The organism is Mycobacterium sp. NPDC050551 (genome assembly GCF_040674075.1).
Lineage (GTDB): Bacteria > Actinomycetota > Actinomycetes > Mycobacteriales > Mycobacteriaceae > Mycobacterium.
Genome location: NZ_JBFARC010000001.1, coordinates 1 through 55,858 on the forward strand (window position 1 = coordinate 1; position 55,858 = coordinate 55,858).

The window sequence follows — 55,858 nt, forward strand, 5'->3', positions numbered from 1 at the left end:
TGCGACGACGACCCCCGCACCCTGAGCGAACGCCGCGCCGATGCCCTGGGCGCCCTGGGCGCCGGCGCATCAGTGTTGGCCTGCGCGTGCGGCGACACCGACTGCCCCGCCACCAGCGACACCCCCGCCCCCGCCCGCAACACCATCGTGTACGTCATCACCGACGAGAGCGAGGGTGACGGCGAGGCAGAGGACGACGATGACGAGACCGCAGACGACGGCGGGCACGGGGCGGGCGGTGACGAGGCAACAGACGCGGGCGCGGGCGAATCCCGCGGCGCTACCTATGCCGAGTGCCGGCCACCTCACGGCGAAACCCCTGATGCCGGAACGTCACCCGACGACACCGATCCGGCGCCCGAACCGGCGCCCACCCCCACCCGCAAGTCACAGTGCCGGAGGCCGATGGCGTTCGTGCTGGGCGCCGGCATACTGCCCACCGCACTACTGGCCGAAACCACCGGCACAGCCCGCCGCCGCACGGTCCGCCACCCCGGCGACGCCGCACCCGAACCCCGCTACACCCCCTCGCGTGCCCTCGCCGACTACATCCGCTGCCGCGACTTGACCTGCCGCTTCCCCGGCTGCGACAAACCCGCCGACCGCGCCGACATCGACCACACCATCCCCTATCCCGCCGGACCCACCCACGCCTCGAACCTCAAGTGCCTGTGCCGGTTTCACCATCTCCTGAAAACATTCTGGTGCGGGCCATCGGGGTGGACCGACGTGCAATACCCCGACGGCACCATCGTGTGGAGGGCACCCACCGGCCACACCTACACCACCCGACCCGGCAGTGCGCTGATCTTCCCCACCCTGTGCCGACCCACCGGCAACCTGCCGCCACCACCCGAACGTCGCCACCCGACAACATGTTCCGCGGCCTCAAGATGCCCACCCGCCGACGCACCCGCGCCCAGAACCGCGCCCAACGCATCGCCGCCGAACGCAAACTCAACGACGACCACGTCGCCGAACGCAACACACCCCCACCCTTCTGAGGGCAGTGAGTCAGAAGGCGCGGCCGCGCAGGATCACGAGGTCCGGGCTGTTGAGCACCGCGGCGCCGGAGCGCGGATCGGTGGAGTAGCACACGAGGTCGGCCGACTCCCCCGCCACCAGCCCCGGTCGGCCCAGCCAGTCGCGGGCCACCCAGCTCGCCGCGCCGAGCGCGTCGGTGGGGCTCATGCCGATCCGCTTGAGCGCGTCCACCTCGTCGGCGATGCGCCCGTGGGCGATCATCCCGCCCGCGTCGGTGCCCGCGTAGATCCGCACCCCCGCCTCGCGGGCCGCACCCACCCGCTGGTCGCACCGGGCGTGCAGGTCCCGCATGTGCGCGGCGTAGGTCGGGTACTTGCCCGCGGCGTCGGCGATGCCGGGGAAGTTCTCGATGTTGATCAGCGTCGGCACCAGCGCGGTGTCGTGCTCCACCATCAACTCGATGATGTCGTCGGTGACCCCGGTGCCGTGCTCGATGCAGTCGATGCCGGCCTTGATCAGGCCCGGCAGCGCATCCTCGCCGAACACGTGCGCGGTGACGCGCGCACCCTCGGCGTGCGCCGCGCCGATGGCCGCGACGAGCACCTCGTCGGACCACAGCGGCGCCAGGTCGCCGACCGACCGGTCAATCCAGTCGCCGACCAGCTTCACCCAGCCGTCGCCGAAGCGGGCCTGCGCCGCAACGAATCCCGGCAGTTGTGACTCGTCCTCGATGTCGATCGGCAACCCCGGGATGTAGCGCTTCGGCTTCGCCAGGTGCCGACCCGCCCGAATGATGCGGGGCAGGTCCGCGCGGTCGTCGAGGCTGCGGGTGTCCACCGGCGAACCGCAGTCGCGCAGCAGCAGCGCGCCGGTGTCGCGCTCGGTCTCGGCCTGGGCGATCGTCTCGTCGGCATCGACGGCGCCACCGGGACCCAGCCCCACGTGGCAGTGCGCGTCGACCAGGCCGGGAAGGATCCAGCCGTCGGCGAACACCGTCTCGGCGTCGGACACCGGTTCAGCGCTCAGCACACCGTCGACGATCCACCACTCGACCGGCTGCCCGTCCGGGAGTCCGCGGCCCCGGACGTGCAGGCGCGTGGAGTCCGCGGTCAATTCTTCGGGAACTTCAGCTTGGACAGGTCGATGTTGGCGAGTCCGGGCGGCAGTTCGTCCAATCCCTTCGGCATGTTCGACAGGTCAGGGAATCCGGCGGGCATCCCGGCGCCCAACGGATTGGGCATCTTCGGCTGCGTCGGCCCCCTGCCCTTCTTCTTGCCTGCCTGCTTGTTCTTGCCCTTGCCGCCCTTGCGGTTGTTGGCCTTGCGCGCGAACGGCATGCCCATCTGGCCGGCCATCTGCGACATCATCTTGCGGGCGTCGAAGAACCGATCGACGAGCTGGTTGACCTCGCCCACCGTGACGCCCGAGCCGTTGGCGATGCGCAGCCGGCGGGAGCCGTTGATGATCTTCGGATCGGCCCGTTCGGCGGGCGTCATGCCGCGGATGATCGCCTGCACGCGGTCCAGCTGGCTGTCGTCGACCGCGGCCAGCGCGTCCTTCATCTGACCCGCACCCGGCAGCATGCCGAGCAGGTTGCCGATCGGGCCCATCTTGCGGATCGCCAGCATCTGCTCGAGGAAGTCCTCCAGCGTGAGCTCGCCGCTGCCGATCTTGGCCGCGGCCGCCTCGGCCTGCTCGGCGTCGAAGTGCTGCTCGGCGGCCTCGATCAGGCTCAGCACGTCGCCCATGCCGAGGATGCGGCCGGCCATCCGGTCGGGGTGGAAGACGTCGAAGTCCTCGAGCTTCTCGCCGCTGGACGCGAACAGGATGGGCACGCCCGTCACCTCGCGCACCGAAAGAGCCGCGCCACCGCGGGCGTCGCCGTCGAGCTTGGTGAGCACCACGCCCGTGAAGCCGACGCCCTCGCGGAAGGCCTCGGCAGTGGTGACGGCGTCCTGGCCGATCATGGCGTCCAGGACGAACAGCACCTCGTCCGGATCGACCGCGGCGCGGATCGCCGCCGCCTGACCCATCAGCTCGTCGTCGATGCCCAGCCGGCCGGCGGTGTCGACCAGGACCACGTCGTAGTGCTTGGCCCTGGCCTCGGCCAGGCCTGCCGCCGCGACGGCCACCGGGTCACCGACACCGTCGGACTCCTGTGCGCCGGGCGCGGTGCCGGGATGGGGCGCGAACACCTGGACACCGGCGCGTTCGCCGACGATCTGCAGCTGGTTGACCGCACCCGGACGCTGCAGGTCGCATGCCACCAGGAGGGGCGTATGCCCTTGTCCACGAAGCCATTTCGCAAGCTTGCCGGCGAGGGTGGTCTTACCGGAACCCTGCAGACCCGCGAGCATGATCACGGTCGGCGGGGTCTTGGCGAACCTCAGCTGGCGGGTCTCGCCGCCGAGGATGCCGATCAGCTCCTCGTTGACGATCTTGACGACCTGCTGGGCCGGGTTGAGGGCGGCCGAGACCTCCGCGCCCTTGGCCCGCTCCTTGATGCGCGTGACGAAGGCCCGCACCACGGGCAGCGAGACGTCGGCCTCGAGCAGGGCCAGCCGGATCTCCCGGGCGGTGGCGTCGATGTCGGCGTCGGTGAGCCGCCCTTTACCGCGCAGGCCCTGCAGGGCGCCGGTCAACCGGTCGGACAGGGATTCAAACACGGCCTCCAGCCTAACCGGGTCCTGAGGGTCTCAGCAGAGCGGTTGCGCTCAGCCGACCGCCCCCTGCGCCAGCGCCGCGGTCCAGCTGCCGTAGCGGCTGAGGTCGGTGCCCGCGGCCGCGGCCTCGCCGTCGCAGCCGAACCCCGTGCGCCACGTGCCGTCGGCCAGCTCGATCTTGCCCAGCTGCATCGGCGCGGGCAGCGCCGTGAGGAACGCCCCGAGCGCAGCGGTCGACAGCAGCCACCGGTGTCCGGTCAGCACGGCGCCCGGTGCGCCGTCGCCCACTCGGGTGACGGCGGGCTTCGGCGGCACCGTGTCCAGCGCCGTCATCCGGTAGCGCGGCGCGGTGGTGACCTCCCCGGCGAAGCGTGCGCCCAGGTCGGTGAGCTGGTGCGCCAGCGGGCCGCCCCGCAGATGGGCACCGAACACCACCAGCTCGACGAAGTGCAGCGAGGCCAGCGGCCAGACGTCTGCGGGTGCGGGATCGCCGGTCAGCATCGCCGCGACGTCGAGGGCGACGGCGTCGTCGAACGCCCGCGCCAGCACCGTCACACCGAACTGCGCGTCGCCGGCGGTGCCCGCGGGCACGGTGACGCCACACATGCCGAACGCGTCGCTGAAATGGGTGTAGGTGCCCATCCTGGCGTCGACGCCCTCCGGATCGGCGGCCACCTCGTTGATCCTCGGGTGCATCGGGGCCGCAGGCACCAGCAGCCCGTCCGCACCCTCGAGCTCCGCCAGTGCGACCCGCCGGAGCCGGTCGACCTCGGTGCGGTCGCGGCTCACCTCGTGTGCGGTGACGGCGCGGGCGCCTGCGATGATGGCGGCCACCGCCGGATCCAGTGTGACCCCCGGCCGGGAGTCGACGAATTCGACCACGGCAGAACAGCGTTCGCCGGCCATCGCCCCTTCGCGCAGGAGTCGGCCCGCGGTGAGGAAGGGGCTGAGGTCGATCTCGACGATCACCGCGCCCGCATCCGACAGGGTCGCAACGGCCCGCGCGAACGCCGCGTGCCACGTCGGGTCCAGCGCAGGCAGCTCGCGCGGGACGGCGACCACCGGGTTCGGTGGCGCCGCCAACCGGGTGTCCGCGGGCCATCGACGATCGCAGGCTCCGGCGGCCACCACGGCCATCGCGCGGTTGGCGAGCTCGACGTCGGGAGCGAACAGCGAGACGCCATCGCGGGACTCGCCGCCCGGTGTCACGCCCTCGGCGCAAATCACCCCGATGGTCGGCGTGACCGCCACGATGCCCTGCAGCGCAGCCGGAATCCGGCCCGAGCCGGTGGCGACCGCGATGTCGGCCTCACCGGCGGCGACAGCCACCGCCGAACCGGAACTGGCACCGCCGCTGACGAAGTCGGGACGCCGATGGTCGCGGACAGTCCCGTACGGGGACCGCGTCCCGAGCAGCCCGGTGCCGAACTGGTCCATGTTCGTCTTGCCGACCACCACCGCACCCGCGGCCCGGAGCGCCGCCACCGCGGCCGCGTCCCGGTCGGGCCGGTGGCTGAAGTCCGGACAGCCGGCCGTGGTCGGCAGCCCCGCGACGTCCACGTCGTCCGTGACCGCCACGCGGATCCCCGCCAGCGGCCCATGTCCGGCAGCCAGTTCCGAGGCCACCTCGCGATCGGGGCGCCTGCTGATCCACACCGTCATCTGTGCCTCCGGTGCGGCCTAGCTGGCCTCGGACACCTTCTTGGCGGGCGGCGGCGCGGGCAGCACGCCGTACAGGTCGTGTTCGAGTTCCTCGCGCACCCGGTCCGCCCCCGCCCCCTCGTCGAGGGTCATGGCGGGGATGACGATGCAGAAGGCGTCGACCACCGAGGCACCCAGCGTGGTGACCTTCGCCCACGCGATGTCGACGCCGTCACGCTCGAACACCGCGGTCAGCCTCGCCAGCAGGCCGGCGCGGTCGGTGCTGCGGATCTGGACGATCAGCTCACCGTCGGCGGTGCCGTCGGACCAGAGCACGCGCGGCGGGGCGGGCACCTGGTTGCCGGGCACCGCGGCCACCACCTCGCCGGCCCGGGTGGTTCCGTGTTGCGCCGCGTCGCGATCCCGTTTGTCCAGCGCCGCCAGCACGTCCAGATCGCCGTCAAGGGCCAGGATGAACTGCTGGCGCAGCAGTTCGGCCGCCGGTGGGGTGCCGAAGTGCGGTGACACCACGAAGGTGTTGATGGCCGAGCCCGAGTGACTGTTGACCGACGCCGAGTGCACCCGAAGCGAATTGAGTGCCAGCACTCCCGCCGCCTTCGACAACAGGCCGCGGCGGTCCGGGGCGATCATGGTCACGTGGTAGATGTGCGGGCTGTCGCCCGCCGTCAGCTCGACATGCACGCCGACCTGGGCGGCCAACTCGAGGTGATGGGGGTCAACGGGATCCGGATGTGGCAGCGGCTCGCCGGCCATCACAAGCCTGCAGCGTCGGACCAGATCGCCGATCAGCGATGCCTTCCAGTCACCCCACACGCCGGGTCCGGTGGCCAGCGAATCCGCCTCGGCCAGCACGTGCAGCAGCTCCAGGACGACGAGGTCGCCGCCCAGCTTGTCCACCACGGCGTCGATGGTCTTGGGGTCCTGCAGGTCCCGGCGGGTTGCGGTGTCCGGCAGCAGCAGGTGGTAGCGCACCATCGTGGACAACACGTCGATGTCGCTGGGCCACAACCCGAGTCGGGTTCCGATCTGGTTGGCCAACTCGGCGCCGATCACGCTGTGGTCACCGCCGCGGCCCTTGCCGATGTCATGGCACAGCGCACCCAGTAGCAACAGGTCCGGGCGCGACACCCGGGTGGTGAAGGCGCTTGCGCGCGACACGGTCTCCACCAGGTGCCGGTCGACCGTCCAGATGTGCACGACGTCGCGCGGCGGGAGGTCGCGCACCGCGCCCCATTCGGGGAACAGCCGTCCCCACAGCCCGGTCCGGTCGAGCGCCTCGATGGTCGCGACGGCACTCGGACCGGCGGCCAGCATCACGAGCAGGTCCTTGAGCGCCTGCCCGGGCCACGGCGTGCGCAGCTCCGGCGCGTTCTCGGCGAGCCGGCTCAACGTCGACACCGCCATCGGCAGCCCGGTGGCTGCCGACGCCGCGGCGACCCGCAGGATCAGCCCGGGGTCGCGTTCCGGGCGTGCGTCGCGGGCCAGGATCACCTCGCCCGCGAATTCGATGACGCCCTCGTCCAGCGGTCGACGCACGGGGCGGCGCAGCGCGGCGAAACCCCGCTTCGGCAGGGCGTTGGCGGCGGTGCGCACGCCTGCGTCGACGTAGTAGCTGACGGTGCGCGCCGCGTCGGACAGCATGCGGGCAAGGTCGAAACGGTCCCCGATGCGCAGGGCAGCGCCGATCTCGTCGGCGTGCTGGGCCAGCAGTGTCTCCCGGCCGCGCCCAGAGACCCGGTGCAGCTCGGTACGCACGTTCAACAGAGCCATGTGCGCCTCTCCCAGGGAGCCGGTCGGCGAGGCCAGCGACCGGCTGGGGTAGACATCGGCCAGCTGTGCGATGGCCAGCGCGTTGAGCAGCTGGACGTCGCGCAGCCCGCCGCGGCCGGACTTGAGGTCGGGTTCGGCGCGGTGGGCGATCTGCCCGCTGCGCTGCCACCGCGCCCTGGTGTGCTCGACGAGCTCACCGAACCGGGGCCCGATGCCGGTGCGCCACTGCCTGCGGGCGCCGCCGATCAGCAACGACGACAGGTCCGCGTCGCCGGCGATGTGGCGGGCGTCGAGCATGGCCAGGCCCGCGGAGATGTCCTCGCCTGCCACCTTCAGCGCTTCCGGCACCGTGCGCACGCTGTGGTCGATCCGGATGTTGGCGTCCCACAACGGATACCACAGCAGCTCGGCGACCTGGCCGACCACATCGGCAGGCATGTTGTCGTGCAGCAGCATCAGGTCGAGATCGGAGTACGGCAGCAGTTCGCCGCGTCCCAGTCCGCCCGTCGCCACGATCGCGAAACCGCTGGTGGTCGTGATCCCGATCTCGGTGGCCTTGGTGCTGAGCCAGAAATCGTGCAGGTCGAGCAGCGCGTCCCGCAGGGCCACGGTGTCCAACTGGCGTGCGCCCCCGGCGATCAGCTGCGCCGATGCGCTGACGAGGTCGGTGGCCGGCCGTGACGAGCCCGCCGCCGGGGCCTCCCAACGAGGTGCCCCGGCGGCGGGATCTGATGTCTGATCGGTCATTTCGAGTGTCCTCCCGGCCCAGCTAGTTCAACGCTCACGGTGCTCGGCCGGGAGACGACGACTCGATTGGTCTAGAGGGCGTCGGCCCCCCGCTCACCGGTGCGCACCCGCACCACGGTGTCCACGGGGCTCACCCACACCTTCCCGTCACCGATCTTGCCGGTACGTGCGGCCTGCACGATGACGTCGACCACCTTGTCGACCGCGGAGTCGTCGACCACGACCTCGACCCGCACCTTGGGCACGAAGTCCACGGAGTACTCGGCGCCGCGGTAGACCTCGGTGTGGCCCTTCTGACGGCCGTACCCCTGCACCTCGCTCACGGTCATCCCGAGAATGCCCGTCTGCTCCAAGCCGGTCTTGACGTCTTCCAGCGTGAACGGCTTGACGATCGCAGTAATCAGCTTCATGTTTCCCTATCCCTCCACGCCGGGGTGGCGACCCAGAGTCGAGCCCGCTCCGACTGTCGCGAAGTCGTAGCCGGTCTCGGCATGCTCGGCCTCGTCCGGTCCAGTCGATTCATCTTCCTCGCTGAGCCGCAGGCCCACGGTGAACTTGACTATCAGAGCCAAGATAGCGGTACCGACAGCGCTGTAGACGAGAACCGCCCCTGCACCGACACCCTGGCGCCACAACTGGTCGACTCCTCCGCCGTAGAACAGGCCCGCGACACCGGCACCGGTCTCCGGGGCGGCGACCAGGCCGATCAGCAGCGTGCCGACCAGGCCACCGACGAGGTGCACACCGACCACGTCGAGCGAGTCGTCATAGCCCAGTTTGTATTTCAGGCCGACGGCCAGGGCGCACAGCACGCCCGCGACCGCTCCGATGACCAGCGCGCCGAGCACGTTGACCGATGAGCAGGACGGCGTGATCGCCACCAGGCCGGCGACGATGCCCGACGCCGCGCCCAGCGACGTGGCCTTACCGTCGCGGATCCGCTCGGTGAGCAGCCAGGCCAGCATGGCCATCGCGGTGGCCACCGTCGTGGTGACGAACGTCGAGCCTGCCAGCCCGCCGGACGCGGTCGCCGAACCGGCGTTGAAGCCGTACCAGCCGAACCACAGCAGCCCGGCGCCCAGCATCACGAACGGCAGGTTGTGCGGCCGCATCGGGGTGCCCGGCCAGCCCTTGCGCTTTCCGAGGATGACCGCCAGCACCAGACCGGCGACACCGGCGTTGATGTGAACCGCTGTGCCACCGGCGAAGTCGATGGCGGCCAGCTTGTTGGCGATCCAGCCGCCGGTCTCGGCGGTGCCACCGTCGAACGAGAACACCCAGTGCGCGACGGGGAAGTACACCACCGTCACCCACAGCGCGACGAACACCAGCCAGCCGCTGAACTTGATGCGGTCGGCCACGGCGCCGGAGATCAGCGCCACGGTGATGATCGCGAACATCAGCTGGAACGCCACGAACACCGTCGCCGGGAAGGTGAACACCAGCGGGATGTTGACCACCTCGGCGGCCTCGATGCCCGCGCTCGGGTCAGCGACCACGGCTTCGGCGGCGTTGCCGCCGATCAGGCCCTTGAGGCCGAAGAACTGCGTCGGGTCGCCGAACAGGTTGCCCACGTCGTTGCCGAAGGCAAGCGAGTAGCCGTACAGCACCCAGAGCACGGTCACCACGCCCATCGCGCTGACGCTCATCATGATCATGTTGAGGACGCTCTTGGCGCGGACCATGCCGCCGTAGAAGAACGCCAGACCGGGGGTCATCAGGAGCACCATGGCAGCGCTTATCAACATCCACGCTGTATCACCGGTGTCCGGTATACCCATCGTCGGGAATTGGTCCACTCGCAGTTTCCTCCTTCGACATGCCACGGCCGCAAGGATTCACAACCGTTGACCTGGTCCAAGACAATGCGCAGTGGTTGTTTCCGCGAAGACGCCAGGGTGTTTCGCTCGTGTGAACGGATGGGCGGTCGAGGTTTCGCCGGTGTTACATCGTGGACTTTCGCGTTCTTCGCGTCAGCCGAGCAGTGCGTCGACGAAGGCGCCGGGCTCGAACGGCGCCAGGTCGTCGGGGCCCTCACCGAGGCCGACGAGCTTGACCGGCACGCCGAGTTCCTGCTGCACGCGGAACACGATCCCGCCCTTGGCCGTGCCGTCCAGTTTGGTCAGCACCACCCCGGTGATGTTGACGACCTCGGCGAAAACCCGCGCCTGCGGCAGGCTGTTCTGCCCGATCGTGGCGTCGAGGACCAACAACACCTCGTCGACGGAGGCCCGCTTCTCGACCACCCGCTTGACCTTGCCGAGCTCGTCCATCAGGCCGGTCTTGGTGTGCAGCCGGCCCGCGGTGTCGATCACCACCACGTCGGCGCCGGTCGCAATGCCCTTGTCCACGGCGTCGAACGCTACCGACGCGGGATCGGCGTTCTCGGGTCCGCGCACCACGTCGGCGCCCACCCGCGACGCCCAGGTCTGCAACTGGTCGGCCGCGGCGGCCCGGAACGTGTCGGCGGCACCCAGCACCACCCGGCGCCCGTCGGCCACCAGCACGCGGGCCAGCTTGCCGACCGTGGTGGTCTTGCCAGTGCCGTTGACGCCGACGACCAGCAGCACCGACGGCTTGTCCGCGTGCGGCAGCGCCCGGATCGACCGGTCCAGGCCGGGCTGGAGTTCGGCGATCAGTACCTCGCGCAGCACCGCGCGTGCGTCGGCCTCGGAGCGGACGTTGGCGGCGGCCATCCGGGTGCGCAGCGCGGCGACCACGGAGTCGGTGACCACCGGGCCGAGGTCCGCGATCAGCAGGGTGTCCTCGACGGCTTCCCAGGAGTCCTCGTCGAGGTCCCCGCCGCCCAGCAGGCCGAGCATGCTGCGGCCCAGAGCGTTCTGCGACTTCGCCAGCCGCCCCCGCAACCGGTCGAGCCGGCCGTCGGCCGGGGCGATGACGTCCAGTTCCGGCGCGGCTCGGGTGGCCGGCTCGGGCTCGGGGGCCGGCGCAGGCGGCTCGGGTGCCTCGGTGGGCTCGGGCTCGGGCTCGGTGACGGTCTCGGGCTCCGGCAGCCGCACGTCGGCGATCGGGCGCTTGGGGGCGTCGCGCGGCACCGTCGCGTCGTCGCCGACGGCAGGCAGTCCGCTGGTGTCGATCCGCCCGGGTGGTGCCTTGGGCGGCGCGGGCGGCGCTGACGATTGTGTGAACGTGATGCCGGTTGAGGCGGTGTATCCGCCGGAGCGGTCGAGCGGTGTGGCAGTGTCGGGTGCGGCCAGGCTGATCCGCCTCCGCCGGTATCGGACCAGGCCGACGACGAGCGCAGTGACGAGCAGAACGGCGATGACCGCGATTGCGATCCACACTCCGAGTGGCACACCTTGGGTCACCCCGCCATTGTGTCAGGGGGGCGGGGCGTTGAATTCCGACCCCGGGGGCATGGAGACCCGCAAGCGCCGCCACATCGACGTCTGCCTGGACGGGGACGTCGAGTATCACGGCGTCACCACCGGCTTCGAGCGCTACCGGCTGCCGTACAACGCGCTGACCCAGACCAGCCTCGGCAGCGTCGACCTGTCCTGCGAGTTCCTCGGTAAACGGCTCGCCGCCCCGGTGCTGATCGGCGCGATGACCGGCGGCGCGGAACTGTCGGGCGTCATCAACCGCAATCTCGCCACCGCAGCGCACCGCCTCGGCGTCGGGATGATGCTGGGTTCGCAGCGGATCATGTTCGACAACGACGCGGCCGCCGAGAGCTTCACTGTCCGCGACGTCGCCCCGGACGCCCTGCTGATCGGCAACGTCGGCCTGGCGCAGCTGACCGCGGACGTGGTGCCCGCCCTGCAGCGGGTGCTGGAGCGGGTGGGCGCCGACGCGCTGGCCGTGCACACCAATCCGCTGCAGGAGGCCATGCAGCACGACGGCGACACCGACTTCTCCGGCTCGCTCGCCCGGCTGCGCGAGGTCACCGGCAGCCTGGGCTACCCGGTGCTGCTCAAGGAGGTGGGCCACGGCATCGGCGCGGCCGCGGCGGCCGAGCTCGTCGACTGCCGGCTCGCCGCGGTGGACGTCGCAGGTGCGGGCGGCACCTCGTGGGCGCGCGTCGAGCAACTGGTGCGCTACGGCGAGATCCGCCACCCCGCTCTCGGCGACTGGGGCATCCCGACCGCCCGGGCGCTGCTCGAGGTGCGCCGCACACTGCCCGACGTGCCGGTAGTCGCCTCCGGGGGCATCCGCACCGGGATGGATGCGGCCAAGGCGCTGGCGATGGGCGCCGACGTGGTGGCCGTCGCCCGCCCGCTGCTCAAGCCGGCCATCGAGTCCGCGGATGCGGCGACGGACTGGCTGCACCGATTCATCGACGAGCTGCGGATCTGCCTGCACGGCTGCGGTGCGGCCACCCTGACCTCGCTGCGCCGCCGAGGCGTCGAAGACGTCTAGACCCGACCTCGGTCAGGTCGCGGCGCCGGCCGTCAGTTCCTGGCCGCGCATCCGCTGGCTGATCACCTGGGTGATGCCGTCGCCCTGCATGGTGACGCCGTACAGCGCGTCGGCGATCTCCATGGTGGGCTTCTGGTGGGTGATCACGATCAGCTGCGATCGCTCCCGCAGCTGCTCGAACAGGCCGAGCAGCCGGCGCAGGTTGACGTCGTCGAGCGCGGCCTCGACCTCGTCCATGATGTAGAACGGCGACGGACGTGCCCGGAAGATCGCCACCAGCATCGCCACCGCGGTCAGCGACTTCTCCCCGCCCGACAGCAGCGAGAGCCGCTTGACCTTCTTGCCCGGCGGGCGCGCCTCCACCTCGATGCCGGTGGTCAGCATGTCCTCCGGGTTGGTCAGCAGCAGCCTGCCCTCGCCCCCGGGGAACAGCGACGCGAAGACCTGCGTGAACTCACGCTCCACGTCGTAGTACGCCTCGGCGAACACCCGCAGGATGCGGTCGTCGACGTCGGCGATGACGTCTTCGAGGTCCTTGCGGGCCGCCTTGACGTCCTCGAGCTGGGTGGACAGGAAGTTGTAGCGTTCCTCCAGCGCGGCGAACTCCTCGAGCGCCAGCGGGTTCACCCGGCCCAGTTCGGCGAGTTCACGTTCGGCGCGTTTGGCGCGCCGCTCCTGGGTGGGCCGGTCGTAGGGCATCGGGGCGGGCGCGGTCACCTGTTCCCCGCGTTCCCTGGCCTGTTCGAACTCCGCCATCTCCAGCTCCGTCGGCGGCAGCGGCACCTGCGGGCCGTACTCGGCGACCAGGTCGGCAGGCGACATCCCGAACTGCTCGAGCACCTGTGATTCCAGCTGCTCGATGCGCAGTGCCGCTTGAGCTTTGGCGACCTCGTCGCGGTGCAGGGCGTCGGTGAGCGTGCTGATCCTCGCGCTCAGCGCGGTGACGTCCTCGCGCGCCTTCGCCAGCCCCGCGGCACGGATCTGACGCTGGGCGGCCAGCTCGTCGCGGTTGCGCGAGGCCACCCCGACCACCGCGGTCAACCGCTGCGCGACGAGGCGGCCGGCTTCCGCGACGGCGGCGGCCACCGTCGCCGCGTGCTCGCGTGCCTGCCGGGCACGCTGGGCCCGCAGCCGCGCCTCGCGCTCGGCGGCTGCCGCCCTGCGCAGTGAATCCGCGCGGCCGCGAACGGCATTCGCGCGTTCCTCGGCGGTGCGCACGGTCAGCCGCGCCTCGACCTCGGCGGAGCGGGCCGCCTCGGCGGCGGTCATCGACGCCTGCCGGTCGACCGGCTCGGCCTCCAGGGTCGGCACCTGCTCGGCGTTGTGCAGGCGCTGCTCGATCTCGGCGAGCTCCTCGACGGTGCGGGCGCGGCCGGTCTCCAGCTCGTCGCGCTGGCTCATCAGCCGCTGCCATTCGTCGTCGGCGGCACGGGCGTCCTGCCCGAGCCGGCCGAGTTGTTCGTAGATGGCCGAGATCGCCGCGTCGGATTCGTTGAGGGCGGCGAGTGCCTCCTCGGCGGAGTCCTGGCGGGCACGCTGTTCGTCGAGCGCACCGGCCAGCGCGGCGGTCAGCTCACCGACCAGCTTCTCCGCGGCGGCCAGGTCCGTGCGGGCCTTGTCGATCTCCGAGGCGATCTCCAGCGTGCTGGGCTTGCGGTCCGACCCGCCGCTGACCCAGCCCGCCCCGAACAGGTCACCGTCCATGGTGACCGCACGCAGGGCGGGTTGCGCGCTCACCAGTTGCTGCGCCGCCGCGAGGTCGCCGACCACGACGACGCCGGCCAGCATCGCCGCAACGGCTCCACGCAGCCGGTCGGGCGCGTCGACCAGCTCGGTGGCCCACGATGCTCCCGCGGGCAGCGTCCCGGCCGTCGGCGCGCTGGCCGCGGGCCAGTCGCCCAGCACGATCGCGGCGCGCCCGCCGTCGGACTCCTTGAGCGCGGCCACCGCCGACCGGGCGGCGCCGAAGTCGTCGGCGGCGAGTGCGTCAGCGGCCGGGCCGAGCACCGTCGCGATGGCCACCTCATAGCCGGCGCGCACCTTGAGCAGCTTGGCGACGGTACCGAAAAGCCCTGTGCCACTGTGATTCTTCTGCAGCCACGCCGCACCGTCACGGCGATCGAGGCCGACCGCGAGCGCGTCGATGCGGGCGCGCAGGGATGCCACCTGACGTTCGGCGCCGCGCTCGGCGGACTGCAGTTCGGCGACGCGTTCGTCGGCCAGCCTCAGGGCGGTGACGCTGCGATCGTGGTGTTCGTCGAGGCCGACCTCGCCGGCGTCGAGCTCACCGACGCGGCTCTGCACCGTCTCGAATTCCGCCCTGGCCTGCTGCGCTTTAGCGGCGGACTCCTCGATGCCCACCGACAGCCGGGCCACGGTCTCGTCGATCGACTCGACCCGGGTGCGCATCGTGTCGACCTGCCCGGCCAGCCGCGCCAGCCCTTCGCGGCGGTCGGCCTCGGCGCGGGCCGCGGCCATGTGCGCGCGCTCGGCCTCGGCGGCGATCCGGTCCTTCTCGGACTGTTCGGCACGGGCCTCCTCGAGGCGCCGCCGCGACTCCTCCAGCTCACCGAGCAGCTGCGCCTCCCGCGCGGCCATCTCGTCGGCCTCGGCGTCCAGCTCGTCGGGATCGCGACCGGTCGACGGCTCGGGTTCGGAATCGAGCAGTTGAGTCCGCTCACTGGCGATGCGGACGGTCGCGCCGACCCGCTCGGCGAGCGCCGACAGCCGGAACCACGTCTGCTGGGCGCCCTCGGCGCGTTCGGACAGCGACGCCACCGCCGCCTCGTGGCCGTCGAGTTCGGCGGTCGCGGCCTCCAGCCGGGTGGTGATCTCGTCGTGCTCGCGGCGCAGCGTCGTCTCGGCCTGGTCGGTGTTGTCGAACTCGGTCTTGCGGGTCACCAGGTCGTCGGCGGCCAGCCGCAGCCGGGCGTCGCGCAGGTCGGCCTGGATGGTCTGCGCGCGGCGGGCCATCTCGGCCTGCCGGCCCAGCGGTTTGAGCTGGCGGCGCAGTTCGGTGGTGAGGTCGCTCAGCCGCGCCAGGTTGGCCGACATGGAGTCGAGCTTGCGGACCGCCTTCTCCTTGCGCTTGCGGTGCTTGAGCACGCCCGCGGCTTCCTCGATGAACGCCCGGCGTTCCTCGGGCCTGGACTCCAGGATCTCCGAGAGCTTGCCCTGCCCGACGATGACGTGCATCTCCCGGCCGATGCCCGAGTCGGAGAGCAGTTCCTGGACATCCATCAATCGGCAACTGCTGCCGTTGATCTCGTACTCGCCGGCACCGTCGCGGAACATCCGGCGGGTGATCGACACCTCGGAGTACTCGATCGGCAGCGCGTTGTCGGAGTTGTCGATGGTCAGCGTGACCTCGGCGCGGCCCAGCGGCGCGCGCGACGACGTGCCGGCGAAGATGACGTCCTCCATCTTGCCGCCGCGCAACGTCTTGGCGCCTTGCTCGCCCATCACCCAGGTCAGCGCGTCCACCACATTGGACTTGCCCGACCCGTTAGGCCCGACGACGCAGGTGATGCCGGGTTCGAAGCGCAGAGTCGTCGGCGATGCGAAGGACTTGAAGCCCTTCAGCGTCAGACTCTTGAGATGCATGACGTGCCAGACTACTGACCGCCGCGGCTAACGCTCGCGAAACCCCGTGATCGGCTCGCCCGCGTCGGACCAGTCGGCGACGACGGTGCTGACCGTGCCCGGGGTGGTCTCGCCCTGCAGCAGGTCGAGCAGCCGCTCGCACGCGTCCCGGGAGCCTTGGGCCACCACCTGCACCCTGCCGTCGGGCTTGTTGGCGGCATAGCCGGTGAGCCCGAGTTCCAGTGCCCGCGACCGCGTCCACCACCGGAAGCCGACGCCCTGCACGCGGCCGTGCACCCAGGCGGTCAGCCGGACGTCACCGTCCTGCGGCATCGCCCGTCCCGCCGTCGACCTCGAAGGTCACCGTGGTGCCTGATTTGAGCGTCCGGCCTACCGTGCAGACCTGATCGATCGCCCGCTCCACGACGGTGAGCAGCCGCGCGCGGTCCTGTTCGGACAGCCCGGATAGATCCACCTCGAGCTTCTCCTCGAGCAGCGGGTAACGCTCCTGCTCGCGGTCGGCCACCCCGGACACCCGGATGGTCGCGGCGTAGTCGTCGCCGAGACGCCGGCGCAGCGGCTGGTCACTCGACATGCCGCTGCAGGCGGCGAGGGCGATCTTCATCAGCTCGCCCGGGGTGAACACGCCGTCCACGTCCTCGCTGCCGATCAGCACCTCGGCGCCGCGCGAGCTCCGCCCGGTGTAGCGACGCACACCCGTACGCTGCACCCACAGTTCCGTCATGGTCTCTTTCTACAACCTGGTGGCCGCGGCAATTCCCCGCCCCGGCCGGGTGTCGTCGCCGAATCGAGTGCCCGCCCGCATGGCGCCCCGGTGTTACGGTCGTCGCGACTGCCTCAGGAGCAACAGATGACGAACGTTCCACCCACGCCGCCCGATCCGTACCAGGGACAGTGGTCCCCGCACGGACCCTACGGGCCGCCGCAGCAGTACGGTCCGCCGCAGCAGGGACCGTACGGGCCACCGTCCGAGCAGTACGGCTCGCCCCAGCAATACGGTCAGCCTCCGCAATACGGTCAACCCCAGCAATTCGGCCAGCCCCAGCAGTACGGGCAGCCCCAGCAATACGGTCAGCCGCAGCAGTACGGGGCACCGCCCTACGGTTACGAGGGCGCGCAGTATCCGCCCGGCGGCTACCAGGGGTACCCGCCGCCCGGGTGGGGCCCCGTCCCGCAACCGCCCGGTTCCGGCGGACGCGGAAAATGGTTGCTGTTCGGTGGAATCGGCGTCGCGTTGGTCATCGCACTCGTCGTCGTCATCGCGCTGGTGGCCGGCCGCGGCGACGACGGCAGTGATTCGGCAGGCGGCGGTGGCACCTCGGCCGCGTCGGACGATGAGGCCGCGATCCGTCAGCTGTTCGACGACATCAATGCCAGCAGCGACTTCGACGCCGCACTGCAGAGTTACTTCTGCGCCGGCGACCGTGAGTTGTTCGAATCGTTCGGGGATCTCGGTGACCTCGGCGATCTGGGCGATCTCGACGTCCCGGGCGATCCCGGCTCGTCGACGGAGACCGCGGAGATCTCCGACATCGAGGTCGACGGTGACAAGGCGACAGCCCAGGTGGAGACCGGGACCCAGAAAGAGGAAGTGCACTTCAGCAAGGAAGGCGACGACTGGAAGGTCTGCATGACCGCGGCGCCCGGCTTCCCGAAGATCCCGAAGTAGGTCAGGGAACGCGCCGCACCCGGGGCCTGGCCTGACATCTCGGGCAGTAGAACGACGAGCGGTTCATGAACTTCTCGCGCCGCATCACCGCACCGCAGCGCCGGCACGGCTCCCCTTCGCGGCCGTAGGCGTCCAGCGACCGGTCGAAGTATCCCGATTCGCCGTTGACGTTGACGTACAGCGAGTCGAACGACGTGCCGCCCTGCCCGAGCGCGTCGGTCATCACCTCGGCGGCGGCGTCGAGGAGTTCGGCCAGTTGCCGACGGGTCAGCGCCGACGCCAGCCGGGTGCCGTTGACCTTCGCCCGCCACAGCGCCTCGTCGGCGTAGATGTTGCCGATGCCGGACACCACGGTCTGGTCGAGCAGCTGACGCTTGATCTCGGAGTGCTTGCGCCGCAACACCGTCACCACCCCGTCGCGGTCGAACCGCGGATCGAGCGGATCGCGGGCCAGGTGCGCCACCGGCATGGGGACGTCGGTGCCGTCGACGGTCACCATGTCGGCCAGCTGCCAGCCGCCGAAGGTGCGCTGGTCGACGAAGCTGAGCGCGGTGCCGTCGTCGAGCAGCGCGGCGATGCGCAGGTGGTTCTCGTTGGGGATGGGGCCGAGCAGCATCTGGCCACTCATGCCGAGGTGGACGACGAGCGCTGTGTCACCGTCGTCGAGGGTGAGCCACAGGTACTTTCCCCGCCTGCCGGTCCCGGTGACGTGTGCGTCGAGGAGTCGTCCGGTCAGGTCGGCGGGGCCTGCGCCGTGCCGCCGGACCGCCCGCGGGTGATGGACCCGCACCGCGGTGATGGTCCGGCCCGTGACATGGGCGTCCAGGCCTCGCCGGACGACCTCCACCTCGGGTAGTTCAGGCATCGACACCCGTGGCCGACAACGCATTCCACGCCGCGGCGGCGGCCTTGAGCTCGGCTTCCTTCTTGGTGCGGCCCACTCCCCTGCCGTACTCGATGTCCGCGACGACGACGGTGGCGGTGAATTCCTTGTCGTGGTCCGGGCCCGTCGAGGTGACGACGTAGGACGGCGCGCCCATGCTGCGGGCCACGGTGAGCTCCTGCAGGCTGCTCTTCCAATCCAGCCCCGCGCCCAGGGTCGGCGCGGTGGTGATCAACCCGGCGAACAACCGCAGGATCACCTCCCGCGCGGTCACCAGCCCGTGCTCGACATAGATTGCGCCGAGCAGTGATTCGACGCCGTCGGCGAGGATGCTCGACTTGTCGGCGCCGCCGGAGTGCTCCTCACCCTTGCCGAGCAACAGGTAGGCGCCCAACCCGTCGGCGCTGAGATTGCGGCCGACGTCGGCGAGCGCGTGGGTGTTTACGATGCTGGCGCGCAGCTTGGCCAGGTCACCTTCGGACCGGTCGGGATGGCGGTGGTAGAGCTCCTCGGTGATGGTCAGGCCGAGCACGGCGTCACCGAGGAACTCCAGGCGCTCGTTGGTCGGCAGGCCGCCGTTCTCATAGGAGTAGCTGCGGTGGGTCAGGGCGATGGTCAGCAGTTCGGGGGCCAGGTCCACCCCCAGCGCCTCCAGCAGCGGCGCGCGGTCGGTCACGAATCGTCCCCCGGTTCCCGGGGCGCCTCGTCGGGCAGCAGCGCCGCGAGTTTCGCCCAGCGCGGGTCGAGCTGTTCGTGGTGGTGGTCCGGCTCGGCATCGGCCAACCGGACGCCGCATTCGGCGCACAGCCCTTCGCAGTCCGGCCCGCACAGTGGAGCGAACGGCAGTGCGAGACCGACGGCGTCGATGATCGGCTGCTCGAGGTCGACGGTGTCGGCCTGACCGCTCGAGCCCACCCGGCCGATCTCGTCGGCCTCGGTGGTCTCGTCGGTGGCGCTGTCGGGGTAGGCGAACAACTCGGTCAGGTCGATGTCGACGTGGCCGGTGATCGGGGTCAGGCAGCGCCCGCACTCGCCGGCCGTCGGCGCGGAGACGGTGCCGGTGACCAGCACGCCCTCCGACACCGACTCGACCCGCAGGTCGAGCTCGAGCGGGGCGTCCTTCTCGACCGCGACGAGGTCCAGGCCCATCCGCAGCGGACTGGGGATCGTCTCGCGGATGGTGAGCATGGAGCCCGGTCGCCGGCCCAGCGTGGACAGGTCGAGCACGAGCGGCGAAGGTGTTGCACGGTGTCGCGCTCTCCGCTGCGTAGCCATGTGTGCGATGTTACGGCGCTGCTCAACGCGGCAGACGCGGGATCACGGCTGCCGCAGAGGTGTGCCCCCGGTTACCTGGTGACGTAGTCGTGCGTCCCGGCCGCGGTGCGCAGCTGGTGACGGCCGCGACCGACCGAGCGCAGCGTGCCGTTGAGGAACTCCTCGAACTCGGCGAGCTTGCTGTCGACGTAGATGTCGCATTCTCCACGGAGCCGGTCGGCCTCGGCGTGCGCGGTGTCGACCAGGCGGCTGGCCTCGGCGTTCGCGGTGGCGACGATCTCGGTCTGCGAGACCAGCCGCTGCTGCTCCTTGATGCCTTCCTGGACCGCCTTCTCGTAGGAGATGTTGCCGTTCTCGATCAGGCGGTCGGCCTCGGCCTTGGCCCGGCCGGTGGCGGCGTCGTATTCGCGCTTGGCGGTGGCACTGACCCGCGCCGCCTCCTCGCGCGCCTCGCCGACCATCCGCTCGCTGTGCTGGCGTGCCTCGGCGACCATCCGGTCGGCCTGGGACTTGGCGTCGGCCAGCAGGCGGTCGGCCTCGCCACGCGCGTGGTTGAGCATCGAATCCGCTTCGGCGCGCGACGACGCGACCATGCCCTCCGAGTGCTCCTTGGCGTCGCGCAACAGCGCGTCGCGGGCGTCGAGCACATCCTGGGCGTCGTCGAGCTCGCCGGGGATGGCGTCCTTGATGTCGTCGATGAGCTCCAGGACGTCGCCGCGGGGCACCACACACCCCGCGGTCATCGGCACGCCGCGCGCTTCTTCCACGATCGCGCCCAGTTCGTCGAGCGCCTCAAAAACTCGGTACACGGCAACACCCTCCAGGCGAAGTAATTTGTTACCAGTGTGCCTGGTGTTACCGCTGTGACTCTGCAGCCCGGTCGGTGTGTCGCACCCGGCACATATTCAGCATGCACCAGCGCGCGGCCCGCCGAAACCGCAGGCCGCGCGCGGCGCGTGCGGCTCAGCGCATCGCCGCGGCGATCGCGTCGCGTGCCCGGTCGAGCATCGAGGCGAACGGGCCGACCGCGAAGTTCAGCTTCGCCGACTCGACGCCCGGATGCGGCCGGGTGGGCGCGATCGCCTGTGCGGCCTGCACGGCGGCGACCATCCGCTTCAGGTCGTCGGCGTCGAGTTCGCGCTGCAGCTTGTTGAACTCCTCGGTCTCCTCGCGTTCCGCGTGGTCGATCACGGCGGCACGGAACAACACCAATTCGTCCAGGAACTCCTTCGAACCGAGGTCCATCGCCTCGAGGGCGGAGAGGTGCTCCTTGGCGACGTGTTCCTCGCGCAGGCGGGCGTCGACGATGCGGTCACCCTCGTCCACCTCGCGGCGGACCCGGGGGTGCACCACCATCTCCTCCGCGGTCTCGTGCGCCGCGAGGAGTTGGCGCAGACTGGTGAACGCCTTCTCCCTGGCCTTGGTCTCCGACGCGTAGAGCACGTCGTCGAACATGTCCTTGATGAGGTTGTGCTGGTCCTTGAGGAACGCGACGACGTCGTCGGTCGATTGCACGAATGTCTGAGTCACGACAGTGACCTCCGTAATGCAGGGCTGAATTGTGGCGGCGCAGGGCTGTGCGCCACACCCTGCCTACCCCACATCGCGCCAGGTCAACCGTTCGCCCGGCGCCTCCTGCGCCGTCGATCCGCGTACGCGCGAGCGTGGCAGGATGGCGACATGACAACGCCAGGTCAGCCGGTGGGGCGCCTGGGCGCCACCTCGATCGACTGCCCCGACCCGGCCGCCCTCGCCGACTTCTACAGTGCGCTGCTCGGCATGCGCCGCCTCGTCGAAGCCCCCGACGGTGGCGTCGTCGCGATCACCGACGGCGCCGGGACACTGGCCTTCATGCGGGTCACCGACTACGTCGCGCCGACCTGGCCGCAGCCCGGGCAGCTGCAGCAGATGCATCTCGACGTCTCCGTCGACGACATCGACGACGCCGTCGCCCGTGCGCTCGCCCTCGGCGCCCGTGAGGCGGCCCACCAGCAGGCGCCGTCCCGGTGGCGGGTCATGCTCGACCCCGCCGGCCACCCGTTCTGCCTCACCACGGTGACGCCGGACTGAGCTGCGGGCGAATCAGCCTGCAGCGCCGCGCCTTTCGGCCAACCGGCGGTTGACCGCCTCGGGCAGCAGCTCGGTGACATCACCGCCGAGCATCGCCACCTCCTTGGCCAGCGACGACGACACGAACGAATAGCGCGGTGTGGTCGCGACGAAGAAGGTGTCCACCCCGGCGACGTGCTTGTTCATCTGGGCCATCTGCAGCTCGTACTCGAAGTCCGTGCCGGTGCGCAGACCCTTGACGATCGCGGTCAGTCCCCTGGCCTTGACGAAGTCGACGACCAGCCCGGACCCGGACTCCACCCGCAGGTTCGGCAGATGCGTCGTGGACTCCTCGATCATCGCGATCCGTTCGTCGGGACTGAACAGCCCCTTCTTGTTCGGATTGCCGAGCACGGCGACGACGACCTCGTCGAACTGCGCGGCCGCTCGCTCGAAGACGTCGATGTGACCAAGCGTGACCGGGTCGAACGATCCGGGGCAGACGGCGCCACTCATGGGTGACGACGCTAGCAGGATCCGCTCAGCTGGATTCGGCGATGTCCAGCCGGGTGTCGCCGTATCGCCGCTGCGGCCACGGGACCCAGTGCTCCGGCCACCGTGTCGGCGCGGCCGACGCGCGGCGCTCGATCACGACGACCGTCCCGGTACGTACCCAGCCGCCGGAGTCCAGCAGCGCGATCATCTCGTCGATCTCCGCCTCGGCGATGTCGTACGGCGGGTCGGCCAGCACCAGGTCCACCGGCGACGCGGCGCCGCCGAGCGCGGCGGCCACACCGGTCTTGCGCACCAGCGCATTCCGCACGCCGAGGTCGGCGATGTTGCGTTCGATGACACCGGCCGCCCGCCGATCCGCCTCGACGAACGTCACCGTCGACGCGCCGCGCGAGACCGCTTCCAGCCCAAGGGCTCCGGACCCGGCATACAGGTCGAGCACCGAGAGTCCGGCGAGCTCGAGCCGGGCCGTGAGCACGTTGAACAACGACTCCCGGACCCTGTCGGTGGTGGGCCGGGTGCCGGTGCGTGGCACGGTGATCCGGCGCCCGCCGAACACCCCTGCGATGAGGCGGGTCAGCTGACCACGACCAGGAGGTCGCCGCCTTCGACCTGTGCGGTGTCGGCGACCGCGATGCGCGCCACCTTGCCGTCCTTGGGTGCGGTGATGGCGGCCTCCATCTTCATCGCCTCGATGGTGGCGATGGTCTGGCCGGCGCTGACCTCGTCGCCGACGTCGACGGTGACGTTCACCACGCCGGCGAACGGGGCGGCGACATGGTCGGGGTCGGCGCGGTCGGCCTTCTCCGCGGTGGGCACCTCGCTGGCGATGCTGTTGTCGCGCACCAGAACCGGGCGCAGCTGGCCGTTGAGGATGCACATCACGGTCCGCATGCCGCGCTCGTCGGCGTCGGAGACGGCCTCGAGGCCGATGAGGAGTTCGACGCCCCGTTCGAGGTACACCCGGTGTTCCTCACCCTGGCGCAGGCCGTAGAAGAACTGATTGGCACTCAGGCGGGAGGTGTCGCCGTAGACCTCGCGATGGGCCTCGAATTCCTTGGTGGGACCGGGGAACAGCAGCCGGTTGAGTGCGGCCTGGCGTTTCGGGCCGGGCTGGGCCAGCACCGCCTCGTCCTCCGGACTCAGTTCGGTGACGGGTTTGGCGGGCGCGCGCCCGGCCAGCGCCGTGGTGCGCAGCGGCTCTGGCCAGCCGCCGGGCGGATCGCCCAATTCGCCGCGCAGGAAACCGATCACGCTGTCGGGGATGTCGAAGCGGGCCGGGTCGGCGGCGAACTCGTCGGCGTCGGCGCCCGCGCCGACCAGTGACAGCGCCAGATCGCCGACCACCTTGGACGACGGTGTGACCTTGACCAGGCGGCCCAGGATGCGATCGGCGCCCGCGTAGGCGTTCTCGATGTCCTCGAACCGGTCGCCGAGCCCGAGCGCGATCGCCTGCTGACGCAGATTGGACAGCTGGCCACCGGGGATCTCGTGGTGGTACACCCGGCCGGTCGGCGCGGGCAGGCCCGACTCGAACGGCGCGTACACCTTGCGCAGCGCCTCCCAGTACGGCTCAAGTTCGCACACCGCTGCCAGGTCGAGGCCGGTGTCGCGGTCGGTGTGGGCGGCGGCGGCCACGATCGACGAGAGGGCGGGCTGGCTGGTGGTGCCGGCCAGCGGCGCGGCGGCCCCGTCGACCGCCGACGCACCGGCGGCCCAGGCCGCGGTGTAGGTCGCGAGCTGGCCACCGGGGGTGTCGTGGGTGTGCACGTGCACCGGCAGGTCGAACCGCGACCGCAGCGCGCCGACGAGCAGGGTGGCCGCGTGTGGACGCAGCAGGCCGGCCATGTCCTTGATGGCCAGCACGTGCGCACCCGCCTCGACGATCTGCTCGGCCAGCCGCAGGTAGTAGTCCAGCGTGTAGAGATCCTCGCGGGGATCGGCACAGTCGCCGGTGTAGGACATCGCGACCTCGGCGACCGCGCTGCCGCTGGCGCGCACGGCGTCGATGGCCGGGCGCATCGAGTCGACGTTGTTGAGCGCGTCGAAGATGCGGTAGATGTCGATGCCCGTCGCGGTGGCCTCTTCGACGAACGCCGTCGTCACCGACTCCGGATAGGGCGTGTAGCCCACGGTGTTGCGGCCGCGCAGCAGCATCTGCAGACAGATGTTGGGCACCGCCTCACGCAGCGCCGCCAGCCGCTCCCACGGGTCCTCCTTGAGGAACCGCAGCGCCACGTCGTAGGTTGCGCCGCCCCAGCATTCGATGGAGAGCAGCTGCGGCGTCATCCGCGCCACGTAGGGCGCGACCATCAGCAGTCCGGTGCTGCGCACGCGGGTGGCCAGCAGCGACTGGTGAGCGTCGCGGAAGGTGGTGTCGGTGACGCCGACCGCCGGCTCGTCGCGCAGCCACGCCGCGAAACCCTCCGGGCCCAACTCCATGAGGCGCTGCTTGCTGCCCGCCGGTGCCGGCGCCTCGAGGTCGAGGGCCGGCAGCTTGTCCTGCGGGTAGACCGCCGACAGCCGTGGGCCGTGCGGCTGGTTGACCGTCACGTCGGCCAGGTAGTTGAGGATCTTGGTGCCGCGATCGGCCGGGGTGCGCGCGGTCAGCAGATAGGGCCGTTCGTCGATGAACGACGTGGTGACCCTGCCCGCGCGGAAGTCGGCGTCGTTGACCACGGCCTGCAAGAACGGGATGTTGGTCGAGACGCCGCGAATCCTGAACTCCGCCAAGGCGCGTCGCGCGCGGGCGACCGCGGTGGAGAAGTCCCGGCCGCGGCAGGTCAGCTTGACCAGCATCGAGTCGAAGTGCGCGCTGATCTCGGCGCCCAGCACGGTGCCGCCGTCGAGGCGGATCCCCGCCCCGCCCGGCGACCGGTAGCCGGTGATGCGGCCGGTGTCGGGCCGGAAGCCGTTGGCGGGATCCTCGGTGGTGATCCGGCATTGCAGGGCGAATCCGCGCGTCCTCAGTTCATCCTGACTCAGCCCAAGATCGGCCAGTGATTCCCCGTCGGCGATGCGCAACTGGGAGGCGACCAGGTCGACATCGGTGATCTCCTCGGTCACCGTGTGTTCCACCTGGATCCGCGGATTCATCTCGATGAAGACGTGGTTGCCGCGTTCGTCGAGCAGGAACTCCACAGTGCCCGCGTAGGCGTATCCGATCTCGCGGGCGAACGCCACCGCGTCGGCGCAGACCTTCTCCCGCAGCTCCGCGGGCAAATTCGGGGCGGGGGCGAGCTCGATCACCTTCTGGTGGCGGCGCTGCACGCTGCAGTCTCGCTCGAACAGGTGCATCACTTCGCCCTGGCGGTCGGCCAGGATCTGCACCTCGATGTGGCGCGGATTGAGCACCGCCTGCTCCAGGTACACCGATGCGTCCCCGAACGCCGACTCCGCCTCCCGGCTGGCCGCCTCGATCGCCTCCTGCAATCCGTCGGGATCGCTGACCCGCCGCATCCCGCGGCCGCCGCCGCCGGAGACGGCCTTGACGAACAGTGGGAACTCCATCGACTCCGCGGCGGTCAGCAGTTCCTCGACCGACTCCGAGGGCGCCGACGACGCAAGCACCGGCAGACCGGCCGCCCGGGCCGCCTCGATGGCCCGTGACTTGTTGCCGGTCAGTTCGAGGATGTCGGCGCCGGGCCCGACGAAGGTGATGCCCGCCTCGGCGCACGCCGCGGCCAGTTCGGGGTTCTCCGAGAGGAAGCCGTAACCGGGATACACCGCGTCGGCGCCGGCGTGCCGGGCCACCCGGATGATCTCGTCGACCGACAGGTAGGCACGCACCGGATGGCCGACCTCGCCGATCTGATACGACTCGTCGGCCTTCAGCCGGTGCAGCGAATTGCGGTCCTCGTACGGGTACACCGCCACCGTCGCGATGCCCATCTCATAGGCCGCGCGAAAAGCCCGGATCGCAATTTCCCCACGGTTGGCGACCAGCACCTTCGAGATCACGCGCTACTTTAACGCGCCGCCGGCGGCGAAGGGCCGGGGTGGTCAGAGAAGGGTGGACCAGTAGTCCCAGAACCGCTCGAGGATGAGCAGGACCAACCCGGTGAACCAGAGCGCGACCAGCGACCACCGCCACTGGTGCAGGACGCGCGCGACCACGTTTCCCTGTGCGGGCTGCAGGGCGATCGACGCCACCACGACCAGCAGCGGGATCGTCATCGCCCACACCACCATGCAGTAAGGGCACAGCGCGCCGATGCGGTACAGGCTCTGGAAGATCAGCCAGTGCACGAACACCGTGCCCAGCAGCGTCCCGGCCGCCAGGCCCATCCAGTACCAGCGCGGCAGCGACACCTTCGCCACGGCGAGCACCCCGGTCACCAGCACCACGGTGAACGCGATGATGCCCATCAAGGAGTTGGGGAAGCCGAACGCCGACGCCTGCGGCGTGGTCATCACCGAACCGCACGACAGCACCGGGTTCAGGCTGCACGACGGCACGTAGCTGGGGTCGATGAGGAGCTCGATCTTCTCGACCGTCAGGGTGACCGCCGCCGCGAGGCCGACGACACCGGCGATCAGCACCCACACCGCGCTCGGCGACCGGACGCGACTCCCGGGCCGCGTGTCCGCGGCCGGTTCGGTCGGTTCGACGGCGTTCGGCGCGGCGACGGTCATGACGCCGGTGGGGGAACGGGTCCGGGGGCGGGGCCGTCCAGGGCCGGGATGTCGCCGACGATCTCCTTGACCTTGTTGACCAGGTCGTCCGGCGTGGTCTGGTTGGTCAGCTTGAAGTCCTCGCCGTTGATGCGGATGGTCGGCGTGCCGTTGACGTCCGTCGCATCCGCCATGCCCTTGACCATCTCGACATAGCGACCCTTGGTGATGCAGTCGGTCACGCCACCGGTGACACCGGCCTGCCGGGCGTACTCGATCAACTTCTGGTCATCGGGGTAGACGCCGCTGTTCTCCTGGGGCTGGATTCCCGGGGTGAACAGGGCCGCATGGAAACGCTGGAACGCGTCCTTGTTCTCGTCGGCCACGCAGTAGGCGGCGCTGCCTGCACGCGACGAGTAGCCGTCACCGGCGCGGTCGAGGATCGCCACGGTGTAGTAGTCGGCGGCCACCGCACCGCTGTCGATGAGCTTGCCCACCGTCGGCCCGAACTCCTGCTCGAATGCGCCACAGGCCGGGCACATGAAGTCCTCGTAGAGCGACAGCACGACCTTGGGCTCGGTGGTGCCCTCCTTGACGATCAGGCTGTCCGACGCCAAGCGGACGGGCTGCGCCTCGCCGGAGCCGGGACGGTCCTCGGCGGACGACACGATGTAGAGCACGAGCGCGACGGCGAACACCACGACGATGGCGGTCAGGCCGATCTGGATGAACAGGTTGCGCTTGCGATCGGCCGCCTTCAGGTCGTAGCGGGGCGTCTTCTTGGGTTTGGTGGCCACGGGGCCAGCGTACCGGCGGGTGGTCGGCGGGCCCCAGCGTGCACCGCGCGCTAGGGGTGGTGCAGATGCGCCCGCAGTGCGGAGATCATGTCCGCGACGGCCCGCTCGCTGCCCCCGCCGAGCGGGAAGAAGTTGACGAACCCGTGCACCAGGGTGTTCTCCTCGCGCAGCTCGACCGCGTTGCCCGCGGCGCGCAGCGCCTCGGCGTAGCGGGTGCCCTCGTCGCGCAGCGGGTCGAACCCGCCGGTCAGCACCAGCGCCGGGGGCAGCTCCCGCAGGTCGTCGGCCAGCAGGGGTGACACCACCGGATCGTCGGCCGCGACCGAAGAGCCGTCGACGTAGTTCGCGCGGAACCAGTCCATGTCGCGGGCGGTGAGGAAGTAGCCGTCGGCGAACAGCGTCTTGGACCTGGTCTCGCTGCTCAGATCGGTCACCGGATAGATGAGCAGCTGCAGCGCGGGCGCGCGGACGCCGTCGCGGCGTGCGTGCTGGCAGACCACTGCGGCGAGATTGCCCCCGGCGCTGTCGCCGCCGACCGCGACGCGCTGCGGGTCGGCGCCCAGCTCGGCGGCGCGGTCGGCGGCCCAGCGGTAGGCCGCGTCGGCGTCGTCAGCGGCGGCGGGCGCCTTGTGCTCGGGCGCGAGCCGGTAGTCGACCGACAGCACGTGCATGCGGCCGTCGCGGCTGATGCGGCGGCAGAGGTCGTCGTGGGTGTCGAGGTCGCCGATGGTGAATCCGCCACCGTGGTAGAAGACCAGCAGCGGCGCCGGACCTGACACAGCGTGCACCGGCCGGTAGTGGCGGGCGGGGATCGCCCCCGCGGGGCCGGGGATGTCGATGTCGCTGATGTCGGCCGCGATGCCGCACGGGAACATCGCCGCCACCGTCCGCAGCTGGGTGCGGGCGATGGCCACGTCCTCGCTGGCGACCAGCCCGCCGATCCCGGCGACCCGCTCTCCGGTCAGCATCAGCTGCAGGGTGGTGTCCAGCGTGTTGCCGTCCACCGTGACCGATCGGCCGCCGAGCAGCACCCGCTTGGCGACGTCGGGCAGCCGAGGGATGACGCGGAACGATGCAGCCGTGACGGCGTTGACCACGGCGTCACGCACCGTGCTGCGTCCCCGCGGCGCCGGCCCCGGCTCGGACTGCTCGGGCCCGACCCGCGGCGCGTGCAGTGCATCACTTGTTGTCATGGGGTTTCCTCACTCACTGTCCGCGTCGTGTACCCGCTGTGCCGGACACCCACCCCTGACCGGGTGTTGATTAGGCCGCGTTCCGAACTCGTAATATCGTCATCCGCAAGTCGGTGAACCGATCTCCGGACCTTCAAACCACAGGGTAGGTGACATGACAACGGCGCCAGCGGTTCCCACCGTCACGCTCAACGACGGGCACTCGATCCCGGTCCTCGGACTGGGTGTCGGGGAGCTCTCCGATGCCGAGACCGAGCGCGCGGTGTCGGCCGCGCTGGAGGCCGGGTACCGGATGATCGACACGGCGGCGGCCTACGGCAACGAGGCGGCGGTGGGTCGTGCGGTGACGACGTCGGGCATCCCGCGCGAGGAGGTGTACGTCACCACCAAGCTGGCCACCACCGACCTGGGCTTCAAGTCGTCGCAGGACGCGGGCCGCGCGAGCCTGGAGCGCCTCGGGCTGGACTACGTCGACCTCTACCTGATCCACTGGCCCGGCAGCGACCACGGCAAGTACGTTGACAGCTGGGGCGGGCTGATGAAGCTCAAAGAGGACGGTGTGACTCGGTCGATCGGTGTGTCCAACTTCCACGCCGAACACCTGTCCAACGTCATCGACCTGTCGTTCTTCACGCCCGCGATCAACCAGATCGAGCTGCATCCGCTGCTCAATCAGGCCGACCTTCGCGCCGTCAACGCCGGCTACGAGATCGTCACCGAGGCCTACGGCCCGCTCGGCGTGGGCAGGCTGTTGGAGAACCCGGCGGTCACCGCGGTGGCGCAGGCGCACGGGAAGTCGGCCGCACAGGTGCTGATCCGGTGGAGCATTCAGCTGGGCAACATCGTCATCCCGCGGTCCTCGAACCCCGAGCGCATCGCCGCGAATCTCGACGTCTTCGACTTCGAGCTCACCGACGAGGAGATGGCGACGCTCGACGGGCTCGACGAGGGCACCCGCTTCCGTCCCGACCCGGACACCTACGCCGGCACCTAGCGCAGCCGGGAACGGCGGTGCCGGTGGTCACCGGCACCGCCGCGGCGCGCTACTGCTCGGCCTTCTGGCGGGCCTCCTGCACCTTGGCCTCGGCACGGGCCTTGTCGGCCTCGGCCTCCTTGGCGGCCACGTCACGCTGAGCCTCGGCCTTGTCCTGCTGCGCCTTGCCCTCACGGACGAGGTCGTCACGACCGGTCACGGTGCCGATCGCCTCCTTGGCCTTGCCCTTGATTCCCTCGACGACGCCCTCGGCGCCCTTCTTCGCATCCGACATGGCATGGTTCCTTTCTCTCGGTGACTTACCTCAGTTGAGACGTACGCGGACCCGAGCATCGAACGTCGAATAACTGTGTCGCGCAGCACATATCACTGCAATGTCGCGCGGCGTCGGGCGGTCTCGACACGGATCAGCGTGCGCACCGCCACGGTGTCGCCGATCATCCGCCCGACGGTGCGCACCACCTGGTCGGCGGCGCCGGCTCCGGCCGCGAGACCGCGCCGGGCCGCCACGGTCGCGGTGAGCGTGATGGTGGGTACGCCGCTCTCGACTACCGCGCGCGCCTTCGCCCCCTCTACGCCGGGCATGTCACCGAGCACCGTCGCTGCGACCTCGGCCACCGACGCGACCTCGGCGGACAGCGCCGCGTCACCACCCCCTGCAAGCGCGATCCGGCGGGCCCTGGCGGGGCCGCGGTGGGCAGCGAGCCATCGCAGCCCGAGCGCAACGAGTACCGCGCCGGCGGCGGCGCATCCCCAATTCCACAGATCGCTCTGCGCTGCAATCGAAATAGATGATGTAGGCAGCTCGCCCGAGAAGTCTTGCGCCCGCGTCCACCGCACCGTCAGCACCGCGGCGGCCACGAGCGCGGCGCCCATGGCGCCCAGGACGATGCGGTCCACAAGATCGCTTCTCGTCATCGACTCTTCTCCTCGGTCTTCACCTTGATGCGCGGCTGCGCGGCCAGCGCAGAGAGTTCGGCGGACACCGTCTCGAGAACCTGCTCGCGGATCTGGTCGCAGGACCCGGCGACGGCGCATCGCACGGACACCGATCGCCGGCCGACCGAGCTCCTCGCGTCGATGACACCGGGAACCGACTCGGCCGCGGTCGACACCATCCGAACCAGGTCGGCATAGTCGACGAATACGGCGGTGCCGGCGGCGACCCGCAGGCCGCGCCGCCGGCGTGGCTTCACCGCGACCACGAGGCAGGCCACTCCCACGAGGGCGGCCAATACCGCTGCGGCAGTGACGAACCGGACCGGCTTCGGTTCGCCCAGCCAGGCGGCGGCTGCGGGCAGCCAGGGCGATCCGCCGAATTGGCCGAAGCCGACCGCCGCCTCGCGCAGCGCGAGCCCACCGGCTCCGGTCACGGCGAGGGCGATGACCACACCGGCGTAGCGCGCACCGGCGGCGCGCAGCGGTTCGGACGCGGGCCGGACGTCCGGCCCGGTGCCTGCGGAGGGATCGGTGGTTTCGGTGTCGGTGGCGCTCATCGCAGCCTCTCCTGGTCCTCGGACAGCCGCCCGGGTGCGATGACGGACGCGACGTGGACGTCGACACCGTCGACGACGAATCCGCTCAACGTGCCGAGGGCGTCTGCGACCCGGCGCGCCACCGCGTCGGCAGTGTGCGTCAGTGGACATCCCCATCCGGCAGCCACCTCGACGGTGGCGTGCACGTGCTCCCCCGACACCGCGACGTCGGCGCGAGGCAGCTCTGAGCCGCCGAGCATTCGAGGGCCGCGGCGCAGCCGGTGCACGCCGTCGACCCCGAGCGCGGCCGCGACGGCCACACGCTGGATTGCGCGTTCGCGCACCACCAGCCGACCCCGGGACCCGGGGTCGTCAACCACCGGCTCAGCCACGGCCCCGGCCCCGCAGCAGGGCCATGGCGTCGAACTCGCCGTCGCGGTGCCCGCCGATGAGGTATCCGGCGGCGCCGAGGACGAGCGCGAGCAGGAATCCGGTGAATCCGCCTGCTGCGGCGGCCACACCGAGCAGCAGTCCGGCCAGCAGGCCGGCGGTTGCGGTGGTCATGAGGTGGTCCCTTCGTGGTTTTGGATGAACTCGTGGTCGTGGATGACGAGGCGTCCGCGGCGCAATGTCAGTCGCAGACGGCGGCTCAATTTGCTGAGCCGGCTACGCCTGGTGGTCGAGAAGACCATGGGTGGTGCGGCGCGCTCCGCGGCCGCGAGCGCCGCGATGAGGGCGGCTTCGCTTCCACCCGTGTCGGGGTGGTGATGGCGGATGGCGGCCCGCCGGGCGCGGCGGGCCGCCAGTGCGTCGAGGCGGCTATCCGACATCGGCCGCGGCGGTGGGCCGGTCCAGCGTCGTGATGTCCTCGACCGTCACGTCGACCGGCACACCCGGGACGGCGGCGGCGACCGCCTCGCGCACCAGGGTGGCGGTTCGACGAACCGGCGCGTCGGCCCAGACGACGATGTGCACCTCGAGGCCCATGTCGGTGAACCGGATTCCGCTGACGCGCCGCCCGGGCAGGTAGGTGGCGACTTCGCCGAACATGCCCGCGTGCAGTCCTGCGACGCCCGGGACGGCGCGGGTGAGCGCAGCCACGGTATCGGCGGGATCCTCGACGCCGGGTGGCACTATTCCACCCTGGCCAGGCGGTTCACTGCCACGTCATCGGACTGCTCGTCGGCGATGAAGACGTCGTGCACGGTGATGTCGACCTCGACGACCTCGAGTCCCGTCATCCGCTCGAGCGCGGCGATCACGTTGCGACGGATGCCGGTCGCCAGGTCGGCGATGGACACGCCGTACTCCGCGACGATGTCGATCTCGACCGCAGCCTGCTTCTCGCCGACCTCCACCGAGACACCCTGGGAGTGGTTCACCGAGGCGCCGGGGATGCGCTCACGCAGCGCGCCGACGGCGCGACTGGTGCTGCCGCCCAGCTCGTGCACGCCGTGCACCTCGCGCGCCGCGATGCCCGCGATCTTGGAGACCACGGTGTCGGCGATCGACGTCCTGCCGTGCGCGGTGGCCAGCGGCCCGCCTGTCGGCTCGGTCGGCACCACTGACCTCGTCTTGCTTTCGGGGCTCTGCATAGTGCTCACTTCTGAACTCCTCTCTGCTGTGTTCACAACTGTTGGTCGGGCGTTGCCGCGCGTACCGAACTCCGCAGCGGCTGTGGTGCTCGCCACAACGCCGGAGGGGATTCGGCTCCGAATGAATCGATGACGCCGCGACGAGCGGTGCCGGAGGAAAGCGACAGCAGTGGTGGATACGCCTGTGGCCCCGGCGCCCGTGCACGACGATCGCGTTCTCGCGGCCGCTGCGTCGGCCGGTGACCGGGACGCGTTCGAGCAACTCGTCCGCAGGCACGGCCCGGCGCTGCACCGCTACGCCCGCCGGATGATCAGGGATGAGCACGCCGTCGCCGATGTCGTGCAGGAGACGTTCGTGGCCGCATGGCGGCGCATCGGCGGTTTCCGGGGCGACTCGGGAGTGCGCACGTGGTTGTTCGCGATATGCCAGCGCAAGGTCGTCGACTCGCACCGCGTCAAGCGGGCGGTGCCGATCGACGACCGGCTGATCGACCCGGCGGACACCTCCACGTCGGCTGACCCGTTCGCCGCGGTGTCGAACGCCGCATTCGTCGCCGCGCTGGAAGCGGCGCTGGTGGAACTGCCTCCGCGGCAACGGGCGGTGTGGATGCTGCGAGAAGTGGAGGAATTGACGTTCCCGGAGATCGGCACGATTCTGGAGTTGAGTCCGGACGGCGCGCGCGGACACCACCACCGTGCCCGCGCCACACTTCAGCAGAGGTTGCAGCGATGGCGATAGCAGACCACGACGGGGTCGGCTCCCTCGCGCGCGCCGGAACCGTGTTGCGTGCGGTGCCCGAGCCGGGCTGGTCGGCGATCGAAGAGCGGGTGATCGCCGCGGTGCGTTCCACCACGCGGGGCGGCTGGCCGATCGCCGTGGTCGATCCCGCGCCTGGGTCGGCACCCGGCGTCATCGCGATCAGCGATCTGGTGTTGCGCGCCGCGCTGGCTCGGGCCCTGCGCGGCGACGGCGGCTACGTCCTGTCACGGCTCGAGGTCGACGTCGACGACGCGCGAGCACTGAGCGGGGTCCGGGTGGAGCTGGCCGGTCGCTACGGCGCCGACCTGCGCGCCGCCGTGAAGCGTGCGCTGGAGGTGTGTACCGAGGTGGTGCTCGACCTCGTCGGCGCGGTCGACGGGGTGGCGATCGACGTCGTCGTCACCGATGTCGTTGACTGATTACCGGACTCGTCGCACCCGGCGCTAAGCGGGTCCCAGCAGGATGCGACTGATCTGTGTCGTGGTCTGCACACCGTCGTCATAGCCGCCCTGACCGTCGAGCGAATTCATGATCGCCAGGGTGTAGCGCTGCTGCGGCCCGGCGAATCCGACGGTGTTGACCACCCATCCGCCCTCCTCCTGCGACCATCCGTTCTTGTTGCCCGGCGTCATCGCGCTGCCCGCCCCCCACACTCCCCACTGCTGTTCGCGGTCGACCCGCTGCATCTCTGCGACGACCGCGGCGGCGTCGCCCGGTGGGAGACCGGTCAACACGAAGTTCATCAGGCCGTCGAGGTCGTCGGCGGTGGCCTTCTGGAATCCCCAGTACGGGAACACGTCACCGAATCCTGGCTGCGGGCGCACATTCGGCATCCCGTAGCGCGGGAAGTTCGCGTTGAAGGCATTGTCGGTCCCCCCGTACCGGGACCACAGCGCGTCGGCTGCCTCGTTGTCCGAACTGCGCAGCATCGCGACCATGAGCCGCCGATCGCTCTCGCCGAGCCGAAGCGAGCCTGCCCGCTCGCGGGTGAGCAGGTCGGCGACCATCGCGAGTTTGATGGTCGACGCCGTCCACACGAGGGTGCCGGCCTCGGCGTTGCGGTACCTGACGCCGGTCGTGCGGTCGCGCACCACGAAGCCCACGGTTCCCGGCCGTGTCGCCGCATACTTCTCCGCTGCTGCGATCCGGGTGCGCAGGTCACACCCCGAATCGTTCGGTTCGCACGCCGCGCCGGCGACCGGGGCGGCGCCACCGGCCCCGACGAGCAGGGCGACGGCGACGGCGAACAGCCTGACAACTCGCACAGGCACTGCCTCCCTCCGACGGGGAGGCCGCCGACCGCTACCGCCGCGGTGATCGAACATCACGGCGGCGCGTGTCTTCGCCCGACGCCGTGCCGAAACGCCCGGCTCCCGGGATGAAGCGTCCCACCCGGCGGCCGTAATCGCGGTAACGCGCGCCGTGCGTGCGCAGCAGGTGAGGCTCCTCGACGACACGCACCTGGAGCTCGATGGACACGACCAGCAGTGCGAATCCGAGCAGAGCGAGCACGTTCGGGGTCATCAGCGCCACCCCGAGGCCGAAGACCAGCATTGCGGTGAAGATGGGGTTGCGCACCCACCCGAACACCCCGCTGTCGACCAGTTGCGTCACCTCGCCGGCGTCGACGCCGATGCGCCACGAATCGCCCATCGACTCCTGCGCCCACAGCGTCGCGGCAATCCCCAGGACCGCGAGAATCGCTCCCGCGACGCCGGTCGCCGGCTGGTTGAGCGCCCCGATGGGCGTCACCACCCCTGCCAGTTGCAGGATCGGCGCCACGGCGCCGACCACGACGGCGACCACGAACCCGGCGCCGGCGAGCCACTCCGCCGACCCCGGCCGGCCGTGGAAGCCCCGCATTCCCGTCGATCCGGTGCGGCGCCACTGCCGGTAGCTGCGCCACCCGAAGCCGGTGACGATGAACACCGCGTAGAGCGCCAGCGCTGCGCCTGCCATGTGAGCGGTCCCTTCTGGTCGATCACTCGACCATATATATACACATGCGCATATGTCTATAGATGATACTGGGGCTTCCGCGGTGTCGCTCTTGTGGCGCCGCCTCAGCCCGTCGGGCAGGTGGCCGCGGCGTCGCGCAGTGTGACCGCCGACCGGGTGTCCACCGGTAGCCCGTAGCCGCGCAGCACCGCCGCGAACTGCACGGCGTACTGACACCAGAACGCGCGGTTCGGCGGCATCCACTCACCCGGAGTGTCGTCGCCCTTGTCCTGGTTCGCCGCGCCGGACACGGCGATCAGGTTCGCGGGGTCGTTGGCGAACCGGGCGCGCAGCTGATCGGTCCAGTGCCGGGCGCCCAGATCCCAGGCCAGCGCCAGTGGGACGAGGTGGTCGATCTGCACCGACGCCCCGATCTGGTTGCCGCGCACGAAGGCCACCGTGGCGTTGGTGTACGGGTCGTGCAGCGTGCCGGTCGCCACCGCGATCGGACAGCGGCTGATCGCCACGTAGGTCTTGTCCACCAGGTCACGCTCGAGGATGTCGTTGCGGGTGTCGCAACCGTTGCGGCCGCCGGGCGCGTCGGTGTCGTCGGTCCACGACTCACCGAAGGCGGCCCGCCGGTAGTCGTTCGCCCGGACCCGGCCGGGCACCTCGGGCACGCCGGCGAGGATGTCGGTTCCCGGTGTGACGGTGGGGATCTCGGCCTGGGCGACGAACCGCCCGTGCGGCTGCCCGGTGTTGACCTGCACGGCCACCAGCACCGCCAGCACCGCGGCGACCGCCACCCACCACGTCCGCCTGTTCATGACTTGTCCAGGTAGTCCACGTCGGTGTCGGTGAACTGGGCGGCGAGCAACGCCATTCCCGGATCCGCAGGCGCGTGCGCGTAGTGCGACTCACACAGCGCCCGGGCAGCCTGGATGATCTCCAGATGGTCGACCAGCGAGAGGAAGTGCAGCCTGAGCCTGCGGCCGGACTGGTTGAGACCCAACACGTCTCCCTCGCGACGCTGTTCGAGGTCGAGGTCGGCGAGCTCGAAGCCGTCCAGCGTGCTGGCCACTGCCTTGAGCCGCGCCCCCGCCTTGGAACCCTCCGGGAGCCGGGTGGCCAGCAGGCACAGGCTGGGATGGCTGCCCCGGCCGATGCGGCCGCGCAGCTGATGGAGCTGGCTGATGCCGAACCGGTCGGCGTCGATCACCACCATCACCGTCGCGTTCGGGACGTCGACGCCCACCTCGATGACGGTGGTACACACCAGGACGTCGATCTCGCCGGCCCGGAAGGCGGACATCACCGCGTCCTTGTCGTCGGCGGGCAGCCTGCCGTGCATCAGTGCCAGCCGCAGCCCGGACAGCGCACCACCCTTCAGCCGCTCGAAGAGCTCCACCACGGTGGTCGGCGGCGGTCCGCCGTCCGCCGCCGGTGCGTCGTCGGATTCGTCGATGCGCGACGCCACCACGTACGCCTGCCGCCCGGCGCGCACCTCTTCGGCCAGCCGTGCCCACGCCCGTTCGAGCCACGCCGGTTTGGCGGAGACGAAAATCGTGTTGGTCGTGATCGGTTGCCGTCCGCGCGGCAGCTCCCGCAGCGTCGAGGTCTCCAGGTCGCCGAACACTGTCAGCGCCACGGTGCGCGGGATGGGGGTGGCCGTCATCACCAACAGGTGTGGCGTGAGTCCGGCACGGGCCTTGGCGCGCAACCGGTCCCGCTGTTCGACGCCGAAGCGGTGCTGCTCGTCGACCACCACCATGCCCAGATTGTGGAACTCCACGGCGTCCTGCAGCAGCGCATGGGTGCCGATCACGATGCCCGCCGCACCGGAGGAGACCGCGGCGCGTACCTGACGCTTCTGCTGCGGGGACATCGACCCGGTCAGCAGCGTCACCCGGGTCGCCCGGTCGGCGCCTTCCAGCTCCCCCGCCATCGCCAGCGGACCCAGCACGTCGCGGACCGATCGCTCATGTTGTGCCGCAAGCACTTCCGTGGGTGCCAGCAGCGCACACTGGTAACCGGCGTCCACCATCTGCAGCATCGCGAGCACCGAGACGATCGTTTTGCCGGAGCCGACCTCGCCCTGCAGCATCCGGTTCATCGGCCGGGTGGCCGCGAGTTCGGACGACAGCTCGACGAGCACCTCGCGCTGACCGTTCGTCAGCTCGAACGGCAGCCGCTCACGAAGTCCGGCGACCAGACCGTCGTCCCGCAGCGGCGCCGCTGGGCCGGACTCGCCCAGCTCACCGTGGCGCCGGCTCACCAGACCCCACTGCAGCCCGACCGCCTCGTCGACGGTCAGCCGTTCCCGGGCCCGGTCGCGCTCCGCTTCGCTCTCGGCCAGGTGGATCGCCCGCAGCGCGGCATCTTCGGAGATCAAACCGCGTTCATGAAGGACGTTGTCGGACAACGGGTCAGGGACGGGATCGAGCACGTCGAGCGTCTGCCGCACGCACGCGTAGATGTCCCAGCTCTGGACCTTGGCAGTCGCCGGGTAGATCGGGAAGAAGTCCCGCTCGAACGCCGCCAGCAGGTCGTCACCGGTCTCGCCGGAGGTGGCCGCGATGGTTTTGAGCGACTTGGTGCCGATCTTCTTCCCGAGTGGCGACTCGAGCACCAGGAAGTCCGGGTGACTCAACTGCAGCGTGTTGCGGAACCACTTCACCTCACCGGACAGCATCAGCCTGGTGCCGACCGGGAGCTTGTCGATCATCCATTCCGCGTTGAAGAACGTCGCCGTGACCTTCGGCGTGCGGTTGCCGATGGTGAGACGCAGGTATTTGCGCCTGCGCTTGCCCGGCTGCGCCTTCATCAGACCCGGATCGGCCTCGGTGACCTCGTCGACGAAGGTGACGTGCTCGCCTTCCTCGAGATCGAGTGCCTCGCCCTCACCGCGCACGGTCATGCCGTCGCTGTACTTGCGGGGGTAGTGCCGCAGCAGGTCGTTCACCGTGCGGATGCCGAGGTGTTCCTCGAGCTTCTTGGCCGATTTGGCGCCGATCACGTTCTCGAGGCGGTCGGAGAGGGTCGCCATGGCTACTCGACGCCGATCAGCAGCGCGTCACCGCCGTGGCCGGTGTGATAGGTGACGAGTTCGGTGCCGAGGTGCTCGCGGTGCACGTGCTCGCGCAGCGCCGCGCCCACCGACGCGTCCACGCCCTCGCCGGTGAGCACCGTGACCAGTTCGCCGCCCGCCACCAGCAGCAGGTCGATCAGCCCGGCGGCGGCGGCGGTCAGGTCGGGACCCACGATCAGCACCTCATCGCCGGCGATGCCAAGGCCGTCGCCGGGTCGGCAGGTGCCGGCCCACGTCAAGGCCTCCTCGGTGGCCGTGCGCACCGTGCCGTGCCGGGCGCTCGCCGCGGCCCGCGCCATCGTGTACCCGTCGTCGACGGCTTGGCGTGCCGGATCGTGCACCGCGAGTGCGGCCAGCCCCTGCACCATCGATCCGGCGGGCACCGGCACCACGTCGATGCCCCAGCCGATGGCGGCGGTGCATCCGGCGACGAGTTCCTCGGCGGCGACATAGCCGTTGGGCAGCACCATGATCTGCGCGGCGGCGGCGTCGACGAGGGCCCGCAGCAACTGGCTGGCGCTGACCGGACCGTCGGCGGCCGGCCGGAGCACCTGCGCGCCTTCGCCACTGAACAACTCCTCGGCACCGGCGCCGTCGACCACGGCTAGCACCGCCCGGTCACGGCTCCACCCGGCCGCGGGCCGCGCGGCTGCCGCGCCGGTCAGTGCGGTGATCTGGATGCGGCTCGGCGTGCCCACCGCGAGACCGGCCTCCACGGCGGCCCCGGCGTCGTCGGCATGCACGTGCACCGAGTATTGGCCGGCTCCCGACGCCGCGATCGCCACCGACTCGCCGATGCGGTCAAGGTGGCCGCGCAACCGTTCGACGTCGTCGGCGCCGCACTCATCCAGTAGGTACATCACCTCGAACTGCGGCGGCGCCGCGGTGGCGTTCCGGCCGCCGCCCGGGTGGGCGCCGGAGGACGGCGGAGAAGACGGGGACGGCACGTACTCGGCGCGCCGGGTGGTCGCGCCGGTGAGCGTCGCGGTCATCGCGTCCAGCAGGACGAGCAGACCGCGGCCCCCGGCGTCGACGACGCCTGCGGAGGCCAGTGCGGCGAGTTGCTGTGGGGTGCGGTCCAGCGCGTCGGCCGCGGCGCCGGCCGCCACCTCGGCCACCCCACCCGCATCGGCCCCGTCGGCGGCGGCGCCGGTGGCAGCATCGGCAGCGGCCTGCAGCACGGTGACGATCGTGCCCGGCACCGACTCCCCCATCGACGCCGCCGCGAACGCGGCCGCCTGCCGCAGCGCAGCCGCGTACAGCTCGCCGTCCACCTCGGAGAGCTCGCCGCCGCGCTCGGCGGCGGCCTCGCCGGTGACCACGGCCAACCCGCGCACGATCTGGGACAGGATCACACCGGAGTTGCCGCGGGCGCCGTGCAGGGCACCCGACGCCAGCGCCGCGCTGACCTCGGCGACGTCGCCGGAACCCTGCGCCTCGACCCGCTCCCAGGCGGCCCGCATGGTGAACAGCATGTTCGTGCCGGTGTCGGCGTCGGCGACGGGGAACACGTTGATGCGGTTGATCTCGTCGGTGTGGGTGATCAGGTCGCCCACCGACGCATGGGCCCACCGGCGCAGCGCGCAGGCGTCCAGCCGCCGACCCGCCATCCCACCTCCAGACCCGAGTAGTCCGCCGTCGCGTCAGCCTAACGAGTGACGACGACACCGCCGACCACAACAGCCGGGCTGGTCACGCCCTGTGGAAGGCCGATCCACAGGTCCGCGGGCGCCGTTTTGGGGAATGCCGCGGCGGCCGGTATCCTGATCAGGTTGTCGGGTCACCCGCTTGCGGTCGTTGGCCCCGAGATCCGAGCACGTTCTGATCCGAGGAGTACTGACTATGGCTGCCGTGTGCGATGTCTGCGGGAAGGCCCCCGGCTTCGGCAAGTCGGTGTCGCATTCGCACCGGCGTACCAGCCGCCGCTGGAATCCCAACATCCAGTCGGTGCGCGCCGCGTCCCGCCCGGGCGGGAACAAGCAGCGCATCAACGTCTGCACCTCCTGCATCAAGGCCGGCAAGGTCACGCGCGGCTGACGCAGCCGGACACCGTCCCCCCTGGTGCCCTGTAGCTAGGGCAACCGCCAGTCGACGGGCTCGGCGCCCATCTGCGCCAGCATCTCGTTCGCGCGGCTGAACGGCCGCGATCCGAAGAAGCCGCGCGACGCCGACAGCGGCGAGGGATGGGGCGACTCGATCGCCACACAATCGCCGCCGGCCAGCATCGGCTTGAGCGTGGCGGCGTCGCGTCCCCACAACACGGCGACCAGCGGCCGCTTCCGGTCCGTCAGCGCCGCGATGGCCCGCTCGGTGACCGCCTCCCAGCCCTTGCCGCGATGTGACGCCGGCGTGCCGGGGCGCACGGTGAGGACCCTGTTGAGCAGCAGCACCCCGCGCTGCGCCCACGGCGTCAGGTCACCGGTGCTGGGCTGCGGCAGGCCGAGGTCGGCGGTGTACTCGGTGAAGATGTTGGCCAGGCTGCGCGGGATCGGCCGCACGTCGGCGCCGACGGAGAAACTCAGCCCGACGGCGTGCCCGGGCGTCGGATAGGGGTCCTGCCCCACGATCAGCACCCGCACCTCGTCGAAGGGATACGTGAAGGCGCGCAGCACATTCGGGCCCGCCGGCAGATATCGGTGCCCTGCGGCCAGCTCCTCGCGCAGGAACTCCCCCATCTGCGTCACCTGGTCTGAGACGGGCGCCAGCGCCTGGGCCCAGCCGGGCTCGACGAGGTCTTCGAGTGGACGTGCGGTCACGAGTGGCCAACCTAGCGTGCGCGGTCGCTCAGAACGACTGCCATCCCCGGTTGCCGCGCCAGTGCCGGCCGTCCACCAGTACCTCGGGCGGGCCGTCGAGCACCCGTCCGATCACCCGCCAGCCCTCGGGAGGCGGCCCGGCGAACGTTGCGACCAGGGCGTGGTCCTCACCGCCGCCGAGCACCCAGTCCCAGGCGTCGGCGCCGGTCGCCGCCGCAGCGGCGGACACGGCGTCGTGATCGGCCCGCAGCGCGTCGGCGCTGATGTCGACGGACACGCGGGCAGCCGTCGAGAGGTGACCGACGTCGGCGAGCAGACCGTCGGAGACGTCCGTCATCGACGTCGCGCCGGCTGCGGCCGCCCGGCGGCCCTCCCCGTAGGGCGGTTCGGGCACCAGGTGACGCCGCCGCAGCTCGGCCCAGCCGTCGACGGAGTCACCGATCATGTTGTCCCACAGTGCGAACCCCGCCGCAGACCGGCCGAGATCACCGGTCACGGCCAGCACGTCGCCCGCGCGTGCGCCGTCGCGGCGCACCGCGGGAGCACCGGCCAGATCGCCGAGCACCGTCACCGAGATCACCCACTGCGGCGCCCGGACCAGGTCGCCGCCGACGATGCCCGCACCGAGCCGGCCGGCCTCGTCCCACAACCCGTCGGCGAGTTCGACCGCCTGGGCCACAGGTGTGTCGGCGGGCGCTCCGAAGGCCACGACGAAGGCCGTCGCGCGGGCTCCCATCGCCTCGATGTCGGCGGCGTTCTGGGCGATGGCCTTGCGCCCCACGTCGTGTGGTGTCGACCAGTCCAGCCGGAAGTGCCGCCCGGCCACCAGCATGTCGGTCGACACCACCGTCCGCCCGTCGCCGGCCCGCACCACCGCCGCGTCGTCGCCGGGTCCCAGTTCGACCGCCGCCGGTTGGTCACGCCCGCTGACCAGCCGGTCGATCACCGCGAACTCCCCGGCCGTGGCCAGCGTTTCGGCCGGTTCGAAGCTCGCCATGTCGCCTCCTACCGGGTCGTTCGCGAAATGAACACCGGCTCGACCTGCGGTACGTTTGGTCCCTGCGGCGAGGAGTCTATGCAGCGAGACAGAGGAGACGGCAGGTGGTCGAGGCTTACATGCTGATCCAGACCGAGGTGGGCCGCGCCGAGGTCGTCGCCAAGCAACTCGCGGGTCTGCCCGGCGTGCTGTCCTCCGAATACGTCACCGGGCCCTACGACGTCGTGGTGCGGGTGGGCGCCGACAGCATGGCCGACCTGAGCGGCACCGTGGTGCCGTCGGTGCAGCAGACCACCGGCATCACCCGCACGCTGACCTGCCCGATCGCCGACGGAGCACAGCTCTAGGGTTGACCGTGTGAGTGCACCGACCGGGGACGGGCCGCCGCGCGGGCTGATGATCGCGGCGATCGCGGTGGCCGTCGCTGCGGTGGTGGTGCTGCTCGCGGTGGCCGCGATCCGGCAGTCGGAAACTCCGGAGGAGCCGGTGGCGATCTCCGCGGTGCCCGCGCCTGCGGCCGACGGCCCGGACTGCCGCAGTCTGATCGATGCCCTGCCGGACGAGCTGGGCGAATACCGGCGGGCGCCGACGGCCGAACCCACCCCTGCCGGTGCCGCGGCGTGGCGGGCCGGACCGGACGCCGAGCCGGTGGTGCTGCGCTGCGGGCTGGACCGTCCCGCCGAGTTCGTCGCCGGAGCGCCGCTGCAGATGGTCGATGCCGTGTCCTGGTTCCGGGTCGGCGAGGAGCGGGCGGGCGGGGCGCAGCCGGCAGAGGGCGCGCGCAGCACCTGGTATGCCGTCGACCGGCCGGTCTACGTCGCGCTGACCCTGCCCGCCGGTTCGGGGCCGACGCCGATTCAGCTGATGTCGGCGACGATCACCGCGACGCTGCCCGTACGTCCGGCCGATCCGGCGCCGATTCGTTAGCGCAGGCCGGTGCCCCTGCTCAGCGCGGTGTCCACCATCGCCGCCAGCAGCGTCGGGTAGTCCACCCCGCTGGCCGCCCACATCCGCGGGTACATCGAGATGGTGGTGAAGCCGGGCATCGTGTTGATCTCGTTGACCACCGGGCCGTCGTCGGTGAGGAAGAAGTCGACGCGCGCCAGGCCCTGGCAGTCCACGGCGGTGAAGGCGCGGATCGCCAGCTGACGGATCTCGTCGGCGACCTCGTCGTCGACCTTGGCCGGCACGTCCAGCTCGGCGCCGTCCTCGAGGTACTTGGTGGCGAAGTCGTAGAACCCGTCCTCGCGGCCGCGCACCCCGGCGACCCGGATCTCGCCGACCGTGCTGGCCTCGACCCGGCCGTCGGGCAACTCCAGCACACCGCATTCCAGCTCGCGGCCGGGCACTGCGGCCTCGACGATCACCTTCGGGTCGTGGCGGCGAGCCAGGTCGATCGCCGCGGGCAGGTCGTCCCAGGCCGCGACCCGGCTGACGCCGATCGACGAGCCGCCGCGGGCGGGCTTGACGAACACCGGCAGTCCGAGCCGCTCGCGCTCCTCGGGTTCGAGCGTCGCCCGGCGGGGCCTGAGCACGACGTGATCGCCGACCGGCAGGCCCTCGGCGATCAGCAGCTTCTTGGTGAACTCCTTGTCCATTCCCGCCGCGCTGGCCAGCACGCCTGCCCCGACGTAGGGCACCCCGGCGAGTTCCAGCAGGCCCTGGATGGTGCCGTCCTCGCCGTACGGCCCGTGCAGCACGGGGAACACCACATCGACCGAGGCCAGGATCTCGCCCGCGGCGCCCTGGCTCAGCGACACCAGCTGACCGCTGCGCTCCGGTGCGGCAGGCAGCGCCATCTCGATGCCGGACGTGCCGCTCACCTCGGGCAGCCGGCCGTCGGTGATCGCCAATGTCTCCGGGCGGGCGTCGGTGAGCATCCACGACCCCTCTGGGGTGATGCCCACGGCGACGACCTCGAACCGCTCGGGATCGAGGTTGCGCAGGATGCTGCCCGCGGAAACGCAGGAGATGGCGTGCTCGGAACTGCGGCCGCCGTAGACGACGGCGACGCGCGTGCGGCCGGCGGCGCCGGGCTGGTTGCGAGCAGTCACAACCTGCAGAGGCTACCGCCCCGCCCGCTCACCGCACGATCTGATTCTCTGACCAGGGCTTTCACCGCAGCGCGCGGTCGATGTCGGCGATCAGGTCGTCGGTGTCCTCGATACCCAGCGAGATCCGCGCGAACCCGTCGGGGACCGGGTCCCCCCAGCGGGCCCGCCGGTCCACCGAGGAGTGGATGCCGCCGAAACTCGTCGCGCCCACCAGCAGGTCGCTTCGCTGGACGAGGCCGTGGACGGCGTCGGCATCGGCCAGCTCCACCGACACCACCCCGCCGAACCGGCGCATCTGACGGGCCGCGACCTCGTGCGAGGGATCCTCGGGCAGCCCCGGGTAGCGCACCGTCCGCACCGCCGGATGGCTGCGCAGCAGCATCGCCAGCGCCTGGGCGTTCTGGCACTGCCGCTCGAAGCGCAGACCGACGGTGCCCAGGCTGCGCAGCAGAAGCCACGCCTCGAAGGCGCCGAGCACCGGACCCGCGAGCAGCCGGTCGCGTTCGATCGCGGCCAACAGCTCCGGGTGGCTGCCCGCGACGTATCCGGCCAGCAGGTCGTGATGGCCGGACAGTGCCTTGGTGGCGCTGGCGACCACCAGGTCGGCGCCCAGCGAGAGCGGTTGCTGCCCGAGCGGCGTGGCGGTGGTGTTGTCGACGACGAGGGTGGACCCGCGGCGGCGGCACAGCGTCGCCAGCCGGTGCAGATCGACGACGTCGAGTGTCGGATTCGCCGGCGTCTCGGCCAGTACGACGTCGGCGCCCGCGGCCGCATCGCACATCTGCGCGCAGGTCGCCTCGATCACCGAGACTCCGCGTGGCGCAAGGTGTTCGGTGGCATACCTGCGGACCTGGTAGTAGCCGTCGGCGGGCACCACCAGCGAGCTGCCCGGCGTCGCGAGCACCCGGAGCGCGGTGGTGATCGCGGCCATCCCCGATCCGAATGTCAGCGCGTGGGTGGCGCCCTCGAGCGTGGCCAGCGCCGATTCCACGAGACGCCACGTCGGATTCGACCGGCGGCCGTAGCTGTCCAGCGTGTCGTCCTCGTCCGCCGGAATGTGGTAGGCCGCAGCGAGAACCGGCGGCGACGCCACAGGCGCACCCGGAACCGGGTCGGCTCCCGCAGCTTTCACACTCCGGGTCGAGTCGCCGTAGCCGCCGTCCATCGCCGTCACTCCGGTTTGGTGCTGCGGCCCAGCAGCAGCGCCACCGCTTCATCCACGCTGAGTCCCCGGTGACACACGCGGTGCACCGCGTCGGTGAGCGGCATCTCGACGTCGTAGCTCGACGCCAGCGAGAGCACCGACTCACACGAGGTGACGCCCTCGGCCACGTGTCCGCCCGCCGCCTCCAGCGCGGACTCCATGGTGCCTCCCCTGCCCAGCCGTTCGCCGAATGTGCGGTTGCGCGAGTGCGGTGAGGTGCAGGTCGCGACGAGGTCGCCGACGCCGGCCAGCCCCGCCAGCGTGGCCGGTTGTGCGCCGAGCGCGATGCCCAGCCGCATTATCTCGGCCAGGCCGCGGGTGATGATGGCGGCCAGGGTGTTCTCGCCCAGCCCCACACCGGCGGCCATCCCGCACGCCAGCGCGATGACGTTCTTGCACGCGCCGCCGACTTCGGCGCCGATCACGTCGCTATTGGTGTACGGACGCAGATAGCCGGTGGCCAGGGCACGCTGCAGGGTGACCGCCCGGCCGGAGTCGTTGCAGGCGACGACGGTGGCCGCGGGCTGTTCGGCGGCGATCTCGCTGGCCAGGTTCGGGCCGGTGACCACCGCCACCCGGCCGGCGTCGGCCCCGGTGACGGCGATGATGACCTGGCTCATCCGCATCAGGGTGTCGAGCTCGATTCCCTTGGCGAGGCTGACGAGTGTCGCGTCGTCTCCGATGAGGCCCTTCCACTGCTGCAGGTTCTCCCGCAGCCGCTGGGAGGGCACCGCGAGCAGCACGGTGCAGGCGCCGGCGAGCGCCTCGGCCGGGTCGGCGGTCGCCCGGATGGTGGCAGGCAGCTCGGTGTCACCGAGATAGGAGGTGTTGCGGTGGGTGGCGTTGATCTCGGCGGCCAGTTCAGGCCTGCGGGCCCACAGCGCGACGTCGTTGCCCGCGTCCGCCAGGACCCTCGCCAGGGCGGTTCCCCACGCACCGGCACCCATCACCGCCGCTCTCACCACCGCTTCACCCTAGCGCGGGCCGGTGCACGTCTCGGCTTTCGGCGCCGCCGGGCATCGGCGAACGCGCCTGGCAGGATGGCGATCATGAGCGGCACACGGACCGCGGCGGACGCCGACGTCGCGGTGGTGATCGCCGTGAAGCGGCTGGCGGCGGCGAAGACCCGGCTGGCCTCGGCGTTCTCGCCGGCCACCCGAGAGACCGTGGTGCTGGCCATGCTGATGGACACCATCGCGGCCGCGGTGCCGGTGGCAGCGGTCACCGTCGTCACCCCCGACGCCGTCGCCGCTGCTGCTGTGCGGTCGCTCGGCGCGAACGTGATCGACGACCCGACGCCGGCCGGGCACCACGACCCACTCAACAACGCGATCGTCGCGGCCGAAGCGGAGCTGCGTGCCGGCCACCCGAACATCGTTGTGCTGCAGGGTGATCTACCGGCGCTGCGCTCCCACGAGCTGGCGGAGGCGGTCACGGCGGCGCGGGCGCACCCACGCAGCTTCGTCGGCGACCGGCACGGCACGGGCACCGCCGCACTGTTTTCGTTCGGCGTTCCCCTCGATCCACGGCTGGGCACCGATTCTGCTCGGCGGCACCGCGATTCCGGAGCGGTGGAGCTGACCGGCGGATGGCCGGGCCTGCGGTGCGACATCGACACCCCCGACGACCTGGCCGCCGCCCAGCTGCTCGGCGTCGGGCCTGCGACCGCTCGCGCCCTGCCGCAGACCAGATGAACAGCGGGCGAGCAATGTGGGTCCGCGGTGGCCGCACGAACCGCAGATGAGGAATGATTGGCGAGATGACCGAAGCCGAGGCCCAGACACGAACGGATGACGCCGAGCAGGTGCCCGTCGACACGGCGCCGGAGGCTCAGGTATCAGCGGCGGCTCCGGACGCGCCACCGGCGGCGACGTCCCCCGCCGCCGATCCCGCCCAGCCCGCGGCCCTGCCCGAGGACCGCTATCTCAACCGCGAGCTGAGCTGGCTCGACTTCAACGCCAGGGTGCTGGCACTCGCCGCGGACCCGTCGCTGCCACTGCTGGAACGCGCCAAGTTCCTGGCGATCTTCTCGTCGAATCTCGACGAGTTCTACATGGTGCGCGTCGCGGGGCTGAAACGCCGCGACGAGATGGGCCTGTCGGTGCGCTCGGCGGACGGCCTGTCGCCGCGCGAGCAGTTGCGCCGCATCAGCGAACGCACCCAGCAGCTGGCCAGCCGCCACGCGAGTGTGTTCCGCGAGTCGGTGCGCCCGGCGCTGGCCGGCGAGGGCATCGTCATCGTCACGTGGGCCGAACTCGACGAGGCCGAGCGCAGCCAGCTATCGACCTATTTCCACGAGCAGGTGTTCCCGGTACTCACTCCCCTTGCGGTGGATCCGGCGCACCCGTTCCCGTTCGTCTCCGGTCTCTCGCTCAATCTGGCGATCACCGTCAAGGTGCCCGACGACGGCGGTCAGCACTTCGCGCGAATCAAGGTGCCCGACAACGTCGACCGCTTCGTCGAGTTGGACGCGCGGGAAGGAGCCTCCGGCGTCTCGCGGTTCCTGCCGATGGAGGAGTTGATCGCGGCCTTCCTGCCGGTGCTGTTCCCCGGGCTGGAGATCGTCGAGCATCACGCGTTCCGCATCACGCGCAACGCCGATTTCGAGGTCGAGGAGGACCGCGACGAGGACCTGCTGCAGGCGCTGGAGCGGGAACTGGCGCGGCGGCGGTTCGGCTCGCCGGTGCGGCTCGAGGTCTCCGACGACATGACCGAGAGCATGCTCGAACTGCTGTTGCGCGAACTCGACGTCTTCCCGGGCGACGTCATCGAAGTCCCCGGTCTGCTTGATCTCTCGTCGCTGTGGCAGGTGTACGGCGTGGACCGGCCCGCGCTGAAAGACCCGCCGTTCGTTCCGGCGACGCCGCCCGCGTTCGGCGAGCGCGAGACGCCGAAGAGCATCTTCTCCACCCTGCGCGACGGTGACGTGCTGGTGCACCATCCGTACGATTCGTTCTCCACCACGGTGCAGCGCTTCGTCGAGCAGGCGGCCGCCGATCCGAATGTGTTGGCCATCAAGCAGACGCTCTACCGCACCTCGGGTGACTCACCGATCGTCAACGCGCTCATCGACGCCGCGGAGGCCGGCAAGCAGGTGGTGGCGCTGGTCGAGATCAAGGCCCGGTTCGACGAACAGGCCAACATCAAGTGGGCCAGGGCACTGGAACAGGCCGGCGTGCACGTCGTCTACGGCCTGATCGGCCTGAAGACCCACTGCAAGACCGCGCTGGTGGTGCGACGCGAGGGCTCGACGATCCGCCGCTACTGCCACATCGGCACCGGCAACTACAACCCGAAGACCGCCCGCCTCTACGAGGATGTCGGCCTGCTGACGGCGGCGCCCGACATCGGCGCCGACCTCACCGACCTGTTCAACTCGCTGACCGGCTACTCCCGCAAGGTGTCCTACCGCAACCTGCTGGTGGCGCCGAACGGCGTGCGCCGCGGCATCATCGAGCGCATCGAGCGGGAGGTGGCCGCCGCCCGCGAGGGCGCCGACGCGCGCATCCGGTTGAAGGCCAACGCCCTGGTCGACGAGCAGGTCATCGACGCGCTGTACCGGGCATCGCAGGCCGGTGTGCGGGTGGAGGTGGTGGTGCGCGGCATCTGTGCGCTGCGGCCGGGTGCGGCCGGCTTCTCCGACAACATCGTGGTGCGCTCGATTCTCGGCCGGTTCCTCGAGCACTCCCGGATCATTCATTTCAAGGCCATCGACGAGTTCTGGATCGGCAGCGCCGACATGATGCACCGCAACCTCGACCGCCGGGTCGAGGTGATGGCACAGGTGAAGGATCCGCGATTGTCCGCACAGCTGAACGACACGTTCGAGTCCGCGATGGACCCGTCCACCCGGTGCTGGGAGTTGGGCACCGACGGGCGCTGGACGGCCTCGCCGCAGGAAGGCCGCACGGTGCGCGACCATCAGGTGTCGCTGATGGAACGCCACCGGCACCCGTGATCCCCGCTCACCGTCTCGGCCGTACGCCCCGAACCGACTGCAGGAGTTGAGGTGAGCAAGGACGCGGGATCGAGTTCCAAGAGTCTCAAGGGCAAGGCGGTGCTGGCCGCCGGTGCGGTGTTGTGGCGCGCCGACGGCGATGACGCGCAGCCACTCGTCGCGGTCATCCACCGCCCGCGCTACGACGACTGGTCACTGCCGAAGGGCAAGGTCGACCCCGGCGAGACGGAACCGGTGACCGCGGTCAGGGAGGTTCTCGAGGAGACGGGCTGCGCCGCACACCTGGGCCGCAGGCTGACCACGGTGAGCTATCCGGTGGACCAGGGCGTCAAGAAGGTCAGGTACTGGGCGGCCCGACGCATCGACGGCGAGTTCGCCCCGAACGACGAAGTCGATCAGCTGATCTGGCTCCCGGTGAACGACGCGATCAAGCGGGTGGGGTATCCGCACGACCGGAAGGTCCTGCGCCGGTTTGCGAAACTGCCCGCCGACACCCAGACCGTACTGTTCGTCCGGCACGGCTCGGCCGGCGACAAGAAGCGGTACCGGGGCGACGACGACAAGCGTCCGCTGGACAAGCGCGGGCGCGCTCAGGCCGAATCGCTCGTCGGACAGTTGCTCGCGTTCGGTGCCGACGAACTGTTCGCCGCGGCCCGCACCCGGTGCCTGCAGACGCTCGAGCCGCTCGCCCAGGAGCTGGGCACCACGGTGACCAGTGAACCCGAGCTCACCGAAGAGGCCTACTCCGAGGACAAGAAAGCGGCCCGCCGCCGGCTCCTCGACATCGTCGCGAAGGCCGGGGAGAGCGGTGCCACTCCGGCGATCTGCTCGCAGGGCAAGGTGATTCCACCCCTGGTCGACTGGTGGTGCGAGCAGGACGGGGTGCGACCGGACAAGTCACGCAACCGCAAGGGCAGCACGTGGGTGCTGTCGCTCTCCGGTGGCCGGCTGGTGTCGGCGGACCACATCGGCAGCCCCCTGGCGGTCAGCGGCTGAGACCGCCCGCATCCGGTCCGCAGCAGAAAACGCCGCGGGTCGGCTCGACCCGCGGCGCCTCCGGTGGGGAATCTACTTGCGGCCCTTCTTGGCCGGCGCCTTCTTGGCAGCCGACTTCTTGGCGGGCGCCTTGGTGGCGGCCTTCTTGGCAGCGGGCGCCTTCTTGGCCGGCGCCTTGGTGGCGGCCTTCTTGGCGGCCGGCGCCTTCTTGGCGGCGGTGGTCTTCTTCGCCGCGGTCGACTTCGCCGGCGCCTTCTTGGCGGCCGTGGTCTTCTTCGCCGCCGTCGACTTGGCCGGCGCCTTGGTGGCGGTGGTCTTCTTCGCCGCCGTCGACTTCGCCGGCGCCTTCTTGGCGGCGGTCTTGGTCGCGGCCTTGCGGGCGGGCGCCTTCTTGGCGGCCGAGCGCTTGGCGGGCGCCGCCGTCACACCGCGCTTGACGGCGGGGCCGTCGGCCGGGAGACGCTGCGCGCCAGAAACAACCGCTTTGAACTGAGCACCCGGGCGGAATGCCGGCACCGAGGTGGGCTTCACCTTCACCGTCTCGCCGGTGCGCGGATTGCGCGCGACACGGGCGGCGCGGCGGCGCTGTTCGAAAACGCCGAAGCCGGTGATGGTCACGCTGTCGCCCTTGTGCACAGCGCGCACGATGGTGTCGACGACGTTCTCGACCGCGGCGGTGGCCTGCCTACGGTCGGTGCCCATTTTGTTCGTCAGTACGTCGATGAGCTCCGCTTTGTTCATTCAAATCCTCCGAGACCAGTGGTCCTCCTTGGACCGACTAGTGGACACGGTAAACCCTTTGACCACTGATTTCCAAGAGCCACGCGCAATTTCAGTAGTAGCTGGCGAACAATTCGGCAATCCGGTTGCCGCGCATGGTCTCCTGCCGGAGGTTCGGAGAACCCCTTCCAGGGCGGCGAATTCGGCCCGCCGCGGGGCCGCGATCAGGCCGGCAGGGTCTTCGGTTTCCAGGCCGGCCTGCGCTGTTCATAGGACTCGATCGCATCGAGTTTCTGCAGCGTAAGGCCTATATCGTCGAGTCCGGAGAGCAGCCGCCATGCGGTGTATTCGTCAATTCTGAACGGCACCACAACCGTTCCGGCGGTCACCGTTCGATCTTGAAGGTCCACACCGATTTCCAGCCCGGGATTCTGCTCGATCAGCTTCCACAGCAGTTCCACATCGTCTTGCGCGACTTCGGCGGCCAGCAGTCCCGCCTTGCCCGCATTCCCGCGGAAGATGTCGGCGAACCTAGACGAGATAACTACCCGGAACCCGTAGTCCATGAGCGCCCAGACCGCGTGCTCGCGCGACGACCCGGTGCCGAAATCCGGTCCGGCCACCAATACGGAACCCCGGTCGAACGGCGCCAGATTGAGAATGAACGACGGGTCGTTGCGCCAGGCGGCGAACAAGCCGTCCTCGAATCCCGTTCGGGTGACCCGTTTCAAATACACCGCCGGGATGATCTGGTCGGTGTCGACGTTCGACCGGCGCAGCGGCACGCCGATCCCGGTGTGGGTGGTGAAGGCTTCCATCACTGGGCTCCTCGGTCGGTCAGGTCGGCGGGAGAGGACAGGGTGCCGCGCACCGCGGTGGCCGCGGCGACGGCGGGTGAGACGAGATGGGTGCGGCCACCCTTGCCCTGCCTGCCCTCGAAATTTCGGTTCGAAGTCGACGCGCAGCGCTGCCCCGGTGAGAGTTGATCGGGATTCATGCCGAGGCACATCGAGCATCCGGCCTGCCGCCACTCAGCGCCTGCGGCGGTGAAGATCGCGTCCAGGCCTTCGGATTCGGCCTGCGCCTTCACCCGCATCGACCCGGGCACGATCAACATCCGCACCCCGTCGGCGACCGAGCGGCTGTTCAGCACGCCGGCGACCACCCGCAGATCCTCGATGCGGCCATTGGTGCAGGAGCCGACGAACACCGTGTCCACCGCGACGTCGCGCATCGCGGTGCCGGGGCGAAGGTCCATGTAGGTCAACGCCTTCTCCGCGGCCTGCCGCTCGCCCTCGTCGACGATCAGCTCGGGGTCGGGTACCGCACCGGACAGCGGAATGCCCTGGCCGGGGTTGGTGCCCCACGTGACGAACGGGCTCAGGCTCGCCGCGTCGATGTGCACCTCGGTGTCGAATTCCGCGCCGGGGTCGGTGCGCAACCGGCTCCACGCCGCGACCGCGGCGTCCCAGTCGGCGCCCTGCGGGGCGTGCCGACGGCCCCGCAGGAATTCGAAGGTGGTGTCGTCCGGTGCCACCATGCCTGCCCGGGCGCCGGCCTCGATGCTCATGTTGCAGATCGTCATCCGGCCCTCCATCGACAACCGCTCGATGGCGCTCCCCCGGTATTCGATGACATGGCCCTGGCCGCCGCCGGTGCCGATCTGCGCGATCACCGCGAGGATGATGTCCTTGGCGCTCACTCCCGGCGGCAGTTCACCGTCGACGTTCACCGCCATCGTCTTGAACGGGCGCAGCGGCAGCGTCTGGGTGGCCATCACGTGCTCGACCTCGGATGTGCCTATTCCCATGGCCAGCGCGCCGAACGCGCCGTGGGTCGAGGTGTGACTGTCGCCGCACACCACCGTCATCCCCGGCTGCGTCAGGCCGAGCTGCGGGCCGATGATGTGCACGATGCCCTGCTCGACATCGCCCATCGGGTGCAGGCGGATGCCGAATTCCGCGCAGTTGCGGCGCAACGTCTCGACCTGGGTGCGCGACACCGGATCGGCGATCGGCTTGTCGATGTCGATCGTCGGGACGTTGTGGTCCTCGGTGGCGATCGTGAGATCGGGCCTGCGCACCGGGCGTCCGGCCAGCCGGAGGCCGTCGAACGCCTGGGGGCTGGTGACCTCGTGGACCAGGTGGAGGTCGATGTAGATCAGGTCGGGTTCGTCGTCGCCGGAGGCGACGACATGGTCGGCCCAGACCTTCTCGGCCATGGTCCTGGGCTTGTGCGAGTTGGCCATCACATCTCGATTCGCGTCGTGGCGCCCCGCACGCCGATCTCGACACGTTGGGCTGGTGTCTCAACATGCGGGACGTTAGTATCTCTCTGTGAGACAGGATAGCGGCATCGGCGTGCTGGACAAAGCCGTGGGCGTGCTGCATTCGGTGGCCGAGTCACCGTGCGGGCTCGCCGAACTGTGCGACCGCACCGGATTGCCGCGGGCCACCGCTCACCGGCTGGCGGCCGGCCTCGAGGTGCACCGGCTGCTCGCCCGCGACGCCGACGGCCGATGGCGGCTCGGCCCGGCGCTCACCGAACTGGCCGGGCACGTCAACGACCCGCTGCTGGCGGCGGGTGCGGTGGTGCTGCCGCGGTTGCGCGAGATCACCGGTGAGAGCGTGCAGTTGTACCGGCGCGAGGGCACCGCGCGGATCTGCGTGGCGGCGCTGGAGCCGCCCGCGGGCCTGCGTGACACGGTTCCGGTGGGCACCCGGCTGTCGATGACCGCAGGCTCGGGCGCCAAGGTGCTGTTGGCCTACGCCGACCCGGCCACCCAGCACGCCGTGCTGCCGGAGGCGAAGTTCACCGACCGTGCCCTGGCCGAAGTCCGCAGGCGCGGCTGGGCGCAGAGCGCGGCCGAACGCGAGCCGGGGGTGGCGAGTGTGTCCGCCCCCGTGCGCGACGGCCGCGGTGCGGTGGTGGCCGCGGTGTCGGTGTCGGGACCCATCGACCGGATGGGCCGCCGTCCCGGTGCACGCTGGGCCGCGGACCTGGTGGCGGCGGCGGAGGCCCTGACCCGCCGGTTGTGACACCGGTCGCAGTCGCGCCGCTCCGTCGCGGAGTTGCGCGGCCCCGGGAACGAGAAACGCCCGCCTCGAGCGAGGCGGGCGATCGGATATCTGGTACCCCCGATGGGATTCGAACCCACGCTACCGCCGTGAGAGGGCGGCGTCCTAGGCCGCTAGACGACGGGGGCTAGAACAAATTCCGGAGAGCCAGCATAGCTCAGGCGTCAGACCTGACCTAATCTCCGGACGCAGCTGGGGTACCAGGACTCGAACCTAGAATGGCGGTACCAGAAACCGCTGTGTTGCCAATTACACCATACCCCAATGGCTACTCGTCACCGCAGGTCACGAGCGCTTTCGGCCCTACCGGCAGCGGCTCGTCGCCGCCGCCCGTGTTTGTGGGCCGACAGGCAGACTACCAAAGATTCCGCGGCCGCTTTTCACGCCTGGGGCCTCTCGGCCGCCGCGCGCTCCCGACCGGCGCGCAACCGCCGTAGGCTGCGGTCACGACCGAGCAGTTCCAGCGACTCGAAAAGCGGCGGGCTGATGCTCGCACCGGTGACCGCCACCCGGATCGGACCGAACGCCTTGCGCGGTTTCAGCTCGAGGCCGTCGATCAGCGCGGACTTCAGCGCCTCCTCGATCGCCGGGGTGGTCCACTCCCCGACGCCCTCCAGCGCCGTCGCCGCGGCATCGAGCACGCCCACCGCCTCGGTGCGCAGCTCCTTGGCGGCCGATTTCTCGTCGAGCGCGAATGCGGAGTCGTCGAGGAACTTCAACAGGTCCCACGCGTCGCCGAGCACGACGATGCGGGTCTGTACCAGCCGGGCGGCCTCCGCGAACCGCCGATCGTCGAGCCCGGTGTCGTGGTCGTGAGCGGTGAAGTAGTCGCGCAGCCGGCGGGTGAACTCGTCCTCGCTGAGCAGCCGGAGGTGCTCGGCATTGAGCGCGTCGGCCTTCTTCTGGTCGAAGCGCGCCGGATTGGAGTTGACGTCGGCGACGTCGAATGCGGCCACCATCTCGTCGAGGCTGAACACGTCGTGGTCGTCGGCGATCCCCCATCCCAGTAGCGCCAGGTAGTTGAGCAGACCCTCGGGGATGAAACCCCGCTCCCGGTGCAGGAAGAGGTTCGACTGCGGGTCGCGCTTGGACAGCTTCTTGTTGCCGTCACCGAGAACGCTGGGCAGGTGCGCGAATTCGGGCACCCGCTCGGCCACGCCGATCCGCATCAGCGCCTCGTACAAGGCGATCTGGCGTGGCGTCGAGGACATGATGTCCTCGCCGCGCAGCACATGGGTGATCTTCATCAACGCGTCGTCCACGGGATTGACCAACGTGTAGAGCGGATCGCCGCTGGCGCGGGTGAGCGCGAAATCCGGCACGGAGCCCGCAGGGAACGTCGTCTCGCCGCGGACAAGATCCCGCCACGTGAGGTCGTGGTCGGGCATCTTGAGCCGGATCACCGGCCTGCGCCCCTCGGCGAGGTAGGCCGCACGCTGCTCGT

At 70.5% G+C, this 55,858-nt stretch carries 56 protein-coding genes, 2 tRNA genes and 1 pseudogene (1 of these 59 cut by a window edge); 14 read left to right on the forward strand and 45 right to left on the reverse strand.

What is annotated here, in order from left to right:
- Positions 1-1,004: pseudogene (locus AB0K11_RS00005) on the forward strand (DUF222 domain-containing protein); the annotation flags it as partial.
- A 10-nt stretch (positions 1,005-1,014) separates the two neighbouring features.
- On the opposite strand, the gene AB0K11_RS00010 reads toward AB0K11_RS00005, so the two are convergent.
- From AB0K11_RS00010 to ftsY, 7 genes are all read right to left on the reverse strand, one after another.
- Positions 1,015-2,097, reverse strand: coding sequence for an amidohydrolase family protein (locus AB0K11_RS00010; protein ID WP_364971325.1), 1,083 nt, complete (start codon positions 2,095-2,097; stop codon positions 1,015-1,017).
- Positions 2,094-3,650, reverse strand: a complete 1,557-nt coding sequence (ffh, locus tag AB0K11_RS00015) for a signal recognition particle protein (RefSeq protein ID WP_364971326.1) — start codon at positions 3,648-3,650, stop codon at positions 2,094-2,096. Before ffh ends, AB0K11_RS00010 begins: the two co-directional genes overlap by 4 nt.
- A 48-nt stretch (positions 3,651-3,698) precedes the next feature.
- The gene (locus AB0K11_RS00020; protein WP_364971327.1) at positions 3,699-5,309 is read right to left on the reverse strand and encodes an allophanate hydrolase; all 1,611 of its coding nucleotides are present in this window, start codon (positions 5,307-5,309) and stop codon (positions 3,699-3,701) included.
- 18 nt (positions 5,310-5,327) lie between these two features.
- Complete coding sequence (locus tag AB0K11_RS00025; RefSeq protein WP_364971328.1) at positions 5,328-7,826, reverse strand: [protein-PII] uridylyltransferase; 2,499 nt, start codon at positions 7,824-7,826, stop codon at positions 5,328-5,330.
- Between the two features lie 71 nt (positions 7,827-7,897).
- Positions 7,898-8,236: a P-II family nitrogen regulator gene (locus tag AB0K11_RS00030; protein WP_003881099.1), complete on the reverse strand. Its 339-nt coding sequence runs from the start codon at positions 8,234-8,236 to the stop codon at positions 7,898-7,900.
- Between the two features lie 6 nt (positions 8,237-8,242).
- On the reverse strand, positions 8,243-9,625 hold the full coding sequence (locus AB0K11_RS00035; protein WP_364971329.1) for an ammonium transporter: 1,383 nt from the start codon (positions 9,623-9,625) through the stop codon (positions 8,243-8,245).
- Between the two features lie 174 nt (positions 9,626-9,799).
- Positions 9,800-11,143 carry a signal recognition particle-docking protein FtsY gene (ftsY, locus tag AB0K11_RS00040; protein ID WP_364973573.1) on the reverse strand — a complete coding sequence of 448 codons (1,344 nt, stop codon included), beginning with the start codon at positions 11,141-11,143 and terminating at the stop codon, positions 9,800-9,802.
- Between the two features lie 61 nt (positions 11,144-11,204).
- Between ftsY and fni the strand changes: the two genes are divergently transcribed.
- Positions 11,205-12,206: a type 2 isopentenyl-diphosphate Delta-isomerase gene (fni, locus tag AB0K11_RS00045; RefSeq protein WP_364971330.1), complete on the forward strand. Its 1,002-nt coding sequence runs from the start codon at positions 11,205-11,207 to the stop codon at positions 12,204-12,206.
- 12 nt (positions 12,207-12,218) lie between these two features.
- Here the strand turns inward: fni and smc are convergent, their stop codons facing one another.
- From smc to AB0K11_RS00060, 3 genes are read right to left on the reverse strand one after another with little or no spacing between them, the layout of a single operon-like run.
- Positions 12,219-15,809, reverse strand: coding sequence for a chromosome segregation protein SMC (gene smc / locus AB0K11_RS00050; RefSeq protein ID WP_364971331.1), 3,591 nt, complete (start codon positions 15,807-15,809; stop codon positions 12,219-12,221).
- A 27-nt stretch (positions 15,810-15,836) separates the two neighbouring features.
- Positions 15,837-16,121, reverse strand: coding sequence for an acylphosphatase (locus AB0K11_RS00055; protein ID WP_364971332.1), 285 nt, complete (start codon positions 16,119-16,121; stop codon positions 15,837-15,839).
- A complete protein-coding gene (locus AB0K11_RS00060; RefSeq protein WP_364971333.1) occupies positions 16,105-16,533 on the reverse strand; it encodes an OsmC family protein in 429 nt (142 codons plus the stop codon). The genes AB0K11_RS00055 and AB0K11_RS00060 overlap by 17 nt, the downstream gene beginning before the upstream one ends.
- Before the next feature lie 126 nt (positions 16,534-16,659).
- On the opposite strand from AB0K11_RS00060, the gene AB0K11_RS00065 reads away from it, so the two are divergent.
- The gene (locus tag AB0K11_RS00065) at positions 16,660-17,478 is read left to right on the forward strand and encodes a hypothetical protein (RefSeq protein WP_364971334.1); all 819 of its coding nucleotides are present in this window, start codon (positions 16,660-16,662) and stop codon (positions 17,476-17,478) included.
- A gap of 1 nt (position 17,479) precedes the next feature.
- Here AB0K11_RS00065 and mutM read toward each other — a convergent pair whose 3' ends face one another.
- The 5 genes from mutM to AB0K11_RS00090 all read right to left on the reverse strand — a co-directional run bounded on the left by mutM (position 17,480) and on the right by AB0K11_RS00090 (position 21,166).
- Positions 17,480-18,343, reverse strand: coding sequence for a bifunctional DNA-formamidopyrimidine glycosylase/DNA-(apurinic or apyrimidinic site) lyase (gene mutM / locus AB0K11_RS00070; RefSeq protein ID WP_364971335.1), 864 nt, complete (start codon positions 18,341-18,343; stop codon positions 17,480-17,482).
- Positions 18,336-19,037: a ribonuclease III gene (gene rnc, locus AB0K11_RS00075; protein ID WP_364971336.1), complete on the reverse strand. Its 702-nt coding sequence runs from the start codon at positions 19,035-19,037 to the stop codon at positions 18,336-18,338. The genes mutM and rnc overlap by 8 nt, the downstream gene beginning before the upstream one ends.
- Positions 19,034-19,636 carry a DUF177 domain-containing protein gene (locus AB0K11_RS00080; protein ID WP_364971337.1) on the reverse strand — a complete coding sequence of 201 codons (603 nt, stop codon included), beginning with the start codon at positions 19,634-19,636 and terminating at the stop codon, positions 19,034-19,036. Before AB0K11_RS00080 ends, rnc begins: the two co-directional genes overlap by 4 nt.
- Positions 19,637-19,707: 71 nt before the next feature.
- Complete coding sequence (sepIVA, locus tag AB0K11_RS00085; RefSeq protein WP_364971338.1) at positions 19,708-20,445, reverse strand: cell division protein SepIVA; 738 nt, start codon at positions 20,443-20,445, stop codon at positions 19,708-19,710.
- A gap of 154 nt (positions 20,446-20,599) precedes the next feature.
- Positions 20,600-21,166, reverse strand: a complete 567-nt coding sequence (locus AB0K11_RS00090; RefSeq protein WP_364971339.1) for a hemerythrin domain-containing protein — start codon at positions 21,164-21,166, stop codon at positions 20,600-20,602.
- Between the two features lie 150 nt (positions 21,167-21,316).
- On the opposite strand from AB0K11_RS00090, the gene AB0K11_RS00095 reads away from it, so the two are divergent.
- Positions 21,317-21,706, forward strand: coding sequence for a VOC family protein (locus AB0K11_RS00095; RefSeq protein WP_364971340.1), 390 nt, complete (start codon positions 21,317-21,319; stop codon positions 21,704-21,706).
- A 12-nt stretch (positions 21,707-21,718) separates the two neighbouring features.
- Here AB0K11_RS00095 and coaD read toward each other — a convergent pair whose 3' ends face one another.
- Genes coaD through AB0K11_RS00125 form a run of 6 tightly spaced genes read right to left on the reverse strand, consistent with a single transcriptional unit; the run spans position 21,719 to position 28,802 of the window.
- The gene (coaD, locus tag AB0K11_RS00100) at positions 21,719-22,201 is read right to left on the reverse strand and encodes a pantetheine-phosphate adenylyltransferase (protein WP_264011740.1); all 483 of its coding nucleotides are present in this window, start codon (positions 22,199-22,201) and stop codon (positions 21,719-21,721) included.
- A gap of 25 nt (positions 22,202-22,226) precedes the next feature.
- On the reverse strand, positions 22,227-22,778 hold the full coding sequence (gene rsmD, locus AB0K11_RS00105; RefSeq protein WP_364973576.1) for a 16S rRNA (guanine(966)-N(2))-methyltransferase RsmD: 552 nt from the start codon (positions 22,776-22,778) through the stop codon (positions 22,227-22,229).
- A complete protein-coding gene (locus tag AB0K11_RS00110; RefSeq protein ID WP_364971341.1) occupies positions 22,775-26,158 on the reverse strand; it encodes a pyruvate carboxylase in 3,384 nt (1,127 codons plus the stop codon). The genes rsmD and AB0K11_RS00110 overlap by 4 nt, the downstream gene beginning before the upstream one ends.
- 42 nt (positions 26,159-26,200) lie before the next feature.
- Positions 26,201-26,833 (reverse strand): vitamin K epoxide reductase family protein, encoded by a 633-nt coding sequence (locus tag AB0K11_RS00115; protein WP_364971342.1) that lies wholly within the window; start codon positions 26,831-26,833, stop codon positions 26,201-26,203.
- Positions 26,830-27,609 carry a DsbA family protein gene (locus AB0K11_RS00120; protein WP_364971343.1) on the reverse strand — a complete coding sequence of 260 codons (780 nt, stop codon included), beginning with the start codon at positions 27,607-27,609 and terminating at the stop codon, positions 26,830-26,832. Before AB0K11_RS00120 ends, AB0K11_RS00115 begins: the two co-directional genes overlap by 4 nt.
- A 50-nt stretch (positions 27,610-27,659) precedes the next feature.
- On the reverse strand, positions 27,660-28,802 hold the full coding sequence (locus AB0K11_RS00125) for an alpha/beta hydrolase (RefSeq protein ID WP_364971344.1): 1,143 nt from the start codon (positions 28,800-28,802) through the stop codon (positions 27,660-27,662).
- A 154-nt stretch (positions 28,803-28,956) separates the two neighbouring features.
- On the opposite strand from AB0K11_RS00125, the gene AB0K11_RS00130 reads away from it, so the two are divergent.
- On the forward strand, positions 28,957-29,796 hold the full coding sequence (locus AB0K11_RS00130; RefSeq protein WP_364971345.1) for an aldo/keto reductase: 840 nt from the start codon (positions 28,957-28,959) through the stop codon (positions 29,794-29,796).
- A 49-nt stretch (positions 29,797-29,845) separates the two neighbouring features.
- On the opposite strand, the gene AB0K11_RS00135 is transcribed toward AB0K11_RS00130, so the two are convergent.
- The 8 genes from AB0K11_RS00135 to AB0K11_RS00170 all read right to left on the reverse strand — a co-directional run bounded on the left by AB0K11_RS00135 (position 29,846) and on the right by AB0K11_RS00170 (position 32,866).
- On the reverse strand, positions 29,846-30,070 hold the full coding sequence (locus tag AB0K11_RS00135; protein ID WP_364971346.1) for a CsbD family protein: 225 nt from the start codon (positions 30,068-30,070) through the stop codon (positions 29,846-29,848).
- 92 nt (positions 30,071-30,162) lie between these two features.
- Positions 30,163-30,714, reverse strand: a complete 552-nt coding sequence (locus AB0K11_RS00140; protein WP_364971347.1) for a hypothetical protein — start codon at positions 30,712-30,714, stop codon at positions 30,163-30,165.
- Entirely contained in the window at positions 30,711-31,292 is a 582-nt protein-coding gene (locus AB0K11_RS00145; protein ID WP_364971348.1) for a DUF6286 domain-containing protein, read from the reverse strand. The genes AB0K11_RS00140 and AB0K11_RS00145 overlap by 4 nt, the downstream gene beginning before the upstream one ends.
- Positions 31,289-31,651, reverse strand: coding sequence for an Asp23/Gls24 family envelope stress response protein (locus tag AB0K11_RS00150; RefSeq protein WP_364971349.1), 363 nt, complete (start codon positions 31,649-31,651; stop codon positions 31,289-31,291). Before AB0K11_RS00150 ends, AB0K11_RS00145 begins: the two co-directional genes overlap by 4 nt.
- A gap of 4 nt (positions 31,652-31,655) precedes the next feature.
- Positions 31,656-31,835, reverse strand: coding sequence for a hypothetical protein (locus AB0K11_RS00155; RefSeq protein ID WP_364971350.1), 180 nt, complete (start codon positions 31,833-31,835; stop codon positions 31,656-31,658).
- Complete coding sequence (locus tag AB0K11_RS00160) at positions 31,832-32,101, reverse strand: hypothetical protein (protein ID WP_364971351.1); 270 nt, start codon at positions 32,099-32,101, stop codon at positions 31,832-31,834. Before AB0K11_RS00160 ends, AB0K11_RS00155 begins: the two co-directional genes overlap by 4 nt.
- The gene (locus AB0K11_RS00165; protein ID WP_364971352.1) at positions 32,091-32,405 is read right to left on the reverse strand and encodes a hypothetical protein; all 315 of its coding nucleotides are present in this window, start codon (positions 32,403-32,405) and stop codon (positions 32,091-32,093) included. Before AB0K11_RS00165 ends, AB0K11_RS00160 begins: the two co-directional genes overlap by 11 nt.
- The gene (locus AB0K11_RS00170; protein WP_364973579.1) at positions 32,405-32,866 is read right to left on the reverse strand and encodes an Asp23/Gls24 family envelope stress response protein; all 462 of its coding nucleotides are present in this window, start codon (positions 32,864-32,866) and stop codon (positions 32,405-32,407) included. Before AB0K11_RS00170 ends, AB0K11_RS00165 begins: the two co-directional genes overlap by 1 nt.
- A 184-nt stretch (positions 32,867-33,050) precedes the next feature.
- Here AB0K11_RS00170 and AB0K11_RS00175 point away from each other — a divergent pair, with 184 nt between their 5' ends.
- Together AB0K11_RS00175 and AB0K11_RS00180 are read left to right on the forward strand one after the other, a co-directional pair.
- Entirely contained in the window at positions 33,051-33,605 is a 555-nt protein-coding gene (locus tag AB0K11_RS00175; protein WP_364971353.1) for an RNA polymerase sigma factor, read from the forward strand.
- Positions 33,596-34,045 carry a hypothetical protein gene (locus AB0K11_RS00180; protein WP_364971354.1) on the forward strand — a complete coding sequence of 150 codons (450 nt, stop codon included), beginning with the start codon at positions 33,596-33,598 and terminating at the stop codon, positions 34,043-34,045. Before AB0K11_RS00175 ends, AB0K11_RS00180 begins: the two co-directional genes overlap by 10 nt.
- A 24-nt stretch (positions 34,046-34,069) precedes the next feature.
- On the opposite strand, the gene AB0K11_RS00185 is transcribed toward AB0K11_RS00180, so the two are convergent.
- The 5 genes from AB0K11_RS00185 to AB0K11_RS00205 all read right to left on the reverse strand — a co-directional run bounded on the left by AB0K11_RS00185 (position 34,070) and on the right by AB0K11_RS00205 (position 40,262).
- Positions 34,070-34,891, reverse strand: a complete 822-nt coding sequence (locus AB0K11_RS00185) for a tat pathway signal sequence (protein ID WP_364971355.1) — start codon at positions 34,889-34,891, stop codon at positions 34,070-34,072.
- A gap of 37 nt (positions 34,892-34,928) precedes the next feature.
- A complete protein-coding gene (locus tag AB0K11_RS00190; RefSeq protein WP_364971356.1) occupies positions 34,929-35,585 on the reverse strand; it encodes an isoprenylcysteine carboxylmethyltransferase family protein in 657 nt (218 codons plus the stop codon).
- A 104-nt stretch (positions 35,586-35,689) separates the two neighbouring features.
- A complete protein-coding gene (locus AB0K11_RS00195) occupies positions 35,690-36,391 on the reverse strand; it encodes an HNH endonuclease family protein (RefSeq protein ID WP_364971357.1) in 702 nt (233 codons plus the stop codon).
- Positions 36,388-38,610 (reverse strand): ATP-dependent DNA helicase RecG, encoded by a 2,223-nt coding sequence (recG, locus tag AB0K11_RS00200; RefSeq protein WP_364971358.1) that lies wholly within the window; start codon positions 38,608-38,610, stop codon positions 36,388-36,390. The genes AB0K11_RS00195 and recG overlap by 4 nt, the downstream gene beginning before the upstream one ends.
- Positions 38,611-38,612: 2 nt before the next feature.
- Positions 38,613-40,262 (reverse strand): DAK2 domain-containing protein, encoded by a 1,650-nt coding sequence (locus tag AB0K11_RS00205; RefSeq protein WP_364971359.1) that lies wholly within the window; start codon positions 40,260-40,262, stop codon positions 38,613-38,615.
- Between the two features lie 232 nt (positions 40,263-40,494).
- Here AB0K11_RS00205 and rpmB point away from each other — a divergent pair, with 232 nt between their 5' ends.
- A complete protein-coding gene (rpmB, locus tag AB0K11_RS00210; RefSeq protein WP_364971360.1) occupies positions 40,495-40,689 on the forward strand; it encodes a 50S ribosomal protein L28 in 195 nt (64 codons plus the stop codon).
- Between the two features lie 35 nt (positions 40,690-40,724).
- Here the strand turns inward: rpmB and AB0K11_RS00215 are convergent, their stop codons facing one another.
- Together AB0K11_RS00215 and AB0K11_RS00220 are read right to left on the reverse strand one after the other, a co-directional pair.
- Positions 40,725-41,408, reverse strand: a complete 684-nt coding sequence (locus AB0K11_RS00215) for a uracil-DNA glycosylase (RefSeq protein WP_364971361.1) — start codon at positions 41,406-41,408, stop codon at positions 40,725-40,727.
- 28 nt (positions 41,409-41,436) lie between these two features.
- Complete coding sequence (locus tag AB0K11_RS00220) at positions 41,437-42,405, reverse strand: thiamine-phosphate kinase (protein WP_364971362.1); 969 nt, start codon at positions 42,403-42,405, stop codon at positions 41,437-41,439.
- A 104-nt stretch (positions 42,406-42,509) separates the two neighbouring features.
- Between AB0K11_RS00220 and AB0K11_RS00225 the strand changes: the two genes are divergently transcribed.
- The gene (locus AB0K11_RS00225; RefSeq protein WP_364971363.1) at positions 42,510-42,752 is read left to right on the forward strand and encodes an Lrp/AsnC ligand binding domain-containing protein; all 243 of its coding nucleotides are present in this window, start codon (positions 42,510-42,512) and stop codon (positions 42,750-42,752) included.
- A gap of 10 nt (positions 42,753-42,762) precedes the next feature.
- Positions 42,763-43,332, forward strand: coding sequence for a DUF3515 domain-containing protein (locus AB0K11_RS00230; protein WP_364971364.1), 570 nt, complete (start codon positions 42,763-42,765; stop codon positions 43,330-43,332).
- Here the strand turns inward: AB0K11_RS00230 and AB0K11_RS00235 are convergent.
- From AB0K11_RS00235 to AB0K11_RS00245, 3 genes are all read right to left on the reverse strand, one after another.
- The gene (locus tag AB0K11_RS00235; protein ID WP_364971365.1) at positions 43,329-44,459 is read right to left on the reverse strand and encodes a D-alanine--D-alanine ligase family protein; all 1,131 of its coding nucleotides are present in this window, start codon (positions 44,457-44,459) and stop codon (positions 43,329-43,331) included. The genes AB0K11_RS00230 and AB0K11_RS00235 overlap by 4 nt on opposite strands.
- 61 nt (positions 44,460-44,520) lie before the next feature.
- A complete protein-coding gene (locus tag AB0K11_RS00240) occupies positions 44,521-45,624 on the reverse strand; it encodes a cystathionine gamma-lyase (RefSeq protein ID WP_364973581.1) in 1,104 nt (367 codons plus the stop codon).
- Positions 45,625-45,629: 5 nt separating this feature from the next.
- Positions 45,630-46,610, reverse strand: a complete 981-nt coding sequence (locus AB0K11_RS00245) for an NAD(P)H-dependent glycerol-3-phosphate dehydrogenase (protein ID WP_364973584.1) — start codon at positions 46,608-46,610, stop codon at positions 45,630-45,632.
- A gap of 93 nt (positions 46,611-46,703) precedes the next feature.
- Between AB0K11_RS00245 and cofC the strand changes: the two genes are divergently transcribed.
- The 3 genes from cofC (at position 46,704) to AB0K11_RS00260 (ending at position 50,617) form a co-directional block, all read left to right on the forward strand.
- Positions 46,704-47,357, forward strand: a complete 654-nt coding sequence (gene cofC, locus AB0K11_RS00250) for a 2-phospho-L-lactate guanylyltransferase (RefSeq protein WP_364971366.1) — start codon at positions 46,704-46,706, stop codon at positions 47,355-47,357.
- A 65-nt stretch (positions 47,358-47,422) separates the two neighbouring features.
- Positions 47,423-49,621 carry an RNA degradosome polyphosphate kinase gene (locus AB0K11_RS00255; RefSeq protein ID WP_364971367.1) on the forward strand — a complete coding sequence of 733 codons (2,199 nt, stop codon included), beginning with the start codon at positions 47,423-47,425 and terminating at the stop codon, positions 49,619-49,621.
- Between the two features lie 51 nt (positions 49,622-49,672).
- Positions 49,673-50,617: an NUDIX hydrolase gene (locus AB0K11_RS00260; protein ID WP_364971368.1), complete on the forward strand. Its 945-nt coding sequence runs from the start codon at positions 49,673-49,675 to the stop codon at positions 50,615-50,617.
- Between the two features lie 72 nt (positions 50,618-50,689).
- Here AB0K11_RS00260 and AB0K11_RS00265 read toward each other — a convergent pair whose 3' ends face one another.
- From AB0K11_RS00265 to leuC, 3 genes are all read right to left on the reverse strand, one after another.
- Complete coding sequence (locus tag AB0K11_RS00265) at positions 50,690-51,358, reverse strand: HU family DNA-binding protein (RefSeq protein WP_364971369.1); 669 nt, start codon at positions 51,356-51,358, stop codon at positions 50,690-50,692.
- 203 nt (positions 51,359-51,561) lie between these two features.
- Positions 51,562-52,155, reverse strand: coding sequence for a 3-isopropylmalate dehydratase small subunit (gene leuD / locus AB0K11_RS00270; RefSeq protein ID WP_364971370.1), 594 nt, complete (start codon positions 52,153-52,155; stop codon positions 51,562-51,564).
- The gene (gene leuC, locus AB0K11_RS00275) at positions 52,155-53,588 is read right to left on the reverse strand and encodes a 3-isopropylmalate dehydratase large subunit (protein ID WP_364971371.1); all 1,434 of its coding nucleotides are present in this window, start codon (positions 53,586-53,588) and stop codon (positions 52,155-52,157) included. Before leuC ends, leuD begins: the two co-directional genes overlap by 1 nt.
- An 85-nt stretch (positions 53,589-53,673) precedes the next feature.
- Between leuC and AB0K11_RS00280 the strand changes: the two genes are divergently transcribed.
- Positions 53,674-54,375 (forward strand): IclR family transcriptional regulator, encoded by a 702-nt coding sequence (locus tag AB0K11_RS00280; RefSeq protein WP_364971372.1) that lies wholly within the window; start codon positions 53,674-53,676, stop codon positions 54,373-54,375.
- A gap of 91 nt (positions 54,376-54,466) precedes the next feature.
- On the opposite strand, the gene AB0K11_RS00285 is transcribed toward AB0K11_RS00280, so the two are convergent.
- From AB0K11_RS00285 to gltX, 3 genes are all read right to left on the reverse strand, one after another.
- A tRNA-Glu gene (locus tag AB0K11_RS00285) sits at positions 54,467-54,542 on the reverse strand.
- Between the two features lie 64 nt (positions 54,543-54,606).
- A tRNA-Gln gene (locus AB0K11_RS00290) sits at positions 54,607-54,678 on the reverse strand.
- A gap of 116 nt (positions 54,679-54,794) precedes the next feature.
- Positions 54,795-55,858, reverse strand: the 3' portion of a protein-coding gene (gene gltX / locus AB0K11_RS00295) for a glutamate--tRNA ligase (protein ID WP_364971373.1). 409 nt of this gene lie beyond the right edge of the window; 1,064 of the gene's 1,473 nt are visible here — the last part of the coding sequence; its start codon lies off the right edge, out of view; its stop codon occupies positions 54,795-54,797.

Coding starts and splice junctions, on each gene's coding strand:
- AB0K11_RS00115 (WP_364971342.1), bottom strand. CDS start 26,833: ATGACCGTCGCCGCGCCGAACGCCGTCGAACCGACCGAACCGGCCGCG.
- AB0K11_RS00245 (WP_364973584.1), bottom strand. CDS start 46,610: ATGGGTGCCGGTGCGTGGGGAACCGCCCTGGCGAGGGTCCTGGCGGAC.
- AB0K11_RS00170 (WP_364973579.1), bottom strand. CDS start 32,866: ATGCAGAGCCCCGAAAGCAAGACGAGGTCAGTGGTGCCGACCGAGCCG.
- AB0K11_RS00030 (WP_003881099.1), bottom strand. CDS start 8,236: ATGAAGCTGATTACTGCGATCGTCAAGCCGTTCACGCTGGAAGACGTC.
- rpmB (WP_364971360.1), top strand. CDS start 40,495: ATGGCTGCCGTGTGCGATGTCTGCGGGAAGGCCCCCGGCTTCGGCAAG.
- coaD (WP_264011740.1), bottom strand. CDS start 22,201: ATGAGTGGCGCCGTCTGCCCCGGATCGTTCGACCCGGTCACGCTTGGT.
- AB0K11_RS00180 (WP_364971354.1), top strand. CDS start 33,596: ATGGCGATAGCAGACCACGACGGGGTCGGCTCCCTCGCGCGCGCCGGA.
- AB0K11_RS00055 (WP_364971332.1), bottom strand. CDS start 16,121: ATGCCGCAGGACGGTGACGTCCGGCTGACCGCCTGGGTGCACGGCCGC.
- AB0K11_RS00145 (WP_364971348.1), bottom strand. CDS start 31,292: ATGAGCGCCACCGACACCGAAACCACCGATCCCTCCGCAGGCACCGGG.
- fni (WP_364971330.1), top strand. CDS start 11,205: ATGGAGACCCGCAAGCGCCGCCACATCGACGTCTGCCTGGACGGGGAC.
- AB0K11_RS00205 (WP_364971359.1), bottom strand. CDS start 40,262: ATGGCGGGTCGGCGGCTGGACGCCTGCGCGCTGCGCCGGTGGGCCCAT.
- AB0K11_RS00025 (WP_364971328.1), bottom strand. CDS start 7,826: ATGACCGATCAGACATCAGATCCCGCCGCCGGGGCACCTCGTTGGGAG.
- AB0K11_RS00060 (WP_364971333.1), bottom strand. CDS start 16,533: ATGACGGAACTGTGGGTGCAGCGTACGGGTGTGCGTCGCTACACCGGG.
- AB0K11_RS00065 (WP_364971334.1), top strand. CDS start 16,660: ATGACGAACGTTCCACCCACGCCGCCCGATCCGTACCAGGGACAGTGG.
- AB0K11_RS00140 (WP_364971347.1), bottom strand. CDS start 30,714: ATGACGAGAAGCGATCTTGTGGACCGCATCGTCCTGGGCGCCATGGGC.
- cofC (WP_364971366.1), top strand. CDS start 46,704: ATGGCGATCATGAGCGGCACACGGACCGCGGCGGACGCCGACGTCGCG.
- AB0K11_RS00195 (WP_364971357.1), bottom strand. CDS start 36,391: ATGAACAGGCGGACGTGGTGGGTGGCGGTCGCCGCGGTGCTGGCGGTG.
- AB0K11_RS00125 (WP_364971344.1), bottom strand. CDS start 28,802: ATGACAACAAGTGATGCACTGCACGCGCCGCGGGTCGGGCCCGAGCAG.
- smc (WP_364971331.1), bottom strand. CDS start 15,809: ATGCATCTCAAGAGTCTGACGCTGAAGGGCTTCAAGTCCTTCGCATCG.
- AB0K11_RS00020 (WP_364971327.1), bottom strand. CDS start 5,309: ATGACGGTGTGGATCAGCAGGCGCCCCGATCGCGAGGTGGCCTCGGAA.
- AB0K11_RS00130 (WP_364971345.1), top strand. CDS start 28,957: ATGACAACGGCGCCAGCGGTTCCCACCGTCACGCTCAACGACGGGCAC.
- AB0K11_RS00095 (WP_364971340.1), top strand. CDS start 21,317: ATGACAACGCCAGGTCAGCCGGTGGGGCGCCTGGGCGCCACCTCGATC.
- mutM (WP_364971335.1), bottom strand. CDS start 18,343: ATGCCTGAACTACCCGAGGTGGAGGTCGTCCGGCGAGGCCTGGACGCC.
- AB0K11_RS00190 (WP_364971356.1), bottom strand. CDS start 35,585: ATGGCAGGCGCAGCGCTGGCGCTCTACGCGGTGTTCATCGTCACCGGC.
- AB0K11_RS00240 (WP_364973581.1), bottom strand. CDS start 45,624: ATGGACGGCGGCTACGGCGACTCGACCCGGAGTGTGAAAGCTGCGGGA.
- AB0K11_RS00080 (WP_364971337.1), bottom strand. CDS start 19,636: ATGGCTACGCAGCGGAGAGCGCGACACCGTGCAACACCTTCGCCGCTC.
- AB0K11_RS00155 (WP_364971350.1), bottom strand. CDS start 31,835: ATGACCACCGCAACCGCCGGCCTGCTGGCCGGACTGCTGCTCGGTGTG.
- AB0K11_RS00265 (WP_364971369.1), bottom strand. CDS start 51,358: ATGAACAAAGCGGAGCTCATCGACGTACTGACGAACAAAATGGGCACC.
- leuD (WP_364971370.1), bottom strand. CDS start 52,155: ATGGAAGCCTTCACCACCCACACCGGGATCGGCGTGCCGCTGCGCCGG.
- AB0K11_RS00135 (WP_364971346.1), bottom strand. CDS start 30,070: ATGTCGGATGCGAAGAAGGGCGCCGAGGGCGTCGTCGAGGGAATCAAG.
- AB0K11_RS00160 (WP_364971351.1), bottom strand. CDS start 32,101: ATGTCGGATAGCCGCCTCGACGCACTGGCGGCCCGCCGCGCCCGGCGG.
- AB0K11_RS00255 (WP_364971367.1), top strand. CDS start 47,423: ATGACCGAAGCCGAGGCCCAGACACGAACGGATGACGCCGAGCAGGTG.
- recG (WP_364971358.1), bottom strand. CDS start 38,610: ATGGCGACCCTCTCCGACCGCCTCGAGAACGTGATCGGCGCCAAATCG.
- AB0K11_RS00220 (WP_364971362.1), bottom strand. CDS start 42,405: ATGGCGAGCTTCGAACCGGCCGAAACGCTGGCCACGGCCGGGGAGTTC.